General features: G+C 71.9%; 42 protein-coding genes and 1 pseudogene. 19 read left to right on the top strand and 24 right to left on the bottom strand.

Annotated features, from left to right (window positions below):
• From B9S57_RS33350 to B9S57_RS33340, 3 genes are read right to left on the bottom strand one after another with little or no spacing between them, the layout of a single operon-like run.
• Complete coding sequence (locus B9S57_RS33350; RefSeq protein WP_103514014.1) at positions 1-792, bottom strand: ABC transporter permease; 792 nt, start codon at positions 790-792, stop codon at positions 1-3.
• Positions 789-1,781 carry an ATP-binding cassette domain-containing protein gene (locus B9S57_RS33345; protein WP_103760898.1) on the bottom strand — a complete coding sequence of 331 codons (993 nt, stop codon included), beginning with the start codon at positions 1,779-1,781 and terminating at the stop codon, positions 789-791. The genes B9S57_RS33350 and B9S57_RS33345 overlap by 4 nt, the downstream gene beginning before the upstream one ends.
• 28 nt (positions 1,782-1,809) lie before the next feature.
• Complete coding sequence (locus tag B9S57_RS33340; protein ID WP_103760897.1) at positions 1,810-2,472, bottom strand: DUF4097 family beta strand repeat-containing protein; 663 nt, start codon at positions 2,470-2,472, stop codon at positions 1,810-1,812.
• Positions 2,473-2,694: 222 nt separating this feature from the next.
• On the opposite strand from B9S57_RS33340, the gene B9S57_RS33335 reads away from it, so the two are divergent.
• Positions 2,695-3,492, top strand: coding sequence for a helix-turn-helix domain-containing protein (locus B9S57_RS33335; protein ID WP_103760900.1), 798 nt, complete (start codon positions 2,695-2,697; stop codon positions 3,490-3,492).
• Positions 3,493-3,569: 77 nt separating this feature from the next.
• Here the strand turns inward: B9S57_RS33335 and B9S57_RS33330 are convergent, their stop codons facing one another.
• Together B9S57_RS33330 and B9S57_RS33325 are read right to left on the bottom strand one after the other, a co-directional pair.
• Positions 3,570-4,322, bottom strand: a complete 753-nt coding sequence (locus B9S57_RS33330) for a DUF4142 domain-containing protein (protein ID WP_181011562.1) — start codon at positions 4,320-4,322, stop codon at positions 3,570-3,572.
• Between the two features lie 234 nt (positions 4,323-4,556).
• Entirely contained in the window at positions 4,557-5,321 is a 765-nt protein-coding gene (locus B9S57_RS33325; protein ID WP_103760895.1) for a peptidyl-tRNA hydrolase, read from the bottom strand.
• Between the two features lie 73 nt (positions 5,322-5,394).
• Between B9S57_RS33325 and B9S57_RS33320 the strand changes: the two genes are divergently transcribed.
• A complete protein-coding gene (locus tag B9S57_RS33320; RefSeq protein ID WP_103760894.1) occupies positions 5,395-6,072 on the top strand; it encodes an AIM24 family protein in 678 nt (225 codons plus the stop codon).
• A 76-nt stretch (positions 6,073-6,148) separates the two neighbouring features.
• The gene (locus B9S57_RS33315; protein ID WP_103760893.1) at positions 6,149-6,331 is read left to right on the top strand and encodes a hypothetical protein; all 183 of its coding nucleotides are present in this window, start codon (positions 6,149-6,151) and stop codon (positions 6,329-6,331) included.
• Between the two features lie 22 nt (positions 6,332-6,353).
• Here the strand turns inward: B9S57_RS33315 and B9S57_RS33310 are convergent, their stop codons facing one another.
• The 4 genes from B9S57_RS33310 to zapE all read right to left on the bottom strand — a co-directional run bounded on the left by B9S57_RS33310 (position 6,354) and on the right by zapE (position 10,500).
• On the bottom strand, positions 6,354-7,223 hold the full coding sequence (locus tag B9S57_RS33310; RefSeq protein ID WP_103760892.1) for a polysaccharide deacetylase family protein: 870 nt from the start codon (positions 7,221-7,223) through the stop codon (positions 6,354-6,356).
• Between the two features lie 116 nt (positions 7,224-7,339).
• A complete protein-coding gene (locus B9S57_RS33305) occupies positions 7,340-8,716 on the bottom strand; it encodes an alkaline phosphatase PhoX (RefSeq protein ID WP_103760891.1) in 1,377 nt (458 codons plus the stop codon).
• A gap of 133 nt (positions 8,717-8,849) precedes the next feature.
• Complete coding sequence (locus tag B9S57_RS33300) at positions 8,850-9,275, bottom strand: OsmC family protein (RefSeq protein ID WP_103760890.1); 426 nt, start codon at positions 9,273-9,275, stop codon at positions 8,850-8,852.
• Between the two features lie 82 nt (positions 9,276-9,357).
• Positions 9,358-10,500 (bottom strand): cell division protein ZapE, encoded by a 1,143-nt coding sequence (zapE, locus tag B9S57_RS33295; RefSeq protein ID WP_103760889.1) that lies wholly within the window; start codon positions 10,498-10,500, stop codon positions 9,358-9,360.
• Positions 10,501-10,558: 58 nt separating this feature from the next.
• On the opposite strand from zapE, the gene B9S57_RS33290 reads away from it, so the two are divergent.
• The 4 genes from B9S57_RS33290 (at position 10,559) to msrB (ending at position 13,811) form a co-directional block, all read left to right on the top strand.
• Positions 10,559-11,341, top strand: coding sequence for a pyrimidine reductase family protein (locus B9S57_RS33290; protein ID WP_181011561.1), 783 nt, complete (start codon positions 10,559-10,561; stop codon positions 11,339-11,341).
• A 158-nt stretch (positions 11,342-11,499) separates the two neighbouring features.
• The gene (locus B9S57_RS33285; RefSeq protein WP_181011560.1) at positions 11,500-11,952 is read left to right on the top strand and encodes an indole-3-glycerol phosphate synthase; all 453 of its coding nucleotides are present in this window, start codon (positions 11,500-11,502) and stop codon (positions 11,950-11,952) included.
• 46 nt (positions 11,953-11,998) lie between these two features.
• Positions 11,999-13,393 (top strand): UDP-N-acetylmuramate--L-alanine ligase, encoded by a 1,395-nt coding sequence (gene murC / locus B9S57_RS33280; RefSeq protein ID WP_103760886.1) that lies wholly within the window; start codon positions 11,999-12,001, stop codon positions 13,391-13,393.
• 10 nt (positions 13,394-13,403) lie between these two features.
• On the top strand, positions 13,404-13,811 hold the full coding sequence (gene msrB, locus B9S57_RS33275) for a peptide-methionine (R)-S-oxide reductase MsrB (protein WP_103760885.1): 408 nt from the start codon (positions 13,404-13,406) through the stop codon (positions 13,809-13,811).
• A gap of 135 nt (positions 13,812-13,946) precedes the next feature.
• Here msrB and B9S57_RS33270 read toward each other — a convergent pair whose 3' ends face one another.
• From B9S57_RS33270 to B9S57_RS33245, 5 genes and pseudogenes are all read right to left on the bottom strand, one after another.
• Complete coding sequence (locus tag B9S57_RS33270; RefSeq protein WP_103760884.1) at positions 13,947-16,112, bottom strand: MMPL family transporter; 2,166 nt, start codon at positions 16,110-16,112, stop codon at positions 13,947-13,949.
• A 40-nt stretch (positions 16,113-16,152) separates the two neighbouring features.
• Complete coding sequence (locus B9S57_RS33265; RefSeq protein ID WP_103760899.1) at positions 16,153-16,701, bottom strand: TetR/AcrR family transcriptional regulator; 549 nt, start codon at positions 16,699-16,701, stop codon at positions 16,153-16,155.
• A gap of 108 nt (positions 16,702-16,809) precedes the next feature.
• Positions 16,810-17,186 (bottom strand): annotated as a pseudogene (locus B9S57_RS36100) (amidohydrolase family protein); the annotation flags it as partial.
• A gap of 279 nt (positions 17,187-17,465) precedes the next feature.
• Complete coding sequence (locus B9S57_RS33250) at positions 17,466-17,942, bottom strand: hypothetical protein (protein ID WP_103760883.1); 477 nt, start codon at positions 17,940-17,942, stop codon at positions 17,466-17,468.
• A gap of 217 nt (positions 17,943-18,159) precedes the next feature.
• Positions 18,160-20,574 carry a GTPase-associated protein 1-related protein gene (locus B9S57_RS33245; RefSeq protein WP_103760882.1) on the bottom strand — a complete coding sequence of 805 codons (2,415 nt, stop codon included), beginning with the start codon at positions 20,572-20,574 and terminating at the stop codon, positions 18,160-18,162.
• 196 nt (positions 20,575-20,770) lie between these two features.
• On the opposite strand from B9S57_RS33245, the gene B9S57_RS33240 reads away from it, so the two are divergent.
• From B9S57_RS33240 to B9S57_RS33225, 4 genes are all read left to right on the top strand, one after another.
• Positions 20,771-21,607: an alpha/beta fold hydrolase gene (locus B9S57_RS33240; protein WP_103760881.1), complete on the top strand. Its 837-nt coding sequence runs from the start codon at positions 20,771-20,773 to the stop codon at positions 21,605-21,607.
• A gap of 313 nt (positions 21,608-21,920) precedes the next feature.
• Positions 21,921-22,949, top strand: coding sequence for an L-threonine 3-dehydrogenase (tdh, locus tag B9S57_RS33235; protein WP_103760880.1), 1,029 nt, complete (start codon positions 21,921-21,923; stop codon positions 22,947-22,949).
• 42 nt (positions 22,950-22,991) lie between these two features.
• On the top strand, positions 22,992-24,185 hold the full coding sequence (locus B9S57_RS33230) for a glycine C-acetyltransferase (protein WP_103760879.1): 1,194 nt from the start codon (positions 22,992-22,994) through the stop codon (positions 24,183-24,185).
• Between the two features lie 28 nt (positions 24,186-24,213).
• A complete protein-coding gene (locus tag B9S57_RS33225) occupies positions 24,214-25,119 on the top strand; it encodes a LysR family transcriptional regulator (protein ID WP_103760878.1) in 906 nt (301 codons plus the stop codon).
• Positions 25,120-25,146: 27 nt separating this feature from the next.
• Here B9S57_RS33225 and B9S57_RS33220 read toward each other — a convergent pair whose 3' ends face one another.
• Both B9S57_RS33220 and B9S57_RS33215 read right to left on the bottom strand, forming a co-directional pair.
• A complete protein-coding gene (locus tag B9S57_RS33220) occupies positions 25,147-25,698 on the bottom strand; it encodes a hypothetical protein (RefSeq protein ID WP_146057834.1) in 552 nt (183 codons plus the stop codon).
• Positions 25,699-25,738: 40 nt separating this feature from the next.
• Complete coding sequence (locus tag B9S57_RS33215) at positions 25,739-26,125, bottom strand: VOC family protein (protein WP_103760876.1); 387 nt, start codon at positions 26,123-26,125, stop codon at positions 25,739-25,741.
• Positions 26,126-26,209: 84 nt separating this feature from the next.
• Here B9S57_RS33215 and B9S57_RS33210 point away from each other — a divergent pair, with 84 nt between their 5' ends.
• Both B9S57_RS33210 and B9S57_RS33205 read left to right on the top strand, forming a co-directional pair.
• Entirely contained in the window at positions 26,210-26,842 is a 633-nt protein-coding gene (locus tag B9S57_RS33210) for a nucleoside/nucleotide kinase family protein (protein ID WP_103760875.1), read from the top strand.
• An 83-nt stretch (positions 26,843-26,925) separates the two neighbouring features.
• Positions 26,926-28,056 carry a M24 family metallopeptidase gene (locus B9S57_RS33205; protein WP_103760874.1) on the top strand — a complete coding sequence of 377 codons (1,131 nt, stop codon included), beginning with the start codon at positions 26,926-26,928 and terminating at the stop codon, positions 28,054-28,056.
• A gap of 39 nt (positions 28,057-28,095) precedes the next feature.
• On the opposite strand, the gene treZ is transcribed toward B9S57_RS33205, so the two are convergent.
• Positions 28,096-29,856: a malto-oligosyltrehalose trehalohydrolase gene (gene treZ / locus B9S57_RS33200; protein WP_103760873.1), complete on the bottom strand. Its 1,761-nt coding sequence runs from the start codon at positions 29,854-29,856 to the stop codon at positions 28,096-28,098.
• A 324-nt stretch (positions 29,857-30,180) separates the two neighbouring features.
• Here treZ and B9S57_RS33195 point away from each other — a divergent pair, with 324 nt between their 5' ends.
• Both B9S57_RS33195 and B9S57_RS33190 read left to right on the top strand, forming a co-directional pair.
• The gene (locus B9S57_RS33195) at positions 30,181-31,377 is read left to right on the top strand and encodes an RNA-guided endonuclease TnpB family protein (protein ID WP_103760872.1); all 1,197 of its coding nucleotides are present in this window, start codon (positions 30,181-30,183) and stop codon (positions 31,375-31,377) included.
• Between the two features lie 67 nt (positions 31,378-31,444).
• Complete coding sequence (locus B9S57_RS33190) at positions 31,445-32,830, top strand: GH1 family beta-glucosidase (protein ID WP_103760871.1); 1,386 nt, start codon at positions 31,445-31,447, stop codon at positions 32,828-32,830.
• Here the strand turns inward: B9S57_RS33190 and B9S57_RS33185 are convergent.
• On the bottom strand, positions 32,802-33,713 hold the full coding sequence (locus B9S57_RS33185; RefSeq protein WP_103760870.1) for a GNAT family N-acetyltransferase: 912 nt from the start codon (positions 33,711-33,713) through the stop codon (positions 32,802-32,804). The two genes, B9S57_RS33190 and B9S57_RS33185, sit on opposite strands and share 29 nt — an antisense overlap.
• A 210-nt stretch (positions 33,714-33,923) precedes the next feature.
• Positions 33,924-34,862, bottom strand: coding sequence for a GNAT family N-acetyltransferase (locus B9S57_RS33180; protein WP_374936003.1), 939 nt, complete (start codon positions 34,860-34,862; stop codon positions 33,924-33,926).
• Positions 34,863-35,048: 186 nt separating this feature from the next.
• Here B9S57_RS33180 and B9S57_RS33175 point away from each other — a divergent pair, with 186 nt between their 5' ends.
• On the top strand, positions 35,049-35,615 hold the full coding sequence (locus B9S57_RS33175; protein WP_103760868.1) for a DUF1707 and FHA domain-containing protein: 567 nt from the start codon (positions 35,049-35,051) through the stop codon (positions 35,613-35,615).
• Positions 35,616-35,748: 133 nt separating this feature from the next.
• Here B9S57_RS33175 and B9S57_RS33170 read toward each other — a convergent pair whose 3' ends face one another.
• Entirely contained in the window at positions 35,749-37,644 is a 1,896-nt protein-coding gene (locus B9S57_RS33170) for an RICIN domain-containing protein (RefSeq protein WP_103760867.1), read from the bottom strand.
• 301 nt (positions 37,645-37,945) lie between these two features.
• On the opposite strand from B9S57_RS33170, the gene B9S57_RS33165 reads away from it, so the two are divergent.
• Positions 37,946-38,605 carry a TetR/AcrR family transcriptional regulator gene (locus tag B9S57_RS33165; RefSeq protein WP_103760866.1) on the top strand — a complete coding sequence of 220 codons (660 nt, stop codon included), beginning with the start codon at positions 37,946-37,948 and terminating at the stop codon, positions 38,603-38,605.
• A 46-nt stretch (positions 38,606-38,651) separates the two neighbouring features.
• Here B9S57_RS33165 and treY read toward each other — a convergent pair whose 3' ends face one another.
• Both treY and glgX read right to left on the bottom strand, forming a co-directional pair.
• A complete protein-coding gene (gene treY, locus B9S57_RS33160) occupies positions 38,652-41,051 on the bottom strand; it encodes a malto-oligosyltrehalose synthase (protein ID WP_103760865.1) in 2,400 nt (799 codons plus the stop codon).
• Positions 41,052-41,148: 97 nt separating this feature from the next.
• On the bottom strand, positions 41,149-43,305 hold the full coding sequence (gene glgX / locus B9S57_RS33155; protein WP_103760864.1) for a glycogen debranching protein GlgX: 2,157 nt from the start codon (positions 43,303-43,305) through the stop codon (positions 41,149-41,151).
• Positions 43,306-43,685: 380 nt separating this feature from the next.
• Between glgX and B9S57_RS33150 the strand changes: the two genes are divergently transcribed.
• Positions 43,686-44,918, top strand: a complete 1,233-nt coding sequence (locus B9S57_RS33150) for an SAV2148 family HEPN domain-containing protein (RefSeq protein ID WP_103760863.1) — start codon at positions 43,686-43,688, stop codon at positions 44,916-44,918.
• A 78-nt stretch (positions 44,919-44,996) separates the two neighbouring features.
• Positions 44,997-45,731 (top strand): 3'-5' exonuclease, encoded by a 735-nt coding sequence (locus tag B9S57_RS33145; RefSeq protein WP_103760862.1) that lies wholly within the window; start codon positions 44,997-44,999, stop codon positions 45,729-45,731.
• A 93-nt stretch (positions 45,732-45,824) separates the two neighbouring features.
• On the opposite strand, the gene B9S57_RS33140 is transcribed toward B9S57_RS33145, so the two are convergent.
• On the bottom strand, positions 45,825-46,337 hold the full coding sequence (locus B9S57_RS33140) for a hypothetical protein (protein ID WP_103760861.1): 513 nt from the start codon (positions 46,335-46,337) through the stop codon (positions 45,825-45,827).
• A 203-nt stretch (positions 46,338-46,540) separates the two neighbouring features.
• On the bottom strand, positions 46,541-47,204 hold a 664-nt coding region (locus B9S57_RS33135; protein ID WP_258036743.1), incomplete at its 5' end, for an aminoglycoside phosphotransferase family protein.

The raw sequence follows: 47,204 nt of genomic DNA, 5'->3' as shown, positions 1-47,204 counted from the left end.
CTACTTCGGGTCGTCGCTGAACTTCGAGGTCGACCAGTGGTAGCCGAGGACGGTCAGGCCGATGGACCAGGCGAGGGCGAGCCATCCGCTGTGGCCGATCTCGGTGCCCAGGAGCAGTCCTCGGAGGGTCTCGATGGCGGGGGTGAAGGGCTGGTACTCGGCGATGGGCTGGAACCAGCCGGGCATCGCGTCGATCGGTGTGAAGGCGCTGGAGACGAGGGGGAGGAGGATCAGCGGCATCGCGCTGTTGCTGGCCGCCTCCGCGTTCGGGCCGGCCATCCCCATCCCGACCGCGATCCAGGTGAGGGCCAGGGCGAAGAGGGCGAGCAGCCCGAAGGCGGCCAGCCACTCCAGGAGGGTGGCGTCCACGGAGCGGAAGCCGATGGCCGCGCCGACCGCGCCGACGAGGACGACGCTGGCGACGGACTGCAGGACGCTGCCGACGACGTGCCCGATCAGCACCGACCCGCGGTGGATGGCCATGGTCCGGAAGCGGGCGATGATGCCCTCGGACATATCCATGGCGACGGACACCGCGGCCCCGACGACGGTGGAGCCGATGGTCATGAGCAGGATGCCCGGGAGGATGTAGGCGATGTAGTCGGAGCGGTCGGCGTCGCCGCCGCCGATCCCCGCGCTCATGACGTCGCCGAAGACGTAGACGAAGAGCAGCAGGAGCATGACCGGGGTGAGCAGCAGGTTCAGCGTGAGTGACGGGTAGCGGCGGGCGTGCAGGAGGTTGCGGCGCAGCATCGTGGACGAGTCGCGCACGGCGAGGGACACAGCACTCATCGGACGGTCTCCTTCGGCTGGTTCGGCTGGTCGGTGGTGCTGGTCAGGGCGAAGAAGACGTCGTCGAGGTCGGGGGTGTGCACGGTCAGTTCGTCGGCCTCGATGCCGGCGGTGTCCAGTCGGTCGAGGACGGAGCGCAGGTCGCGCTGGCTGCCGTCGCTGGGGATCTGCAGGGTCAGGGACTCGTCGGTGGGGGTCTCCCCGCTCGAGCGGGGCCGGGTGAGGGGGAGGGTGACCTCGCCCAGGGCTTCGGCGGCGGAGCGGTAGGCGGCCGGGTCGGTGAAGCGGAGCCGGACGTGCCCGCCGGGGATCAGCCGCTTGAGCTCGTCGGCGGTTCCCTCCGCGGCGATCCGGCCGTCGTGGAGCACGGCGATACGGTCGGCGAGTTCGTCCGCCTCCTCGAGGTACTGGGTGGTCAGGAAGACGGTCACACCGTCCGTGACGAGCTCGCGGATGATGCCCCACATGGTGTGGCGCGAGCGCGGGTCGAGGCCGGTGGTCGGCTCGTCGAGGAAGATGATCCGGGGGCCGCCGACCAGCGTCATCGCGATGTCCAGGCGCCGCTTCATGCCACCGGAGTAGCTCGCGGCCGGCTTCTTCGCCGCCTCCGCCAGATCGAAGCGCTCCAGGAGTTCGGCGGTCACGCGCCGCCCCTGGCTCCTGGACAGGTGATGCAGGTCCGCCATGAGGAGCATGTTCTCCTCACCCGTGATCAGCCCGTCCACGGCCGAGAACTGCCCGGTCACACCGATCACGGACCGTACGGCCTGCGGTGCGGTGGCGAGGTCGTGTCCGGCGACCCGCAGGTCGCCCGCGTCGGCGCCGATGAGGGTGGAGAGGATCTTCACGGCGGTGGTCTTGCCGGCGCCGTTCGGGCCGAGGAGGGAGAAGACGGTTCCTTCGGGGACGGCGAGGTCGATGCCGTCAAGGACGGTCTTGTCGCCGTAGGACTTGCGGAGCCCGTTCGCCGCGATGGCCAGGCCGGTCATGAGGGGATCTCCTTCTGGGGGGGGCGGGTCAGAGGCTGCGGGCGGTGATGTCGCCCTGGGCGGTGGTCGCGTGGATGTCGAGGACGGTGGCGCCGTCGTTCCTGAGCTCGTTGCTGATCCGGCCGTAGGTGGTGCCGGCGTCCAGGGCGGCCGAGACACCCGCGGCGGCGGTGACAGAGATGTCGCCCTGCTGGGTGCTGAGGACGACCTTGCCGCGGGTGGCCTCGGCGATCCGGATGTCGCCCCGCCTGGTGCTGATCTCCGCGGGCCCGTCGAGCCGCCCGACCTCGACGTCGCCCTCGACGGCGGTGAGGCGGACGCCCGTGGCCTCGTCGATCTTGATCCGGTGGTACGCGCCCTCGAAGGCGATGTCGCCGAGGCGGCCGACGGCCCGGAACTCGGTGCCCGCCGCCTTCGCCTCGATCCGGGACCCGGCGGGAAGCCGGACGGTCACCTCGATGGATCCGGAGGGACCGACGTACTCGTTCTTCACCGGGACCTCGATCCGCAGGACTCCGTCGGAGTGCGCGGTCGTGGTCTGCTCCGCAGCCTTCACGTCGCGGCTCTTCGAGGCGTTCGTGGGACGGACCTCCACCGCGGTGTCGGTGCGGTCGGAGGCGATGACCTGGATGCGTCCGGCGGGGATGTTCAGAACGGCGGCGATCGGGGCGGGGGTGTCGAAGTTCTGCATCGTGCTCTCCTTGCGGTCGTTGTTTCTGACATTGGAAAAGCTACGTTGCGTTCATGAATGTGGCAACAGATTTGTTGCGTAGGAGTCCTATCATTGCAGCTAGTTGCTGCTATTTCGTTGCAGTGGTGCTGAATAGAATGCAACGTGAAGCATGGGGAGTGTTGCAATGAGCTGAGGGTGAACGCTATGGTCGGGGCATCGGACCACATGAAGGAGGGCGCGATGCCGGGAGGCAGGCTCACCCAGAAGGACCGCCAGCAGATCGCGCTGGGGCTGACCGACAACCTCCCCTACGCGGAGATCGCCCGGCGCCTGGAGCGGCCGACCTCGACGATCACACGTGAGGTGATGCGCAACGGCGGTCCCACCGGCTACCGCGCGGACCTGGCCCACCGCGCCACCGAACGCCGCGTCCAGCGGCGGAGTCCCGCGTCGCCGCGGGGGGCGGAGTCGGCCGCACTGCCGCACGGACGTGACCCGGTGGCCGTGGCCGAGTACGAGGAGCGGTTCACCACCGTCATGATGCAGTCGGGGCTGTCCAACAAGATGATGGCGCGGGTGATGGTCTGTCTCCTCACCACCGACTCCGGCAGCATGACCGCCGCCGAACTCGTCCAGCGCCTTCAGGTCAGCCCGGCGTCCGTCTCCAAGGCGATCGCCTTCCTCGAGGGCCAGGCCCTCGTCCGCAGGGAACGCGACGAGGGCCGCCGGGAGCGCTACGTCATAGACGAGAACCTCTGGTACCAGTCGATGACGGCCAGCGTGCGCGCCCTCACCCAGCAGGTCGACGTCTCACGGCAGGGCGTCGGTGTCCTCGGTCCCGGCACCCCGGCCGCCGTCCGCCTGGAGAACGTCGCCCGCATTCTCGACTTCGTCGCCGAGAGCCTCGCCCGCGCCGCGGAACAGGCCCGCGACATCCTCTACTCGAACGGCGGGACGGCCCCGGACGGCGGGACAGCTCCGGGCGCGGGTAGGACACCTGACACCGGGGCGGCGCCGGACGACGCCGGGCGGCGCTGAGACTACGGGCGGCGCTGAGACTACGGGCGGGCGGCCGGGACCGCCCGCTCAGGTTCCACCGCGCGGCGCGACACGGCTCACGGCTGAGGCAGGGGAGCCATCGTCGGTGGCACCGGACGGGAGGTGAACGACTGGTCGGCGCTCGGGGTCACCGGCACCGGCACCTGGGGGACTCCACCCCCCGACGGCGCGGGCGGGCCCGAGGGGCTGGCCGTCGAGGCGCCGGCCGCGTCGCGCGCCAGGCCGTCGAAGTCCACGAAGCCGGTGCGTTCCAGCATGGTGATGTGGTCGAGCACCGCCTGATTGGCGTCCGAAGCCAGTTGCCGGATCAGTGAGTTGCGCGTGGTGTGCCGCACCTGCGCGATCAGCGCGAACACCTTGCCGTGTGCGGCGCGCAGGAGGTTGGCGAACTTCAGCTGATACTCCTCGCCGCTCGCGGCGGTGAGCTCCCGGAGCCAGCCCTGCTGCTGTTCGGTGGGCTGGTTCGGGAGCTCCACGCCGAGCTTGGCCGCCACGTCGCGAGCCCGCCGGTCCAGATCCGTGTGACCGACCACCAGATGATCACCGGTGAGCTTCACCGCCTCGCTCGGGGCGCGCTCGATGGCCTGCTGCCCGGCGGGCAGCTCCCACAGCCCGGCGAGGCGCACCTTGGTCAGGAAGTCCCGGTCGGTCGCGGAGAGCGGCCCCCACTGGGTGGCGACGCTGGAAGCGTTCAGGTTGGCCTCGCCGGTGCCGGAGCGATCCGCGTAGGACCACACGGGATAGGCGAGGGCGCCGAGCGTGGCGACCAGCGCGGCGATGATGAGGGCCGTTCCGTTGATGCGTCGCAGCAAGATGTCTCCCGGGCCGGTACGTGACAGCGTCGAATCAACCGCCAACTGAATCGTGCGTCAACCTACTTGGCGGTCATGCCGGTGCGGCAGTACAGGGAGATACGTAGGCCGGCGCAGGATTGTTCAACCGGGGCGCACCGCGTTCCGAGCCCGCCCCTCCACCCGGTCGCTCTCCTCCGCCGAGGGCGCAGAGCGACCGGGCGGCGCGGGCCCGGTGCGGGAGCGGCGAGGTCAGCGGCGCAGCGCCGGGTGGTCGGCGACCACCGTGCAGGACCCCGGGGCGATCTCGGTGAACCCGGCGTCACGCACCACCGGCAGTCCGCTCGCGGTGAGTTCGCACCAGCGGGCGGCGTCCGGAGTGGCGACACGGAGCGGGAAGCCCGCCTCGCGCCACGCCTTGCGCTCGGTCTCCGACAGCTCCCACCAGGCGAGCTGGGCGCCGTGCCCGGCCTGCGCCATGGCCTTGCCCGCCGACATGGAGACGTCCGGATTCATCCAGAGCACCGCACCTGCGGCATCGGGCGCGGCCGGGGCCTCGGGGTCGTCCAGATCCGTGCCGGACACCTGGAGCTTGGCCAGCTCCTTGGGCCAGCCGTCCAGGGGCACCGGCGGAAACACCCGTACCTCGGCGTGGTCACCCGTGACCGTGATCCCGGGCAGTGCGGACGCCTTGCGCCACTCGGCGCCGCGCGCCCGGCGCACCACCTTGCGGATGCGTGCGTCCTGCCAGTCGTGCATGGCCTGTGCCCACTCGCCCTCGGTCCCGCACTCCTGCTCGCCGAGCGAGCGGGGGTCCGAGAGGATCGTCAGCACCGCGCGGGCGGCGGTCACCAGGGCGTCGTTGCGCGCCGGAGGGTCCGTCTTCTCGATGTGCACCACCAGCGGAAGAACGAACTGCGGGGCTTCGTCACGGGCCGTCGGCTCCGTGCGGAACGGGCTGTCGGCGGGGGCCTCCGGCACCGCGGGAAGGGGCTCGGGAATACGGTCGCTGCTCACGCCCCAAGTCTGCCAGGCCCCTCCGGCAACCCGTTCTTGGCGGAAGGCAGGGCTCCGGGTGAGGATGCACGGCATGAAGAGCGACCTCTTTTCCAGCGAGCACATGGCGCAGCGGGCCACGGCCCCCGGCATGACCCTGCAGAACGCCAAATCCATCAAGTACGCCGTCAACGGTGAGATGCACGCGCGCCAGGGATCGATGATCGCCTTCCGCGGCAGCCTCCGGTTCGAGCGCAAGGGCCAGGGCATCGGCGGCATGCTCAAGCGCGCGGTGACCGGCGAGGGGCTGGCGCTGATGGCGGTCTCCGGCCAGGGCGAGGCATGGTTCGCCCACGAGGCGGCCAACTGCTTCATCGTGGAGATGGAGCAGGGCGACGTCCTGACGATCAACGGCCGCAACGTCCTCTGCTTCGACGCGAGCCTCTCGTACGAGATCAAGACCGTGAAGGGCGCCGGAATGACCGGCGGCGGCCTCTTCAACAGCGTCTTCAGCGGATACGGCAAGCTGGGCCTGATATGCGACGGCCACCCCATCGTGATCCCGGTGACCGCACAGCAGCCCGTGTACGTCGACACGGACGCGGTTGTCGGCTGGAGCGCCCAGCTCTCCACCTCCCTGCACCGGTCGCAGAGCTTCGGCTCGATGGTGCGCGGCGGTTCCGGCGAGGCGGTCCAGCTGATGCTCCAGGGCGAGGGATTCGTGATCGTGCGCCCCAGTGAGCTGAAGCCGGAGAAGCCGTCGGCGCATTGATCCTCCGGGAAGCGGGCGGTCCCTGGGTGCTGCGCGGGCCCGGCCTGGCCCTGCACGCGTGAGTAGGCTCGTAGGCATGGACGACGCGCCGTACTGCGACACACCCGAGCGGGCCCCCGCCCCGGCGGACGGGGGCCCGCCGTACGCCGAGTGCGTGCTGTGCCGGAAGCCGACGGAGTACCCGGAGTCGACGAAGGGCAGCACCCTCTGCCCGGTCTGCGCCTGGCAGGAGGCGGGACGCACCGCCTGTTCGGGGTGACAGCCCCGCGGGCGGGGCGGACTCAGCCGCCCATCAGCTCGGAGACCTTGACGAAGCGGTAGCCGCGTTCGCGCAGCTCCGGGACGATGCGGCGCACCGCGTCGTCGGTGACGGGCGCCGCACTTCTGGTGCAGTGCATGACCACCAGCGATCCCGGCTTCACCCCGTCCAGCACCTGCTCGGCCACCGCGTCCGCGTCCGTGGCGAAGGCGTCACCGCTGACCACGTCCCACTGGACCGCGGTCACCCCGGTCGGCGCCAGGGCCTTCAGCGCCGCGTCGTCGTAGCAGCCCCCGGGGAAGCGGAAGTACGGCACGACCTGGCGCGCCCCCGTCCTCCGGATCGCGGTGAAGGCCCGCTCCACGTCGGCCCGCATGTCCGCCTCGGCCACGGTCGGCAGCCCGTAGCAGGGAGCGGAGAAGGCGTAGTGGCTGAACGAGTGGTTGGCGATCTCGAACAGGGGATCGTTGCCGATCGCCCGGGCCTGGGCGGGATACTCCTGTGCCCACCTGCCGGTCATGAAGACCGTCGAGGGGACCTTCAGCCGACGCAGCGAGGCGATCAGGGCGGGGTTGTCGAAGTGCTCGCCGTCAGCGGCACGGGGTCCTTGATCCGCGGTCATGTCCGCGTCGAAGGTGAGCGCGACGGCCTTGTCGGCCCCGGCCGCCGTGTCGCGGGGGCCCGAGCCGTCCGCGCGCCGTTCGAAGACGGGCGTGAGACCGGCGGGCCCCCGGGCGGGGACGGGCGGGCTGCTCCCCGGGACCGGTGAAGGGGAATCGCTGCCCTTCACCGGTTCCCGGGAGGCCGTCGGAAGCACGGCGGTCCTGGCGCGGGTGCCCTCGGAGTCACCGCAGCCGGCGAGCACCCCGCCCAGAACAGTCAGCACGATCATCGTACGAACGGATTTGATCACCGAAGGACGCTAGCTGATGGTTCTTCAGATGATGCTCACGGCGCTCCGGCCGTCCGGTGCCGGAGCGCCGGATCACCCGCCTGCCCGCGCCGCGGTCAGCGCCAGGGGCCCCTCACCGCGAAGGTCGTCCCGGGCGTGTAGCAGTTCACGAACATCGTCCCGCCGTCCGGTGAGAACGTGACGCCGGCGAACTCGCCCCACTCCGGCTCCTCGGCCGTCCCGATGTTCTGGCGTCCGCGGGCCATCGCGTAGACCTCGCCGCGCCGCGTCACCCCCAGCACGTGCTGCGCGCCGCCTCCGTCCTCGCAGACCATCAGTCCGCCCCCGGAGGCGAGGCAGATGTTGTCCGGGGACTCGCCCGGCAGCTGGATGTCGGTGTCCGGGCCGAAGACGACCACCAGCGTGAGCCGGCGCTTCTTCGGCTCGTAGCGCCACACCTGGCCGAAGTGGTCGGCGGCCGATCCCTCCGCGCTGTGCGCGAAGCTGGAGACGAAGTACACCGACGAGCCGCCCCAGTAACAGCCCTCCAGCTTCTGGGCGTGCGTGATGCCCTTCGGTCCGAAGTCCTGCAGCCGGATCGGCGTCCCGGCCGCCTGAGGATCCGGCACGGGGACCCACTCGATCCGGTCGAAGCTCGCTCCCGTCTCCTGGATCGCGGAGAGGTCCGGGACGCCGGGCACCCGCATGGCCTCGAGCGCGCCCCCGGCCCGCAGGGAGCCCGTCCCGCCCAGCGGCTTCTCGGGGAGGAAGCGGTAGAAGAGCCCGAACGGCTTCTCGAACGCGTCCTCCGTCTCGTAGACGATCCCGTTGTCCGGATCGATGGCGACTGCCTCGTGCTGGAAACGGCCCATCGCGGTCAGCGGCACGGCGCCGGTACGGCGCGGATCGGCGCCGTCCACCTCGAAGATGAAGCCGTGGTCCTTCGTGTAGCCGTTGGTGCCGGCCCTGTCCTCGGTCTCCTCGCAGGTCAGCCAGGTGTTCCAAGGCGTCCGGCCGCCCGCGCAGTTGACGGCCGTACCCGCGATGGCGACGCGCTCGCCGAGTACGTGGCCGCGGCCGTCCAGCTCGAGGGACGTGCAGCCGCCCTTGCCCATGGGGTCGTAGGTGAGTCCCTCGACCGTGGGGACGCCGATCTTTCCGGTGACGCGGTTCTCGTGGTTGCGTACGAGGTGGACCCGGCCGTGGCGGCCGGCGAAGGCGGCCATGCCGTCGTGGTTGCTGGGGACCTGGCCCTCGCCTGAGCGGAGCGGGTCGCCCTCCCGGGAGAGCACCCGGTAGCGGAAACCTTTCGGCAGGTCGAGCAGACCGTCCGGGTCCGGCAGGAGGGGCCCGTAGCCGCTGTGGCCCCGGGCGTCGGCGGTTCCGGCGAAGAGTTCGGTGAAGGCCCCGGTGAAAGCCACCGATGCGGCGGTCGCCGCGCTCGTGGCCAGGACCTGTCGTCGTGTCGCGAGTCGTCGAGGTGCGGATGACATGAGGCAACTCCCTGCTGGCGGACAGGTGAAGTGACCCGCATGTGTGTACCACGCAACGCGTCGCGCGGGAACCATGCGGGCCACGGTGCCCCTTGTGTCCCCGGGGCGCACGAGGCCCCGGGGACGCGTGGGATCAGGCCAGCGAGGCGCTGAGCGTGATGGTGGTGCCCGTGAGCGCCTGGCTGACCGGGCAGTTCGCCTTGGCGTCCTCGGCGGCCTTCACGAAGCCCGCCTCGTCCAGACCCGGAACGACGCCCTCCACCGTGAGGTGGATGCCGGTGATGCCGGTGCCGGGCTGGAACGTGACGTCGGCCTGGGTGTTCAGCTGGGTGGGCGGGGTGCCCGCCGTGGCCAGGCCGTTGGAGAGCGCCATCGAGAAGCAGCTGGAGTGCGCCGCCGCGATGAGCTCCTCGGGGCTGGTCTTCCCGTTCGCCTTCTCCGCGCGGGACGGCCAGGAGACCGGGAACTCCCCGACGCCGGAGGAGTCGAGGGTGACGACGCCCTTGCCCTCGAGCAGGTTGCCTTCCCAGACCGTGTGCGCCTGACGCGTGGTAGCCATGCTGGATCCCTTCAAAGGTGTGCGCGGTCAGAGGGACGTACGCGGCACCCGGAGACACCCGCACGTCCTTCAACCCCCGAACCTACTGCGCCACCAGTCCCTTTGCGTCACGCGCCAGCGCCGTCAGCCGCGAGATGGCCCGGAAGTACTTCTTCCGGTACCCGCCGTTCAGCATCTCGTCGCTGAACAGCCGGTCGAAGGGGAGGCCGGAGGCGAGCACCGGGACCTCACGGTCGTACAGCCGGTCGGCGAGGACCACCAGACGCAGCGCGGTCGACTGGTCGGGCACCGGCCGCACATCGGTGAGGCAGACCGCGGCGATCCCGTCCGCCAGCGCGCCGTACCGGCTCGGATGGACCCGGGCGAGGTGGTCGAGCAGCGACGGGAAGTCGTCGAGCGAGGCGCCCGGGGTCGCGTACGCGGCCTTGGTCACCTGGCCGTCGGAGTACGGCGGGGGCGCCTCGGGCAGGCCGCGGTGGCGGTAGTCCTCCCCGTCGATCCGCAGCGGCCGGAAGTGCGCCGACAGTCCCTGGATCTCGCGGAGGAAGTCGGCCGCGGCGAAGCGGCCCTCGCCGAGCTTGCCGGGCAGCGTGTTCGATGTGGCGGCCAGCGCGACGCCCGCCTCCACGAGCCTGCTGAGCAGGGACGACACCAGGACGGTGTCGCCCGGGTCGTCCAGTTCGAATTCGTCGATGCAGAGCAGCCGGTGCCCGCTGAGGGTCTGCACGGTCTGCTGGAAGCCCAGTGCGCCGACCAGGTTCGTCAGCTCGACGAAGGTGCCGAAGGCCTTGAGGGAGCTGTCGGCCGGGGTGGCGTGCCAGAGGGAGGCCAGGAGGTGGGTCTTGCCGACGCCGTACCCGCCGTCGAGATAGACGCCGCGCGGACCCGAGGGAGCGGCGGGCTGCTTCTTCCCGAACCGCCCGCCCGTCGCCCGCCACCAACCCGCGGAGGACGCGCTTCGCGCTCTTCCGGACTTGCCCGAGCCCGTGGCGTGGGCGCCACCGAGCCCCGCCGCGAACGAGCTGAGGACCTCGACCGCCTCGGTCTGGCTCGGCTGGTTCGGGTCCGGTACGTAGGTATCGAAGCGCACCGAGTCGAAGCGCGGCGGCGGCACCATCTCCGCGACCAGCCGGTCGGCGGGGACGCGCGGCTCGAGGGCGCACAGGGACTGCGGGGACGTTTCGGCTATGGGGCTCTGCCCCGGCACGGCTGTGGAGGACGACACAACTCTCCACCTTAAGGCCTCGCCCCGGAGGCCTCCGGCGCCGTGCCAGACTGCGGGCATGCGACGCCTGCTCCCTGTGACGGACCTGACTGCCACCACCGAGTCCACGGAGGCCGCCGGCCGCGAGTGGACGCTCGGTGAACTGGCCGACGCCTATGCCTACCCCGAGGCGGCGGGGCGTCCCTGGCTCCGCGCCAACATGGTCTCCACCCTGGACGGCGCCGCCCAGCACGACGGCCGCTCCCAGGGCATCTCGTGCGCGGCCGACATGCGGATCTTCGGCACCCTGCGTGCTCTGGCGGACGCGGTCGTCGTCGGCGCCGAGACGGTGCGGCAGGAGGGCTACCGGCCCGCGCGGGCCCGTGAAGCCTTCGCCGCCCGGCGCGAGGCGGCCGGGCAGGGGCCGGCCCCTGCCGTCGCCGTCGTCACCGCGAGCCTGGACCTGGACTTCTCCCTCCCGCTGTTCGTCTCTCCGCTGGTCCCGACCATCGTGATCACCGGAGCCGGCGCCCCCTCGGACCGCGTCCGCGCGGCCCGTGAGGCGGGGGCCGAGGTGCTGTTCGCCGGGGACGGTGCCGCCGTCGACCCGGAGCGCGCGGTGGCGGCGCTGGGCGGGCAGGGCTTCAGCCGGCTCCTCACCGAGGGCGGGCCGCGTCTGCTCGGCCAGTTCGTCGCGGCAGGGGTGCTCGACGAGCTCTGCCTGACCCTGTCCCCCCTGCTCACCGCGGGAGACGCGCAGCGCATCGCGGGCGGGCCCGCCGTCCGCGTGCCGGAACGTTTCTCTCTCGTCTCGCTGCTGGAGGAGGAGGGATTCCTCTTCAGCCGGTACGGGAAGATCTGACACTTAGCGGAATATCCCGTTCCGGTTGGCTCCGGGTGGGCAGACTTACTCCTGCTACCCCGTGCAATTGCGGGGAAGGATGGTTTCAGCACCAGCGGCCGTCCCCACGGCCGACGAGATGAAGCGGAAGGGCGCCTGTCGTGTTCACAAGCGTTTTGATGATCGAGAAGCCCCTCACCCCCGAGGACGTGGAATTCGTCACCACCCTCCACGGCGAGGAGCAGATCTCGTTCGTCGTGCTGATGCAGCCCCGCAGCGATCAGGCCGACGTACTGCTGCGCGCGATCGACGACGTGGCGATCGGAGAGCTCAGGGAAGCCGTCCGCGAGGGGGAGCAGCCGGAGGGCAGGGAGGCCAGGGAACCCGCCGAGATGGCGCTGGAGTACTCGCTCCGGGAGCTGCGCGAGGCGGGTTCGGAGGCCGTCGGTCAGGTCGTCGAGGACCATCCGCTGGACAAGCTGAAGACCGTGGTCGACGACTCCGCGGCCGACGAGGTCATCGTGCTGACGGCCCCGCACTACGTCGAGGAGTTCTTCCACCGCGACTGGGCCTCCCGGGCCCGCCACAAGGTCGGCGTACCGGTGCTCAAGCTCTTCGCGCACAGCGAATAGGCTGGGGCCGACCCAGCACCACGTCGCACCTCGGGAGAGATCACGTATGGCACCCGGTATTCCTGCCGCCCTTGAACGGCCGCACTTCATCGGCATCGGCGGCGCCGGAATGTCGGGCATCGCGAAGATCCTCGCCCAGCGCGGCGCGAAGGTGGCGGGCAGCGACGCCAAGGAGTCCGCCACCGCCGACGCCCTGCGCGCCCTGGGGGCCACCGTCCACGTCGGGCACGCCGCGGGGCACCTGGCCGACGACGCGACCTCGGTGGTCGTCTCCAGCGCCATCCGCGCCGACAACCCCGAGCTGGTCCGCGCCGCCGAGCTGGACATCCCCGTCGTGCACCGCTCCGACGCGCTCGCCTCCCTGATGGTCGGCCTCCGATCGATCGCGGTCGCCGGGACGCACGGCAAGACCACCACCACGTCGATGCTGGCCGTGGCCCTGTCCGAGCTGTCCCTGGACCCCTCGTACGCCATCGGCGGCGACCTGGAGGGCCCCGGCACCAACGCCACGCACGGCGGCGGCGACATCTTCGTCGCGGAGGCCGACGAGAGCGACCGCAGCTTCCAGAAGTACGCCCCCGAGGTCGCGATCGTCCTCAACGTGGAGCTGGACCACCACGCGAACTACGCGTCGATGGACGAGATCTACGAGTCCTTCGAGACCTTCGTCGGCAAGGTCGTCCCCGGCGGCACCCTGGTCATCGCCGCGGACCAGCCCGGCGCGGTCGAGCTGACCCGCAGGGTCCGCGCACTCTCCTCCCTCACCGTCGTCACCTACGGCGAGTCCGAGGGCGCGGACGTCCGGGTCCACAAGGTCACGCCGCGCGGCCTGACCAGCGAGGTCACCGTCGTGCTCAACGGCAAGTACCTCACCTTCACCGTCTCCGTACCCGGCCGCCACTACGCGCACAACGCGGTCGCCGCACTCGCCGCCGGTGTCGCCCTCGGCATCCCCGCGCACAACCTGGCCTCCGCCATCGGCTCGTACACCGGGGTCAAGCGCCGCCTCCAGCTCAAGGGCGAGGCGGCGGGCGTCCAGGTCGTCGACTCGTACGCGCACCACCCCACGGAGATGACCGCCGACCTGGAGGCCATGCGCGGCGCGGCCACCGACGCCCGCCTCCTGGTCGTCTTCCAGCCCCACCTCTTCTCCCGCACCCAGGAGCTCGGCACGGAGATGGGCCAGGCGCTCGCCCTCGCCGACGCCTCGCTGGTCCTGGACATCTACCCGGCCCGCGAGGACCCGGTCCCGGGCGTCACCAGCGAGCTGATCATCGACGCCGCGAAGGCCGCGGGCGCCGAGGTCACGGCCGTCCACGACAAGGCCGAGGTCCCCGCCGCCGTCGCGGGAATGGCGAAGCCGGGCGATCTGGTTCTCACCATGGGAGCGGGCGATGTCACCGACCTCGGCCCGCAGATCCTGGACCACCTGTCGAGCTGAGGGAGCCACCGTGTCGTACGACGTCGAGAAGCCGGACGAGCAATGGCGGGCGGAGCTGTCCCCCGCCGAGTACGCGGTGCTGCGCAAGGCCGGCACCGAGCCCGCGTTCGTCGGTGAGTACACCGACACCAAGACGGCGGGGGTCTACTCCTGCCGCGCCTGTCAGGCGGAGCTGTTCCGCTCCGACACCAAATTCGAGTCCCACTGCGGATGGCCGTCCTTCTACGACCCGAAGGACAGCGACGCGGTCGAGCTGATCCAGGACAACAGCATGGGCATGACGCGCACCGAGGTGCGCTGCGCCCGCTGCGGGTCGCACCTGGGGCATGTCTTCGAGGGTGAGGGCTATCAGACGCCCACGGACCAGCGGTACTGCATCAACTCGATCTCGCTGACCCTGGCGCCGGACGAGAGCTGAGCCGGCCGGGGCGTCCTGGCGTCAGGAGCCGGCCCCGGAACGTGGGAACGCCCGCCGTGAGCACTGCTCACGGCGGGCGTTCCGCTGAGCGGGCGCCTCCCGTGTCCCCGGCGTCCGGCCGGGACACGGGCGCGCTCACGTCGTGACGAGCTCCGCCGGCTGCTGCTGCACCGGGATCTCCCGGCTCAGCCGCTCACCCTCGATGTCGAGGTCGGGCAGGATCCGGTCGACCGGGCGGGGCAGCCACCAGGCGGCACGGCCGAGCAGGTGCATGACCGCCGGGACGAGAGCCATACGGACGACGAAGGCGTCGATGAGCACGCCGATCGCCAGGGCGAATCCGATGGACTTGATGATCGGGTCGGGCATGAACACGAATCCGCCGAAGACGGCGGTCATGATCACGGCGGCCGCCGTGACCACACGGCCGTTGTGGCCGACGCCGCCGATGACGGACTCGCGGGCGTCGGCGCCGTGCACGAAGTCCTCCCGCATCCGCGAGACGAGGAAGACCTCGTAGTCCATCGCCAGCCCGAACAGGATGCCGATGAGCAGGATGGGCAGGAAGCTGACCAGCGGCCCGGGGGTGTCGAGGCCGACCAGCTGGGCCAGGTGGCCCTCCTGGAAGATGGCGACGGTGATCCCGAACGTGGCGCCGATGGTCAGCAGGAAGCCGAGCGCGGCCTTGAGGGGCACCAGGACCGACCGGAAGACGAGCATCAGCAACAGGACGGACAGCCCGACCACCAGCAGGAGGTAGACCGGCAGCGCTCCGGCGAGCTTCTCGGACACGTCGATGCCGACCGCGGTGGCGCCGGTCAGAGCGATGGAGGCACCGGTGACGCTCTCCACGCGGTCACGGATCTCGTTGACGGTGTGCTCGGTGGCGGCGGCCGTGGGGCCCGTCCCGGGGATCACCGCCAGCAGGGCCGTGGTGCCCTTCTCGTTCATCTGCGGCGCGGCGACGGCCAGCACCCCGTCGGTCTTCGTGATGAGCGCGGCGGTCTCCTTCACCGCCGTGCCGGTCGCCTGCGGGGTGTCTGCGGACACGACGGCGATCAGCCGGCCGTTGAAGCCCTCGCCGAACCCTTCGGTGGTCAGGTCGTAGGCCTCACGGTTGGGCGACCCGACCGCCTCGGTGCTCGCGTCGGGCAGGGCGAGGCGCATGTCCTGCACCGGCAGGGCGAGGGCTCCGAGGCCGGCCACCCCGAGGATCAGGACGGGGACCCGCAGCCGTGCCACGATCCGGCCCCAGCGGAAGCCGAAGCCGGACCCGGCGGGGGCGGCTGCGGGGGCCTGGCCCGGGGTCCGGTGCTTCCGGGGCAGGACGCGGGTGCCCGCGAAGCCGAGGACGGCCGGCAGCAGGGTCAGGGAGACGAGCACGGCGAGGGCGACCGTGGCCGCCGCTGCCAGGCCCATGACCGTCAGGAAGGGCACACCGGCGACGGCGAGTCCCGCCAGGGCGATGACGACGGTGGCACCCGCGAAGACGACGGCCGAACCCGCGGTCCCGGCCGCCCGGCCGGCGGCCTCCTCGCCGTCCATGCCCTGGTTGAGGTAGTGGCGGTAGCGGGAGGTGATGAACAGGGAGTAGTCGATGCCGACGGCCAGGCCCAGCATGAGCGCCAGGATGGGCGCGGTGCTGGTCAGTTCCACGACGCTGCTGAGGGCGAACAGCCCGGCCATGCCGGCCGCGACGCCGACCAGCGCGTTCAGCAGGGTCATGCCCGCCGCGACCAGGGATCCGAAGGTGAGGACGAGGACGAGGGCGGCGACCGCCACGCCGATGACCTCGGTCGAACCGACCTCCGGGACGCCCCGCATGATCTCGCCGCCGTGTTCGACGCGCAGGTCGGTGACGGACGATCCGGCCTCGGTGAAAGCCTCCCGCTGCGCTTCGGTGATGCCGTCGACGCCCGAGGTGAACTGCACCTGGATCAGGGCGTAGCGGCCGTCCCGCGAGACGGCCTTGGAGGTGAACGGGTCGACGGCCGCGAGCACACCGGGAACCTCCGCGGCCTCCTCGGTCACCGGAGCCACGGCCGCGGGGGTGAGCTTCCCGCCCTCGGGAGCGGCGACGACTATGGTCCCGGTCGCACCGCCTGCCTGCGGGAACTCCCGGGAGAGCGAGTCCAGGGCCTTCTGGGACTCGGTGCCGGGGATCGAGAACTTGCTGGTGGTGGGGGAGCTGAAGGCCGCGGCGCCCCCTCCGAGCAGGGCGAGCAGCAGGAGCCAGAGGGCAAGGACTCGCCCTCTGCGACGGAAGGACAGCCGGCCGAGCCGGTAGAGCAGGATTGCCATGCGAAGGAGTCGTCTTTCTCTTCGTTCTGGACGGCTTCTGTCAGCTGGTGGGGCGCCCGAGGGCTCTCAGCGCCCCCTGGACCAGTTCGGCGCGCATCGTGTCCGGTTCGACGTCGACACCGGCGGCGACCGTGACAGCCACGCCGCCGATCACCATCTGGGCCATGACTCGGGCACGTGGCTCCGGTGACCGGCCGGCGAGCGCGTCCGCGAGCTGGTCGACCGCCTCGGGGATGACGGCCAGGACCGGATGACCGAGCATGTCGGGGAGCTCGGCGAAGATGATCTTGACTTCCAGATGGAAGCGCATCGCCAGGCCGACGTAGATCGTCACGGCCGACTCGGCGGCCTGATCTCCCTTCAGCGCCGCCAACTCCTCACGCATGGCGGAGAGGCTCTCCGCCGGCGGGGTCAGCAGCTCGGTGAGGATCGCGTCCTTGCCGGCGAAGTGGTAGAGCAGGGACGCCTTGGAGCAGTGGGCCTCGACAGCGATGTCGTGGAGCGAGGTCCCCTTGAAGCCGTGTTCGGCGAAGAGGCGCAGGGCTGCGTCGAGGATCTGACGGCGCATCGTGGAGGGCGGACGTGGCATGAGCCCACCGTAGCTGACCGATCGGTCAGGCCTGACCGATCGGTCAGGGGAGTTCCGGTCCGTGCGCCGCTTCCGTGCGGTGGCCGGCGCGCGGTGGCGGAAAGGGGGGACGACCTGAGGAAGGCATTCGCCCCGTACGAGGACGAAGTCGGCAGGGCGTCGGGTGCGAGGTCCGCGTGTGCGATTCCCATGACGTCGTCACCTCTGTGGGCCGCGACGCGGTAGCACTCCGTCAGTTCGTCGTCGAGCCGTACGTCCGTGACCCATCCGGGCGGATGCGCGCGGTGCAGCATGTCCGCGTTGCCGAACGGGCTCCACGCGTCGCGTACGCCGTCGGAACCGAGCCCCACCCGCACTCCGTGCTCGCGCAGCAGGGCGATCGGCAGCACCAGGGAGTCGGACGGCGCCACCGTGGTGAGCGCGATGTCCAGATCGTCCAGATAGCCCAGATCGGCGGCGAGGGGACCGAGTCGGAGGGCTGGGACCGGGGGTGCGCGTCCGTGCGGGTACCGCGGGTCTGTGTGTCCGTGCGAGCTCCTCGGCGACCTCCCGCTCGACGAGGCGCGCGCCCTGCGCGTAGCGCCGGTCGACGATGCGCTGCAGGACGGCTTCGCGCGCCTGCGCGCTCAGGGAGGCGGAGCCGGTCGTCGCCGGCGTACGTGAACCGTGCTCGCGGGCCCCTGGTCCGGCCCCGCTGCCGTCCGCCACCTTGTCGGCCTTCATCCGTCCCCCGCCCGACGTGCCCCGGGCGAAGAATGGAGCAGTCAGTCCTCGTCGGACGCGGACTCCGCGGTCGCCTCGGCCCGCAGGAGCGGGTGCGCCACCCCGGGGAACACCCGGGCCCGCACGACCTCCTCCGCCGCGCCGCCCTGTACCACGGTCTCGGCCACACCCCAGGGGCGCCCCGCCAGGTGGACGGTCAGCGTGTACGAGGCCGAGCAGCCCGTGCACTCGTAGCGGTCGGCCCAGACCTCCACGTCCGTGACACTGCCCGGGTAGCGCTTCACGTGCCGGTGCCGGGCGTGGCAGTGATCGCACTTCTCGCCGGGCTCGCACGTACCGCCGCACGGACACGGCACGTCCAGCGACTCCGCGGGGGTCCACCGCTGCACGAGCAGGGCGTCACGGGTGGCGCCCATGTCCTTCATCGCCTTCAGATTCCGCGCGGCGACGTTGTACGACTCGCCGGTCGCCGCCATCCGGTCCCGGATCACGTCCTTGCGTCCGCGGTTCGTCGTCATGCCGTCTCCTCCTGGGGTGTCACGCAGCCCACCAGGAGGCACACGAGATCAGAGCTCTCAACGGTACCCGCCCTCGCGCGTCCCCACGCACACGCCGGCGACAGCCCCCCCGGGGGGGCCTGGTCAACGGCGCTTCGGTCCCTCCCGGCGAAGGTGTCTCGGTGAAGGCGGCGAACCGCTTCTTCGGGCCGGACAGGACGCCGTGGGCTTGCCCAGGTCACCCCCGGCGCACCCGACCCACGATGCGTCTGCCCAGGCGGCCGATGGAGCGGGGCTGCCGGTTCCAGGTACGGAAGGCGTCCAGGGTGCGGCTGTTCCCCTCGCGTTCCACCGCCTCTTCCGCCGCCGCCAGGTCCTCGGCGGACAGGCCGCGCACGGCGGGGCGCAGCACCTCCTCCAGCAGCGCCGTGCGGGTCCGCGTCCAGTCGCCGCCCGCGTGCGGGTGGGCGTTCCACACCGTGAAGCAGTCCGCCACGTACGCGGGATCCGCCCGCAGCAGGGCCACGACCGGGGCGCGGCGGGCAGCCCTGCCGTAGGCCGCGATCAGGTCCTCGTCCCCGCTGTGCACGAAGGCGTACAGCTCCGCCTCCGGACGGTCCGGGGCGAGGAGCCCCTCTGCCAGGGCGCCGTAGGCGTGCTCCAGGACCAGGGGCTCCACGGGCTCGGCGCGGGCGCGCAGTTCACGGACGCGGTCCGCCCAGCCGGGTTCGGGCGCACCGGCACCGAAGTCCCGTGCGAAGTCCAGGAGCATCAGGCACGCCCGTACCCGGGCCCCGATCTCCTGCGGGAAGCCGCGCAGCAGGTCGTGGGCGAGCTCGGGGGCGTCCTCGTCGCCGCAGGGGGCGGCGAGCGCCGCGGCGACCAGGTACTTCCAGGTGCCGGCCGTCCGATGGGCGTCCGACGTGGTCTCTCCGAGCAGCGCCCGGGCCTCGACCGCCGTCGGGGTGTCCTCGCCCCACACCAGCCCGACCGCCGTCCTCAGGACCAGGGGCTCGGCGAACGGGGACATGCCCGCCGCGCGCAGCACCGCGTGCAGGGTCCCCACCCGGTCGGTGCCCCGCGCCTTCGCGCCCGGTGCCTCGGCGCACATCCGCAGATGCGGCAGGGCCTGGGTCCCGGTGAAGGGCAGGGCCACCCGGGTCAGCAGCTGTTCCGCGTCCGCGGGATGGTCCGGCGCCAGCCGGTCCAGCTCCCCCAGCAGCGCCGTACGGACGTCGAACTGCTCGTCCATCAGCTCCATCAGGGCGCGGCACGCGCCCGCCTCGGGGTCCTCGAGCAGCGCGCGGGCCAGCCGTCCCACGACGTCGGGGAGCAGCTCCGCGCACTCGACGCCGAGGAGACGCACGATCCGCAGCAGCTGCACGGTCCGCGCGACACCCCGCGGTACACCGGCGGCGAGCTCGGCCAGCAGCTCGTCGCCGAGCTCCTCGACCAGCGCGGCGAGTGCCCGCTCCCCGGCTGGCTCCTCGAACGCCGAACGCGCCGGCGGCTCCAGGGTCACGTCCCCGCCGCGCACCGCCTGCGTCACCAGCAGCGCGGCCAGCGGCGCGGTGACGGCGGCGGGGCTGCGGCCGTCGAGCGCCGTCAGCAGCCGGAGCGCCGCCGCGCACTCCGCGGCCGTACGGTCGTCCGTGGGCGCGGTCAGCGCGTCGGTCAGCTGCCGGATGCCCTTCTCGTCCAGCGCGTACGGCCGCTCGGCCGCCCAACTCGCGGCAGCAGCGCGCTCGTCGGAGCCGAGCGCGATGCCCGCGCCGAGCGCGGTCACGGCGAGCGGGCCCGCCGCGAAGGGCTCTCCCGGAAGCTCCGCGGCCTCCCGGAAGAGCTCGGGGGCCCGGCTGCGCCAGATCCGGGCGGCGGTGCCGGCCCAGGCGTCGTCCACCGCCCCGGAAGGGCGGGGACCGGAGGCGGCGTGCACCCGGAAGCGGGGGTCACGGGAGTCGGGCGCGTCCTCGGGCAGCACCCCGACGACCTGGTGCGCGGTGAGCCCCGGGTGCCGGGTGTACGTGGTGAAGGTCAGCCGCTCGGCATGCTCGCGGGGCAGTACGGCGGTCGCCAGGGCGACCCATCGGGCCACATCCGCGCTCTGCCGCTCCACGAGCACGACCGGCGGCGCGGAAGGGTCCTCGCTCACCCGGCGCAGGTCGCTCAGCACGGCGGCGAGCCACGGGCCGCGCGACACGGCGAAGTCGCCGAGGCTCTCACGGGTGAGCCCGCGGGAGGGGCCCTGCGCGGTGGACATCGAGGTCAGGGGGTCGGGCAGCACCCGGTCCGGGGTCGCGGAGAGCCATCCGGCCGCTCCCCACGCGGCGACCGGGAGCACCCGCCCGGGTATCGGTATCCCCGGTGGCAGGTGCACGGCGTGGGCGTGGAATCCGCCCTCGCCCGTGGCCACCGTACGGCTCATCAGATGGCTGCCGTCGGAGAGCACGACGAATCCGAACGCCACGGGCAGCGCGCGGAGCCGGGAGTCGGGGAGCCGTTCGGGGGTGCCCTCCGGAGCGTCGTACGCCAGGAGCGGTGCGGCCTCCGCGCGCACCGGCCCGGGTATCGCGGGGTCGACGGCGGTGAACCGGCCGGCGGGCTCCCCGTCCCCGGACGTGACGGAGGTGTAGTGCAACTGCGGGAGGCTCATGCGTAGGCCCTCATCGTCCCTGCCACGTGCGTCCCCGTCACGCGCACCGGCCGCCGCTCGCCGCCCTGTCGGTGCGGCCCGGCCCGGCGGAGCGACGACCCCGGCGGGGAGCTTTCCGCAGTCGTGCGGGCGACGCTATCAAGCCCTGACGCCCTGTTGGGCCGCGCGCGGCAGGAGGAGGCCCTAGGTTGTCCCCATGACCGAGGTGACGCTTTCCGCAGGCGTGTTGGAGTACGAGGACACGGGCGGCGACGGGCCCGTGCTGGTCCTGCTCCACGGGGTGGCGATGAACGGTTCGCTCTGGCGTCATGTGGTCGCGGACCTGCGCTCCGACTTCAGGTGCGTCGTGCCCACGCTGCCGCTGGGGGCCCACCGCAGGCCCATGCGGCCGGACGCCGATCTGACGGTCCCCGGGGTCGCCCACCTGGTGGCCGAGTTCCTGGAGGCACTGGACCTGCGGGACGTCACGCTGGTGATGAACGACTGGGGCGGGGCACAGGCGCTCGTCGCGGACGGGCGGGACCAGCGGATCGGACGGCTGGTGATCACGTCCTGCGAGGCCTTCGACAACTTCCCGCCCGGCCTGCCCGGCCGCAACCTCCTCGCCTCCGCGAAGGTGCCCGGCGGTCTGCGGCTCGCCTTCTCCCTGCTGAAGCTGAGGTCGATGCGCAGGCTGCCGGTGACCTGGGGGTGGATGAGCAAGCGGCCCGTCCCGCACGAGGTGATGGACGAGTGGTTCCGGCCGTTGTGGACCTCTGCCGCGATCCGGCGCGACCTGCGTGCGTACGTGCTCGGGGTCCCGCCCCGGGACGAACTCCTGCGGTGGGCCGACGCGTTGCGCACCTTCGACCGTCCGGCACTCGTGGTGTGGGCGACCGAGGACAAGGTCATGCCGCCCGACCACGGCCGGAGGCTGGCGGACATGCTGCCCCAGGGCCGGCTGGTCACGATCGCCGACAGCCTCACCCTCATCCCCGAGGACCAGCCGCATCGGCTGAGCGAGGCGATCAGGGCATTCGTGCCGCTGTCCTGACGGGGCCGGACCGGGAAACCCTCGCCCCGGGTCAGCATCCACAGGGCGACGGAGCCCCGTCACCTGCCCCGGGCCGGGTCCCGCTTCAGGCCCCGGCCCGGGGCCTGAAGCGGATCTACGGCGGCGCTTAAGAAATCCTCGATGGACCTGAGCGCCCGGGTACGGCACATTTCTTGGGGACGGCAGTGAGCGGGGAGAGGGCGCAGGGCCCTTCCCCGTCCGCCGTCTCCCCCGCCACCCCCGGGCCGAAGGCCGCCTCAGGCATGCCCTCGGCCCGGTCATCCGCACGTACCAGGTACAGGGAGCCGCAGCTGTGAAGGCACTCGTGAAGCACAAGGCCGAGCCGGGACTCTGGCTGATGGATGTGCCGGAGCCGGAGACCGGCCCCGGCGACGTGCTGATCAAGGTGCTGCGTACCGGTATCTGCGGAACCGACCTGCACATCCGTGACTACGACGGATGGGCGCAGCAGGCCGTGCGCACGCCGCTCGTCCTGGGCCACGAGTTCGTCGGCGAGGTCGCCGGGATCGGCGCGGACGTCGTCGACATCAAGGTGGGCGACCTGGTGAGCGGCGAGGGGCACCTCGTCTGCGGGAAGTGCCGCAACTGTCTCGCCGGGCGCCGGCACCTGTGCCGCTCCACCCTCGGGCTCGGCGTCGGCCGCGACGGGGCGTTCGCCGAGTACCTGGCCCTGCCCGCGTCGAACGTCTGGGTGCACCGGGACAAGGTCGACCTCGACGTCGCCGCGATCTTCGACCCGTTCGGCAACGCCGTGCACACCGCGCTCTCCTTCCCGCTGGTCGGCGAGGACGTGCTGATCACCGGCGCGGGCCCGATCGGCATCATGGCCGCCGCCGTCGCCCGCCACGCCGGAGCCCGCAACGTCGTCATCACCGACGTCAGCGAAGCCCGGCTCGAACTGGCCCGCAAGGTCGGGGTGAACCTCGCCCTGAACGTCGGCGAGGCCACCGTCGCCGACGGCCAGCGCCTCCTCGGGCTGCGCGAGGGCTTCGACATCGGCCTGGAGATGTCCGGCCGCCCCGAGGCCATGCGCGACATGATCGCGAACATGACGCACGGCGGCCGGATCGCGATGCTGGGACTGCCCTCCGCCGAATTCCCCGTGGACTGGTCCCGGGTCGTCACCTCGATGCTCACCATCAAGGGCATCTACGGCCGCGAGATGTACGAGACCTGGTACGCCATGTCCGTGCTCCTGGAGGGCGGGCTCGATCTCGCCCCGGTGATCACCGGCCGGTACGGCTTCCGCGACTTCGAAGCCGCATTCGACGACGCCGCGAGCGGTCGGGGTGGCAAGGTCCTTCTCGACTGGGCCGCCTGAACCTCCTCGTACGCATCCGCATCCACTCGGGAGACATCCTTCATGTTCGACTCCGTACGCGACGACCTGCGCACCACCCTCGACGAGATCCGCGACGCCGGGCTCCAGAAGCCCGAGCGCGTCATCGGTACCCCGCAGTCCGCGACCGTCGCCGTGACCGCCGGGGGCCGCGCGGGTGAGGTGCTCAACTTCTGCGCCAACAACTACCTGGGCCTCGCCGACCACCCCGAGGTCGTCGCCGCCGCCCACGAGGCACTGGACCGCTGGGGCTACGGGCTCGCGTCCGTCCGCTTCATCTGCGGCACCCAGGAGGTCCACAAGGAGCTGGAGCAGCGGCTCTCCTCCTTCCTCGGCCAGGAGGACACGATCCTCTACTCCTCCTGCTTCGACGCCAACGGAGGAGTCTTCGAGACCCTGCTCGGCCCCGAGGACGCGGTGATCTCCGACGCCCTCAACCACGCCTCGATCATCGACGGCATCCGCCTCTCCAAGGCGAAGCGCTTCCGCTACGCCAACCGCGACATGGCCGACCTGGAGCAGCAGCTCAAGGAGGCCTCCGGGGCCCGGCGCCGCCTGGTCGTCACCGACGGCGTGTTCTCCATGGACGGCTACGTCGCCCCGCTGGCGGAGATCTGCGACCTCGCCGACCGCTACGGCGCCATGGTCATGGTCGACGACTCGCACGCCGTCGGTTTCGTCGGCCCCGGCGGCCGCGGCACCCCCGAGCTGCACGGCGTCATGGACCGCGTCGACATCATCACCGGAACGCTCGGCAAGGCCCTGGGCGGCGCCTCCGGCGGCTACGTCGCCGCACGGGCCGAGATCGTCGCGCTGCTCCGCCAGCGCTCGCGCCCCTACCTCTTCTCCAACTCGCTCGCCCCGGTCATCGCCGCCGCCTCCCTCAAGGTCATCGACCTGCTGGAGTCCGCGGGCGACCTGCGCGAGCGGCTCAACGCCAACACCGCACTCTTCCGCTCCCGGATGACCGCGGAAGGTTTCGACATCCTGCCCGGCGACCACGCCATCGCCCCCGTGATGATCGGGGACGCGGCGGAGGCGGGACGGATGGCGGAGCTGCTCCTGGAGCGCGGTGTGTACGTGATCGGGTTCTCCTACCCCGTCGTCCCGCAGGGGGCCGCGCGCATCCGCGTCCAGCTCTCGGCCGCCCACTCCACCGAGGACGTCGACCGCGCCGTGGACGCGTTCGTCGACGCGCGGGCCGTCCTGGAGGCGTGAACCCGGCGCGACCAGGGACAATGAGCGCATGATCGATGCACGGCGGCTGCGTATCCTCCGTGCGGTGGCCGACCACCGCACGGTGACCGCGGCCGCCGCCGCGCTCTTCCTCACGCCCTCCGCGGTCTCCCAGCAGCTCGCGGCCCTGGAGCAGGAGACCGGCCACCGGCTGGTGGAGCGCGGGGCGCGGGGCGCCCGGCTGACCGCGGCGGGGGAGATCCTGCTGACCCACGCGAACGCCGTCCTCGCCCAGCTGGAGCGGGCCGAGGCGGAGCTCGCGGAGTACAGCGCGGGCGTCGCGGGGACGGTCACCGTCGCCGCGTTCGCCACGGGCATCGGGCTCGTCCTCGCCCCCGCGATCGCCGAACTGACCCGCACCGCACCCGGGATCCGGGTGCGGGTGCAGGACGCCGAGGGCGACGCGAGCGTGCCGATGGTGCTCGACCGGCAGGTCGACGTGGCGGTCGCCGTCGAATACCGGGGCGCGCCCGGGGTCGACGACCGCAGACTGACCCGGATGCCGCTCTACTCCGAACCCTTCGACGCGGTGCTGCCGGTCGGCCACCGTCTCGCCGGGCAGGACCATGTGTCCGTCGCCGACCTGGCCGAGGACGCGTGGATCGGGCCGTACCCCGGCAACCCCTGCCACGACGTGGTGGTCCTGGCCTGCGAGTACGCCGGCTTCGAGCCCCGCCTGGAGCACTCGTCGGACGACTTCCACGCCGTGGTCGCGCTGGCCGGCGCGGGCGCCGGAGTGGCGCTGGTGCCCCGCTCGGCGCTGCGCGACACGGAGCTCGGCCGGGTCGTCGTGCGTCCGGTGGAGGGCGCCGCCCCCACCCGGCGGGTCTTCGCCGCCGTACGGCAGGGAGCCGAGGGGCATCCGCTGATCAAGCCGGTCCTGGACGCGCTGGCCGCGGCTGCCGGACCGGTCTGACGCCCGGGAACGGGCGGTGGCGCCGCGTCAGTCGGCGTCGACGACCGGGGTGCCAGGGGCGAAGCGGGCGACGGCCGCGGTCAGCCGGTCCCGGTCGAGGCGCCAGCCGGTCATCGCCCGCGACGCCAGGGTCACATCGGCGGGGACATGGGGCACCAGTGCCCCCACGACCGCGTGGGCGGCCTCGCCCTGCCCGGGGCCCGGCAGCGGGCCCGCGCCCGGACGGCGGGCGACACCCACCCAGGGCATCCCCGCGGCCGTGCCCTGCCGCCACAGGACGACGGCGGCGATGTCCTCCCACGGGACCTGGGCCGTCGTCGCCGCGTACCGGGCCGGGGAGCCGCCGAGCAGTATCCCCTCCCCGTCGACTCGGAACGCCACCTTGCGGCTGAGCGCGTTGACGGCCATCAGGAGCCCGCCGCCGCCGAACAGCGCGATGCCGAGGACACGCAGCACCACGGAGACATCGAGTGCCGCCAGTCCCGCGGTGAACACCGCTGCCGCCGCCACGATCGCCGTGGTCCTGAGATCCCATCCGTACCGCACCTCGTAGGACGGTGCCGCCTTCTCCGTGGTCATGGTGTGCATCATCTCCGACCGTCACCCGCCCGGGAAGGGATCACGCCGGCTGCAGCAGGTCCCACCGGTTGCCGTAGAGGTCCTCGAACACCGCGACGGAGCCGTAGACCTCGTGCCGGGGTTCCTCCAGGAAGCGCACCCCCGCGGCCAGCATCCGGGCATGGTCGCCCGCGAAGTCCTCCGTGTGCAGGAAGAAGCCGACCCGGCCGCCCGTCTGCGTGCCCACCCGCTCGCCCTGTTCCCCGTCTCCGGCGCGCGCCAGCAGCAGCCCGGAACCCGAGGAGCCCCGGGGCCGTACGACCACCCAGCGGGAGCCGTCGCCCCGGTCCGTGTCCTCCACCAGCTCGAAGCCGAGGGCGCCGGTGTAGAAGGAGAGGGCCTCGTCGTAGTCGCGGACGACCAGGGTGACCAGGGCGATGTGGGGCATGGGGGGTCCTCGTCGTCGGGGGCGATGGGTGGAGTTATACGTAACACTAACGCGGACCCGGCACACGCGGGGACAATGCCCGCCATGGACACGAGTGATCTCGCCGCGCTGACGGAACGCGCCCGCCGCCTCGCCGCGGGCGGCCGCCGGCGCATCCTCGGGATCGCGGGTGCTCCCGGCGCCGGGAAATCCACGCTGGCGGCACGGATCACCGAAGGGCTCGAAGGGCGCGCGGTGCTCGTACCGATGGACGGCTTCCACCTGGCGGGGGCGGAGCTGGAACGCCTCGGGCGGGCGGACCGCAAAGGGGCGCCCGACACCTTCGACGCCGCCGGGTACGCGGCACTGCTGCGGCGGCTGCGCCGGCCCGAAGGCCAGGACCCGGTCTACGCGCCCGCCTTCGACCGGGCGCTGGAGGAACCGGTCGCCGGCGCGGTGTGCGTTCCCCCGGACGTCCCGCTCGTCGTGACCGAGGGCAACTACCTGCTGCTGGACGAGGGGCCCTGGGCGCCGGTGCGTGAGCTGCTGGACGAGGCGTGGTTCCTGGACGCCGATCAGGAGCCGCGGGTGCGCGGACTCGTGGAGCGGCACGTGCGGTTCGGCAAGTCCCGCCCGTACGCCGAGCGCTGGGTGGCGGGGTCCGACGAACGAAACGCCCGGCTGGTCGAGCGGCACCGCGGCCGGGCCGACCTGGTCGTACGGCTCGGGGGCCCGTGACCGGCGCGCCCCGAATCCGCTCGCGTCCGCCCCGGCGGACGGGCAGGATGCTGAATGCCGCGTCGCCCCGCCAGGAGGTACTCATGCCCAGCTCCGACCAGCCCGTCCCGTTCACCGCCGAGGACTACCGGGCCCGGATGATCCGCGCGGCCGATTCCGCCGATGCGGCGGGTCTGACCGGCGTCCTCGTCGCACCGGGCCCCGACATGGTCCACCTCACCGGCTACCGGCCGACCGCCGACACCGAGCGCCTCACCCTGCTCGTCCTGAGGGCGGGCCACGACCCCGTCCTCGTCGTCCCGGCACTGGAGGCGGCGGACGCGGAACGCGCGGCCGGTGCCCCGGCCCTGACCCTGCGGGACTGGACCGACGCGGCGAACCCGTACACCCTGGCCGCCGGCCTGCTGGACGCGAAGGGCCGGTTCGGGATCAGCGACAACGCCTGGGCGCTGCACCTCCTTGCGCTGCACGCGCTCCTCCCCGACACCTCCTACGCCTCGCTCACCGAAGCGCTGCCGATGCTGCGCGCGGTCAAGGACGCGGCCGAGCTGGAGCGCCTCACCGCCGCGGGTGCCGCGGCCGACGCGACCTACGAGGAGATCCTGCGGGTCCGCTTCTCCGGCCGCCGCGAGAGCGACGTGGCCGCGGACCTGGCCGCCCTCCTCGTCGAACACGGGCATTCCCAGGTCGACTTCACCGTGGTGGGATCCGGGCCGAACGGCGCCAACCCTCACCACGAGGCGGGGGACCGCACCATCGAGCGGGGCGACATGGTCGTCCTGGACTTCGGCGGGCTGATGCACGGCTACGGCTCCGACACCTCCCGCACGGTCCATGTCGGCGAACCCACCGCCGAGGAGCAGCGGGTCCACGACGTGGTACGGGAGGCCCAGGAGGCCGGCTTCCGGGCGGTGCGGCCCGGCGTGGCCTGCCAGGACATCGACCGGGCTGCCCGTGCGGTCATCACCGAATTCGGCTACGGCGAACGCTTCATCCACCGAACCGGCCACGGCATCGGCGTCACCACCCATGAACCGCCCTACATGATCGAGGGCGAGGAGCAGCAGCTGGTCCCAGGGATGTGCTTCTCCGTCGAGCCGGGCATCTACCTCCCCGGCCGCTTCGGCGTCCGCATCGAGGACATCGTCACCGTCACGGAGAACGGGGGCAGGCGGCTGAACACCACGGCCCGCGAACTGGCGGTCGTCGAGTAGAGGGCGAAGCACCGACCACCGCCCGCGCCGGGCACGCTGTCAGTCGTCGGCCAGTACCACGCACGACTCCGGCGGCAGGTGCAGGACCCCGTCGGGGCCCGGGGCCCCGACGGGCTCCCAGGCCGCCAGGACCCGCCCCCCGCCCGCCCGGTGGCGGCCGGCGCCCAGCGGGATGGCGGCGGGCTTCCCGGAGAGGTTGACCGCGATCCGAAGATCGCCGCGCCGGTAGGCGATCCAGCGGGCCTCCTCGTCGTACGCCGTCCTCACGGAGGCCAGGTCCGGATCGGACAGGTCGGGGAGCGCGCGGCGCAGGGCGATCAGCTCGCGGTACCAGGCGTGCAGGCGGGCGTGCGGCTCGCGCTCCGGCTCGCTCCAGTCGAGGCAGGAGCGGGCCCGGGTGGCCGGGTCCTGCGGATCGGGGATGTCCTCCTCCGCCCAGCCGTGCGCTCCGAACTCCCGCCGCCTGCCGTCGCGTACGGCGACGGCGAGTTCCGGGTCGGTGTGGTCGGTGAAGAACTGCCACGGGGTGCGGGCACCCCACTCCTCGCCCATGAAGAGCATCGGGGTGAAGGGCCCGGTGAGCACAAGCGCCGCCGCGCACGCCTGGAGTCCGGTGGAGAGCGAGACGGCCAGCCGGTCACCGAGGGCGCGGTTGCCGATCTGGTCGTGCGTCTGGGCGTAGCCGACGAAGCGGTGGGCCGGTGTCCGGGTGGCGTCGACGGGCCGGCCGTGCGCGCGGCCCCGGAAGCTGGAGTACGTGCCGTTGTGGAAGAACGCCTTGGTGACCGCCTTGGTGAGGGCGCCCAGCGGGGCACCCGCGAAGTCCGCGTAGTAGCCCTGGGACTCCCCGGTGAGCGCGGTGTGCAGGGCGTGGTGGAAGTCGTCGTTCCACTGGGCGTGGAGCCCGATGCCGCCCTCCGTGCGCGGGGTGGTCGTCCTCGGGTCGCAGAGGTCGGACTCCGCGACGAGCCCGAGTGGCCGGCCGAGCTCCGCGGCCAGGGCGTCGACGGCGGTGGAGAGCTCCTCCAGGAAGGTGAGCGCCCGGCCGTCGGCCAGGGCGTGGACGGCGTCCAGGCGCAGACCGTCCAGCCGGTAGTCCCGCAGCCAGGCCAGCGCACTGCCCAGCAGATAGGCACGCACCTCGTCGGACCCGGGCGCGTCGAGGTTCACGGCCGAGCCCCAGGGGGTGTGATGCGTGTCAGTGAAGTACGGGCCGAAGGCCGGGAGGTAGTTCCCCGAGGGGCCCAGGTGGTTGTGGACCACGTCCAGGAGGACCGCGAGTCCCAGACCGTGCGCCGTGTCGACGAAGCGCTTGAGCCCCTCCGGGCCGCCGTACGGCTCGTGCACCGCCCAGAGGGACACACCCTCGTACCCCCACCCGTGCGTGCCCGGGAAAGGACAGACGGGCATCAGCTCCACATGGGTGACGCCGAGGTCCACCAGGTGGGCGAGCCGCTCGGCCGCGGCGTCGAAGGTGCCCGCCTCCGTGAACGTACCGACATGCAGCTCGTACAGGACGGCGCCGGGCAGCCCGCGCCCCGCCCAGGTGGTGCGCCAGGCGTACGCGTCGTGGTCGACGACGGCGCTCTCGCCGTCGGGCCCTTCGGGCTGGCGGCGGGAGCGGGGGTCGGGCAGGACGGGGCCGCCGTCGAGCGAGAAGCCGTAGCGGTCGCCGTCCGCCGCCCCGGCCTCCGCCGTCCACCAGCCCGCACGACCCGGGTCGCGCTCCATCGGGACGTCACCGCCCGCCGTGCGGAGCACGGCCGAACCCGACTCGGGGGCCCACACCTCGAACTGCATTCAGCACTCCTCGTCCATGAACGTGATGCCTCGCCGGAGGCCCCATGATCGGCGGAATTCGCACGCACGGTCCCGGGGCACTGGAGCGAGCACACAACTGGCGATTAAGGTCTGGTCCTGATCATTGCCCTGCCGCGTTCTGCTCATTCGCGGGGAACCCGGGCAGTCATCGGGACTCCTTCGTGGATACCCCGGCCTTCAGGCCGGGGAGGAAACGAAGCTCCTGCGGAGCAGGGCAACGGGCTGCGATTCGGCCCAGGGCGGACCGCAGTGCTCTGACCAGCACACTTGATCTTCACCTACTGCAAAGCTAGTTTGTGAGGCATGGTCACGACTCACGTGAAGCGGGCGTTCAAGTACCGCTTCTATCCGACGGACGCGCAGGCAGCCGAGCTGTCGCGCACCTTCGGATGCGTGCGGAAGGTCTACAACATGGCCCTCGCCGCCCGTACCGAGGCGCGGACGCGGGGCGAGCGGGTCAACTACAACCAGACGTCGGCGCTGCTGACCCTCTGGAAGAAGACCGAGGAACTCGCCTACCTGTCCGAGGTGTCCTCGGTGCCGCTCCAGCAGGCGCTCCGGCATTTGCAGGTGGCGTTCACCAACTTCTTCGGGAAACGGGCGAAGTACCCGCGCTTCAAGTCCCGGAAGAAGTCCCGCCGCAGCGCCGAGTACACGACCAGCGCGTTCCGCTACCGGGACGGAAAGCTGACCCTGGCGAAGATGTCCGAGCCACTGGACATCGCGTGGTCGAGGCATCTTCCTGAGGGTGCGGCCCCGTCCACGGTGACCGTGTCGCAGGACGCGGCCGGGCGCTGGTTCGTGTCGATGCTGTGCGAGGACCCCACGGTCGTGGCACTGCCCGCCACGGACACGGCGGTCGGCATCGACGTGGGTCTGACCCACCTGCTGACCCTGTCCAGCGGCGAGAAGATCACCAACCCCAGGCACGAACGCAAGGACCGTGCCCGCCTCGCTCTGGCCCAGCGCCGTCTGGCGAGGAAGGCCAAGGGGGACGGCGCCAACCGGGCCAAGGCCCGCCGCAAGGCGGCCAAGGTACACGCCCGGATCACCGACCGCAGACGTGACCACCTGCACAAGCTGACCACCCGACTCGTGCGCGAAAACCAAACGCTCGTGATCGAGGACCTCACCGTCCGCAACATGGTCAAGAACCGGAGCCTCGCCCGCGCCATCTCGGATGCGGCGTGGTCGGAGTTCCGGAGCATGCTCGAGTACAAGGCGGCCTGGTACGGGCGGGAAGTGATCGCCGTCGACCGGTGGTTCCCCTCGTCCAAGCTGTGCTCGAACTGCGGCACCATCGCATCGACGATGCCCCTGCACGTCCGTGAGTGGACGTGCGACTGCGGCACGACCCACGACCGGGACGTGAACGCGGCGAAGAACCTTCTGGCGGCCGGGCTGGCCGTGACAGTCTGTGGAGCCGGTGTAAGACCTCAACGGAGTTCTCCGGGCGGGCAGTCGGCGACGAAGCAGAAAACCCCACGGCGCGAGCCGTAGGAATCCCCCTCCTTCAGGAGGGGGAGGAAGTCAAACCAGGTCCCTCTTACGGCTGCTGGAGGCCGAGATGACCGTGCCGCCCTTCCCACCCGGCTTCCTCTGGGGAGCCTCCGCCTCCGCTTTCCAGACCGAGGGTGCATTCGACACCGACGGCAAGGGGCCGTCCGGCTGGGACGCGTTCGCCGCGCAGCCCGGCAGGATCAAGGACGGCACCGACACGACACGCGGCACCGGCTTCCACGAGCACTACCGCGAGGACGTGGCCCTGCTCGCCGGGCTCGGCGCGGACGCCTTCCGCTTCTCCGTCAGCTGGCCCCGGGTCGTGCCCGGCGGCAGCGGATCGCTCAACCCCGCCGGACTGGACTTCTACGACCGGCTCGTCGACGAGCTCTGCGCCCACGGCATCACCCCGGCGCCCACGCTCTACCACTGGGACACCCCGCTCCCGCTGGACGAGGCCGGCGGCTGGCTCAACCGGGACACCGCCTACCGCTTCGCCGAGTACGCGGGCATCGTCGCCGAACGCCTCGCCGACCGCGTCCCCATGTGGATCACCATCAACGAACCGGCCGAGGTGACGATGCTCGGCTACGCACTCGGCGAGCACGCCCCGGGCCGCACCCTCCTCTTCGACGCCCTGCCGGCCGCCCACCACCAGCTCCTCGCCCACGGACTGGCCGTCCGGGCGCTGCGCGCCGCCGGCGCGGGCAACATCGGGATCGCCCTCTCGCACACCCCCGTCTGGACGGCGGGCGACTCCGACGAGGACCGCGCGGGCGCGGAGATCTACGACACCCTGACCAACTGGCTCTTCGCGGACCCCGTCCTGACCGGCCGCTACCCCGACGACGGGTTCGCCGCGCTGATGCCCGGGCCGGTCGAGGACGACCTCAAGGTCATCTCCACCCCCCTCGACTGGTACGGCGTCAACTACTACAACCCGACCCTCGTCGGCGCCCCCAGGCCGGATGCGCTCGCATCGTTCTCCGGATACCCGATGCCCGCCGGACTTCCCTTCGGCATACGGGAGATCGAGGGGTACGACACCACCGACTTCGGCTGGCCCGTCGTCCCCCAGGGCCTGGCGGAGACGCTCGGCGGGCTCCGGGACCGCTTCGGAGACCGGCTGCCGCCCGTCTACATCACGGAGAACGGCTGCGCCGTCGACGAGCCCGTCGCCGACGGCCGCCGCATCGCCTACCTGGAGGGACACCTGGAGGCGCTGCGGACGGCCATCGACGCGGGTGTCGACGTACGGGGCTACTTCACCTGGTCACTGACCGACAACGTCGAGTGGACCGAGGGCGCCAGCAAGCGGTTCGGCCTGGTCCACATCGACTACGAGACCCTGCGGCGCACCCCCAAGGACTCGTACGCCTGGTACCGCGACCTGATCCGCGCGCAGCGCACGGGCGGCCAGGCGCTCACACCAGGTGAACGCGCTCCTGGATGATGCGGTGCCCGGCCCGGGCGAACGCGGCGGCCATCGGCACGTTGCCCCGGTCCGTCGCGCCCGCGACGGACGCGGCGCCCTCGCCGGCGAGGAAGCGGGTGCACTCGACCAGCAGGTCGTAGCCGTACCCGTGGCCGCGGGCCTCGGGCACGACGCCGATGAAGCCGATGCACGGGCCGCCCGGATTGCGGGCCGGCACGTGGATGCCCGCGAGCTCGCCGTCAGGGGTGTACGCGAGCTGCCACCAGGAGCGGGGCGAGGGGCACCAGTTGAAGAAGTCCAGCTCCTCCTGAGCGGCCTGCTCCAGACCGCCCGGGCCCTCGACGGCACGCAGGGCGTGGGCATCCAGGGTCCGGGAGTGGACCCGGCGCAGTACCTCCAGGATCACCGCGTCGTCGGGCTCCTCGCGGAAGACGAGTCTGCCGGGCCGTTCCGGCAGACCGTCCGCGGGCGTCCACTCGTAGCGGTAGCGCTCGACCAGGGGCTTCATCCCGGCCGCCTCGGCCGCCGCGATCCGTGCCGAAGCGGCCGCCCGCACCGCGGGCACGTCCCGCCAGTCGGCCGGCACGATCAGCTCGTACTCGAGGGACCACGGCGCACGGCGCAGCAGTTCGGCGCCCGCGGCGTCCTCGCCCTCGGTGAAGTCGAACCAGTTCAGGAGCACGGGCTCGGTGTCATCGGGCCCGCCCCACCAGGCGGCTCTGGCGACGACGACGCCGTCGCGCAGGGCGACCCAGGTCCACTCGGGGCGGTACTCACCGCCGTCGGCGACAGTGGCGTAGCGGTGGCCGAACGCAGCACGGCCGACGAGGCCGGGGTCCTGCAGGGAAGTGAAGAGGTGGGCGTCGCCCTGGGTGAGCGAACGGATGACCGGAACGGTCATGGAAATGTCCTCCGGGACTCGGTGACGAGGAGCGCGCTCCCGGTCAGACGGAGTCCGACACCACCCCGGGGACGGGACGGGAGCGCGGGAACCACGTGGTACGTGGGGTGGTGGTGGTGCTGCCGTGGCGCACGTGTCTCGCCTCCTTCCGCGTCCGGGGCCTGTGTTCGTCCGCGACGATACGGGCCCCGGCTCACGGGGTCCACCGGATTACGGCCGGTCCCACACCATGGTGAAGGCGCGCTCGAAGTTCACGTAGCCGAGGCGCTCGAACGACCTGGCCATCGGGACGTTGCCGAGATCGGTCGCGGCCCTGATGCGGTCCACGCCCTCGGCCACCAGGACCCGGGTGCCCTCGGCCAGGATCTCGTCGATGTACCCCTGTCCGCGGTGCGCCGGCAGCACTCCGATGTACGCGAGCACCGGGTGGTAGTTGTTGCGGGCCGGGATCACGAAGCCGACCGGCTCGCCGTCCGGGAGCTCCGCGATTCTCCACCACTCCTGCCCCGTCCTGAAGTGGGCGAACTCCTCGTCGTAGTGCTTCTCGGCGGCCTGACGCGCACTCAGTCCGGAGGCGAGGTCCTCCTGCCCGTGGGCGTCCAGCGTGCCCTCCATCACCGGCGTCATCAGGGCGACGAGGTCCTCGCGGTCGGCCACCTGACGGAAGGTGAGCCGGCCGGTCCCCTCCGGGACCGGCGTCCCCTCGCGCCATTCCAGGCGCAGCCGCTCCACGAGCATCCGGGCGCCGCTCGCCTCCATGACCCGCACCCGGGCCTCCACCACATCGCGGGCCACCGGGTCCTCGTGCCAGTCCGGCGGCACGAAGCGGCCGTACTCCGGCCTGGCCGCCCCCGCGGGCACGACCGAGGCCTGCGCCTTCTCCAGCAGCTGACCCCCGATCGCACCGCGTTCGGACTCGGGGAGGGTGTCGTCCAGGTCGAAGAAGTCCAGGGCCTGCGGTGCGGAACCCGGCTGACCGGTCCACCACGAGATCCGGCCGAGGAGGCGGTCGCCGCTCAGCGCCACCCACATCCACTCCGGGCGCCGCCGCCCCGTGGCGAGGTCGTCGGCGAGCTCGTGGTCCAGGACGTACGACAGGCGGCGGAACAGATCGAGCTCGTCCGGCCCGGTGAGCGGACGTATGGTCATGTCTGATGGTGCGAAGGGCACGCGGTCTCCTCGTACGAGCCGCGGCGGGCGTGCGGCGGCGAGGCGAGACCCTAACAGTCGGCTGCCCTGCCCATGGCGCATTTGTGGTGCTGCCTCGCAGGTCAGGAAGCCGGAAAACGGGCATCGTCTGGACACCCCGGCTGTTCCGGGCCGACAATCGTCGGTGTGACGTCCTCCTTCGAGCACTACACGTATCCCGCGCGGCTCACGGACGCCGAGCGCGACCGTGTTCTCGGTGTGCTCAGAGACGGCGCCGCCCAGGGCAAGCTCTCCCACGACACCTTCCTGCGCCGCATGGAGCTGGCCCTGACCGCGCGGCGGTCCGAGGAGTTGAGGGCGCTCACCTCGGACCTGGACTCCGGCGGGCGCTGGTCCCGCGGACTGTTCCGCGCGGTGGGCGGTGTCTCCGCCTTCCCGGCGCGCGTCCGCAGGGCGTGGCAGTCCGAGCGGCTGCCGAAGCTGATGCTGCCCCTGCCCGGCCCGCACGCGCTGCGGATCGGCCGCGATCCTGGCAACGGACTCCGGCTCAGCCACGAGACGGTGTCGCGGATGCACGCCGAACTGACCGCGCACGGCAGCCGGTGGGTCCTGAGCGACCTCGGTTCGACGAACGGCACCTGCGTCAACGGCCAGCGGGTCGTCGGTTCGGTCGTGGTGAGCGACGGCGACCAGGTGAGCTTCGGCCGGATGACGTTCCGCCTCACCTCCTCGCTGCCCGCGCCCCCGGCCTGACGAGCAGCCACGTCCGCACCCGCGACGGTGCGGACGTGGCTGTGTCCCCAGGACGGGGTTCGCTCACACCGGTCCCCGCGCCGCCGGCCCCGGAAGCGCGATCCCGGAGAGGGCGTCTCCGGTCACGGGTGTGTCATCCGGTCAGGGTGAACGCCTGGGCGGCGGAGCCGTCGCACGGCTGCTGCGAGAGCCTGGCGCCGTCGGCCCGGGAGGATCCGTTCACCGTGAGGCACTTACCGCTGTGGCGGGCGGTGAAGCGGTACTGCCCGCCGGTGCCGACGGGCTCGGGCTTCCACTGCTGGTTGCTGCCGCCCACGTAGGACCACAGGTGGACCTTGGTGCCGTCACCGGTGGCGCCGGCGCCACCGTCGACGTCCCACACCTTGGAGTTGTGCCGGTTGACGACCTGGTAGGCGCCGTCGGAGGTGGGGCGGAACTGCCAGCGCTGGTTGGCGCCGGTGCCGCAGGCCCACTGCTGGAGCGTGGTCCCGTCGGCGGTGCCCCAGTCGGCGGCGTCCAGGCAGGAACCGCTGTTGCCGTTCCTGACCTGGTACCAGGTGTTCGGGTCGATCGAGCCGGCGGGCGGTTCGGTGGTGGAGCCCGTGCCGTCCCAGACGAAGGTGGCGACCGCGCCGGCGGGCAGGGTGTAGGCGAGGGACTTGCCGTTGTCCGTCAGTGAGAGCCGCTGGGCGCCCGTACCGGTGTTCACCACGTAGGCGGCGCGGCTGCCGTCGGGGTTCTGGAAGGCGACGTTCTGCACCCCGCCGCTGCCCTGGCTGGTGGAGCCGATGCGGGTGGCGCCGGCCTTGACGAACTTGGTGACATGACCGAGGACGTAGTACTCGGCGTTGCGGGTCACGTTGCCGTCCGTGATGTCGACGATGCCGTTGCACCGGGTGCCGCAGCCACCCTGGTGGGGACCGCCATTGCGGTCGAGAGCGAGGTTCCAGTTGACGACGGTCTCGCCGCCGTGGCGCATGTTCTGCACGACGAGGTTCTCCGCGTGCCACCGCAGGGTGTCGGCGAAGGTGGTGGCCGGGTCGGCGCTGTCGGTGCCCGAGCACTCGGTGAAGAAGACGCGCTTGCCCGCGTCGACGACCTGCTGCTGGGCCGAGGGCGCTCCGCCGTAGCAGTGGAAGGCCCCGCCGATCACCCGGCTGATGCCCTGGGTTCCGGCGAAGACCTCGACCGGGTAGTTCGGATGGTCCCAGTTGTGGTCGTAGGCCAGCAGATTGGTGGCGAGCCCGGCAGCGGTGAAGGTGCGGTCGAGGACCTCGAAGAAATCCGCCTGCTGACCCGACGTCATGGTCATGGAGGGGTAGGAGGCCGCGAACTCCGGTTCGTTCTGCACGGTGAGGTCGGTCAGCCCGATGCCCTCCTGGCCGTACGCCCGGATGGCCCTGACCAGGTAGTCGGCGTAGTCCTGGTAGCTCTCGGTCCTCAGACTGCCGCCGATGAGGGAGTTGTTGGTCTTCATCCAGGCGGGCGGGGACCAGGGGGAGCCCATGAAGCGGATGGACGAGTTGACGGCGGTGGCCTGCTTCAGGACCGGGAGGATCTCGCTCCTGTCACGGTCGATGGAGAAGGCGCCGCGGGTGTCCTCGTAGCTGTGGAATCCGCCGGCGGCGTTGAAGTCGGAGTCGCCCAGTGGCTGGCGCAGGTAGTTGAGGCCGATGCCGTCGCCGGTGGAGAACAGCGATCTCATCAGCTCGTCGCGTCTGTCCTGCGGAAGGCTCTGGATCAGGTGAGCGGAGGCTCCGGTCACCGAGGCGCCGGCACCGGTGAACTTCTGGCCCCTGCTGCCGCTGTCGATCCGTATGTCGACGGCCTGGGGCGTCGCGGTGAAGGGGACGCTGCCGTCCGGGGCCAGCTTCCTGCTGCCGTCCTGCGTGGTGACCCATACCCGGGCCGTGGGGTCGGCGGCCTGGGCGGTACCCGCGCCGGACAGGCCGAAGCCGGCCACGGCCAGGGCCAGGGCGGCGCCCGCGGCTCCGGCCGTCCGGTGGCGGGCGGGACTGAGTGGTGACATCGTGCGGCTCCTTCGGTTCGTACCTGTGCGGGTGGTTCGCCGGCTCCGCCCGGGCTGCTCGGCAGCGCAGGGGGCCGACGACTTACCTGAAGGGGTGGTGCACACCGGGCCGGTGGCCCTTGGATCTCACATCGGGCCGGCGGTCGCGATACCGGTCAACTGCCGCTGGACGAGGGGCAGTCCGGGCGACGACGATATGAAAACACACTCACTGAGTGGTTAGTCAGTGATGTGGGTCACCTATTCGCGAGGGTGTGACGAGGCCGGCGACCGGCAGGAAGGGCGGGATTAGGCTGCGCGGGTGAGTAACCCTTCAGCAGGCACACCCGCCCACAAGGCCCGGCCCCGCACCCCGCGCAGTGCGGAGGCCAAGCAGCGGCAGCAGCGCATCCTGCACATCGCGACGGACACCTTCGGCACCCGCGGCTACAACAACGCCTCGCTCGCCGAGATCGCCGAGCAGGCAGGCCTGACCCAGGCGGGCGTCCTGCACTACTTCCGTTCCAAGGCGCTCCTGCTGACCAGCGTGCTGGAGCTGCGCGACCAGACGGACATCGAACAGCCGGGAGCCGACCGGCCCCAGGGCCTCGAATTCCTCCGCCACCTGGTGGACACCGTGCTGCGCAACGCCGAACGGGAGGGCATCGTCCGGTTGTACGCCGTGCTGTCGGCCGAGTCCGTGACCGAGAACCACCCCGCCCAGACCTACTTCCGCGAGCGGTACACCGGGCTGCGGGCCTTCGTCGCCGACGCCCTGCGCGAGGCGTGCGACCTGCCCGACGACCGCGCGGACGAGGCCGGGACCGCGGCCAACGCCGTCATCGCCGTCATGGACGGCCTGCAGGTGCAGTGGCTCCTGTCCCCTGAGGCCGTGGACATGGCCGCCTCGACCGACCTCGTGGTCAGCTCGCTGCTGACCACACTCGCGCCCCACAGGTTCGGACCCGCGGCGGACCGCTGACCCACCCTCCCGGCGGGTGCGCCCGGCAGGGAGCCCGAGCGGCCTCTCACCCGCGGCCCGGCACCACTGGCGCCCTCGTGAGAAGGGCCACCGGCCGGTCCTCGAAGAGCCGTGCCACGGTGACCGTGGACCCCGTGAACTCCCGACCGGGCGAGAGGAGATCGGTCCACGGGCCCTCGTCGGGCAGCACCAGTTCCGTATCGCGCCAGCCGCCCTCCTCGTCGAGCCGCAGGGCCAGCCGCGTCACCGCCGTGACCACCTCGCCGGACCGGCAGAACGCCAGACAGTGCGCGGCCGCGGGCCCCCGGGCCGCCAGCGGGGCGTACGTGCCCGACTCGCCGAAGAGCTCCGGGCGCTCCCGGCGCAGACGCAACGCGGCCGTGGTCAGTGCCGTCTTCTCGTCGCCGCCCTCGGGGGGTCTGCTGAACGGCGCCCGGTTGTCCGGGTCGACCAGCGCGATGTACTCCCGCTCCGTGCCCTGGTACAGATCGGGCACGCCGGGCATCGTCAGATGGACCAGCGCGGCACCGAGCACATTGGCCCGCGCGAAGGGCGTGAGCGTGTCCGCGAACCTCGTCAGCATCGACCGCGCCTCGCCCGTGTCGCTGCCCGGGCCGGCCGCCACGAAGTCGGAGACCGCCCGCTCGTACGCCGGATCCGGCTCCGTCCAGCTGGTGTGGAGCCCCGCCTCGCGCACGGCCTTCAGCAGGGCGGGTTCCAGCCGGCCCGCCATCTCGCCGCCGGGCAGCCCCGCACAGCCGTACGCCGACTGCCAGGCCTGCCAGGCAAGCTGGGGATCAGGGGCCGCCACGGACGCCGCCCTGGCCAGCTGCGCCACCAGCGAGGACCACCGCTCGGGGCACTCCGACAGCACCGCGATCCGGGCCCGGACGTCTCCGCTGCGCTTGGTGTCATGGGTGGTCAGCACCGTGCCGGTGGCCGGCCAGTCCCGCGCGATGCGCGCACAGAACGCGTGGAACTCCTCGGGGCTCACCGCCGGCTGCCCCGGGTCACCGCCCACCTCGGTCGCGGAGATGAGCGGCACGTAGCGGTAGAAGGCCGTGTCCTCGACCGACTTGGCGTGCAGCGCGGACGCCGTCTGTGCGAACCGGGCGCAGAACGCCGTGTGTTGCGGCCCGTCGCCGAGCAGGCCCAGCGCCAGGTCCCGCACCACGTCGACGGCCCCCGCCTCCTCGGGGACCGAGTACACAGCCTTGGCGTCCCGCACCGCCTCCGCCGGCAGCGTGGACTCGGCGATCTCCGTGAGCGGGCCGCCCGCCGTGACGTACGGCCGGTAGACGGGGACCCGCACCAGCAGCTCGCGCACCGCCGTGTGCAGCGCCCACGGTGCGTGGTCGTGCAGTGCGGGATCGCCGGCGCACGCCTCGACCGCGTGGCGGGTCAGCCACTCCGTCTCGGCCGCCAGCTCATGGGTGACGACGCGGTACGCGGCACGGCGGACCGTCGCCGTCCAGTAGCCGCCGCGGTCCCCGGGAGGGCCGGCGAAGTCCCGGTAGCGGCCCAGCAGGTCCGCCGCGCCCATCGGGTCGGTGAACACGCCGTCGACCCGGTGCAGCGCGTCGTACCCGGTCGTGCCCGCGACCGCCCAGCCGGCCGGCAGCGCCTCGGAGCCGGTGAGGATCTTCTCCACCACGGTCCACCGCCCGCCGGTGGCCTCGCTCAGCCGCCCGAGGTACGCGCCGGGGTCGGCCAGCCCGTCCGGGTGGTCGATGCGCAGCCCGTCGACGACGCCCTCACGGACCAGTTCGAGGATCTTGCCGTGCGTCCCGGCGAACACCTCGGGGTGCTCCACCCGCACACCGATCAGATCCGAGATGGTGAAGAACCGCCGGTAGTTCAGCTCCGTCCTGGCCAGCCGCCACCACGCGAGCCGGTAGTGCTGGGCGGCCAGCAGCTCCGGCAGCGGGAGACCGGCCGTGCCCTCCCGCAGGGGGAACTCCAGGTCCCCGTGGCGGAGCACGGGTGCGCCGTCGTCGCGGGCGCCGACATCGAAGCCGCCGCTCTCCTCGCCGGCCCGGCCCGCGAGCACGGGCAGCAGCACCTTCCCGCCCCCGGCCGCCCAGTCGATGTCGAACCAGCGGGCGTACGGGGATTCCGGGCCCTCGCGCAGCACCTCCCACAGCGGCAGGTTGTGCCGGGGCGCGGCGGCCATGTGGTTCGGCACGATGTCCAGGATCAGTCCGAGGCCGTGGGTCCGCGCGGTGGCGGCAAGCTCCCGGAGGCCCGCCTCACCCCCGAACTCGGCCCGCACCGTGTGGTGGTCGACGACGTCGTAGCCGTGCCCGGAACCGGGAACGGCCTCCAGGACGGGCGACAGATGCAGATGGGAGACGCCGAGTTCGGCGAGATACGGCACGGCGTCCGCGGCGGCGGCGAACGGGAAGTCCGGTTGGAGCTGCAGCCGGTACGTGGCAGTGGGCGTCATGGACTCGTACGTACCCAGCCCGGCGCCTCTCTCCCACCTTCTGCGCCAACGGCAGCGGCCCGGAAGCCGCCCGGCCGGTGCCCGTCACCCCATCGGCCTACGCCGGACGCTTGAGCACCGTCAGGCTCCGCCCCACCAGCGTCACCCGCTCGCCCGCGGAGACCTTGGGCCCAGCGCCGGGCGGCACCCCGTCCGGGATCGCCGTGTCCACGACGACCTGCCACTGCTTGCCGTGGTTCATCGGGACGGCGAATTCGAGCGTCTCCGCACCCGCGTTGAACATGAGCAGGAACGAGTCGTCGGCGATCCGCTCACCGCGCGGGCCCGGCTCGGAGATCGCGTGGCCGTTCAGGAAGACCGTCATGGCCTTGGCGTGGGCGGCCTGCCAGTCCCGCTGGGTCATCTCCTCACCCCTGGGGGTGAACCACGCGATGTCGGACAGCTCGTCGTGCGTGCCCTCCACCGGCCGGCCGTGGAAGAAGCGCCTGCGCCGGAAGACCGGGTGGTCGCGGCGCAGCCACACCATCGCCCGGGTGAACTCCAGCAGGCTCGTGTCCGATCCGCTCCCGTCCTCGTCACCCTCCTCGGTGCGCGCGGTGGCGGCCGGATCGGGCCAGTGGACCCACGAGAGCTCGTTGTCCTGGCAGTAGCCGTTGTTGTTGCCCCGCTGGGTGCGGGCGAACTCGTCGCCGTGGCTCAGCATGGGCACGCCCTGGGAGAGCATCAGCGTGGCGATGAAGTTGCGCATCTGACGGCTGCGCAGCTCCAGGATCTCCTTGTCCTCGGTCTCGCCCTCCGCCCCGCAGTTCCACGAGCGGTTGTGGCTCTCGCCGTCCTGGTTGTTCTCGCCGTTGGCGTCGTTGCGCTTGTCGTTGTAGGAGACCAGGTCGTGCAGCGTGAAACCGTCGTGGCAGGTGGTGAAGTTGATCGAGGCCAGCGGACGCCGGCCGTCATCCTGGTAGAGGTCCGAGGATCCGGTGAGGCGCCCGGCGAACTCCGCGAGAGTGCGGGGCTCACCCCGCCACAGGTCGCGCACCGTGTCCCGGTACTTGCCGTTCCACTCGGTCCACAGCGGCGGGAAGTTGCCCACCTGGTAGCCGCCCTCGCCCACGTCCCAGGGCTCGGCGATCAGCTTCACCTGGCTGACCACCGGGTCCTGCTGCACCAGGTCGAAGAAGGAGGACAGCCGGTCCACCTCGTGGAACTGGCGCGCCAGCGTCGCCGCCAGATCGAAGCGGAATCCGTCCACGTGCATCTCGGTCACCCAGTACCGCAGCGAGTCCATGATCAGCTGCAGGACGTGAGGGGACCTCATCAGCAGGGAGTTCCCGGTGCCCGTGGTGTCCATGTAGTACTTCTGGTCATCCGCCAGGCGGTAGTACGAGGCGTTGTCCAGGCCGCGGAAGGAGAGCGTCGGACCGAGGTGGTTGCCCTCCGCCGTGTGGTTGTAGACCACGTCGAGGATGACCTCGATGCCCGCCTGGTGCAGCGCCTTCACCGCCTGCTTGAACTCCAGCACCTGCTCGCCGCGATCGCCCCAGGAGGCGTAGGCGTTGTGCGGGGCGAAGAAGCCGATGGTGTTGTAGCCCCAGTAGTTGGCCAGGCCGGCATCGGCGAGACGGTGGTCCTGGACGAACTGGTGCACCGGCATGAGTTCGATCGCGGTGACGCCCAGCTCCGTCAGGTGGGCGATGACCTCCGGGTGCGCGAGCCCCGCGTAGGTGCCGCGCAGCTCCTCGGGCAGGCCCGGGTGGAGCATCGTCAGGCCCTTCACGTGGGCCTCGTAGATCACCGTGCGGTGGTAGTCGGTGCGCGGGCGGCGGTCGTCGCCCCAGTCGAAGTACGGATTGACCACGACGGAGCTCATCATGTGCGGCGCCGAGTCGAGGTCGTTGCGCTCGTCCGGCTTGCCGAACGGGTAGCCGTACACGGCCTCGCCCCACTGGATCTGCCCCCAGATCGCACGTGCGTACGGGTCGAGGAGCAGCTTCGCCGAGTTGCAGCGCCGTCCGTGCTGCGGTTCGTAGGGCCCGTGCACCCGGAAGCCGTAGCGCTGCCCCGGCATCACCCCGGGCAGATAGGCGTGACGGACGAAGGCGTCGGTCTCGCGGAGTTCCACCGCCGTTTCTGAACCGTCGTCGTGCAGCAGGCACAACTCGATTCGGTCGGCGGCCTCCGAGAAGACCGCGAAGTTGGTTCCGGCGCCGTCGTAGGTGGCGCCGAGCGGATACGCGTGTCCCGGCCAGACCTGCATAGATAGGACTCTTCCACTTCTGATCCGGGTGCTGGGTGTTTTCGACCCGATACTCCCCGAAAGACGGTCCCGTACCTAGTACGTCGGCCGGTGCGGCCGGGTCCCGTCGGCACGATCCCGTCGGGCCGGTCAACCTGGGACACCTCGGTGTCGCCCGGACAGGGGTCACGGGCCGCCCGACAGCTCCTCCGTCCGGTATGCGGCATGCGAGGAGGTGCGCAATCGCTATGAACCATCTCACTCCACCCGATCTCACCGCAAGGAACGGGCCTGTGAGATAGGGGAGTTGAGTAAGGAGCCTGTGCATCCGGCTGCACCGGCTCCCGCTGCCGGAGTACCCTTCCTTGATCGTTGGTGGGGGAGTGGAAGGTGGTACACGGGTGAGCTCGGGAGGGTTCGAGCTGCCTCCAGGTGACGCAGGTCACGAGGGGGAATCGACCGATGCCACGCCAGGCGCTGTCTCCCTCGCGCAGCCCATGGAGATCGGTGCCGATCTCGACTGGGGAGCGGACGCCTGGAACGAGGTGCGTACGCGGGCCCAGCGGGCGGGTCGTGCGTACATCTGGCTGAATCTGGTGGAGCAGCGGCTGCGTGCCGTGGTCTCCGCGGTGATCCGGCCGATCTACGAGCCGGTGCACGGCGAGGACTGGGTGGTGGCCGCCGCGGGGCCCGCGGGCCAGGAGTGGGTGCAGCGCGCCGTCGCGGTCCGGGAGGTCTCGCGCCGCAAGGGCTATCTGCTCGACCCGGCCGACGACAACGTCCTGAGCTTCCTGACGCTGCCGCAGTTGCGTGAGCTGATGGTCCAGCACTGGCCCTGCTTCGAGCCGTACTTCGACGACCGCCGCGAGGTGGAGCTCGCGCTGGACGAGCTGGAGGTGGCGCGCAACGTCGTCTCCCGCAACCGCGCGCTGAACGAGGCGGTCCTGGCGCAGGCCGAACGGGCCTCCGCGCGCCTCCTGGAGATTCTCGGCAGCGGGGCCGCGGTACCGTCCGCCGACCGGCTGCCCGTGGACGCCGTGGAGGAGCTGGTCGGCGACCGCTACGCCGACGTGGTCTCCGTCCATCCGGACCGGGTGCGGCTGCAGCGCCAGCTGCCCGCCGAGGACCTGTTCGGCGGGGCCCGCCGGCTGGACGCCATCGGCATCGGGCTCAATCTCCTGACGCAGAACTTCTCCGGGCGCCGGCTGGTGCGCCTCGCCGAGTCGGGGTGCCGGGTCAGGCTGCTCTTCATCAACCCGGCGAGCAGCGCCGTCAAGCGCCGCGAGCGCGAACTGGGTCTCAAGAAGGGCGAACTGAGCCGCTCCGTGGAGATGAACATCCTCCACATGCGCCGGGTCCGCTCCAAGCTCCGCGACCCGGGCGCCTTCCAGATCCACGTCTTCGACGAGACGCCTCGCTTCACGGCCTACCTGGTGGACGGCGACGGACCCGACGCGGTCGGGGTCGTCCAGCCGTATCTCCGGCGCGCACGCGGCATGGAGGCACCCGTGCTGGTGCTGCGCGGAGGGGGGCGTGCCGTGGTCAGGGCGGGGCAGGACAGCGAGCACGGCCTCTTCGAGACGTACCGCGAGGAGTTCGAGTCGGTCTGGACCGACTCCAGGCCCGTCTCCTGACGCCTCTTCCCGCAATGTCAGTGGTGCGTGCGAAGGTGGTCGTCACACGGGGGAAAGCACCACAGGAGGAGGTACGGGATGAGCTGGATGAGCGGGCCGCTGCTGGCGTTCGACCTGGAGACCACGGGGACGGACGTCGAGACCGACCGGGTCGTGACGGCGGCGGTCGTCCGGCTGGAAGCGGACGGATCCGTCTCCCGGGAGCGGACCTGGCTGCTCGATCCCGGCGTGGCCATACCCGAACAGGCCTCCGCCATCCACGGCATCTCGACGGAACGCGCCCGCGAGCACGGGGCTCCGGCCGCCTCGGCGATCGAGGAGATCGCGGGGGCCGTGGCGGACGGGCTCTGCTCGGGAACCCCCCTGGTCGTGATGAACGCGCGTTACGACCTCTCGCTGCTCGACCGCGAGTGCCGGCGGTACGGGGTCGCGTCGGTCAGTGAGCGACTGGGGAGCGCGCCGTCGCCCGTGATCGATCCGCTCGTGATCGACAAGCACGTCGACAGGTACCGGAAGGGGAAGCGGGCCCTCCACGCGCTGTGCGCCCACTACGGGGTGTCCCTCGACGACGCGCACGACGCGCGGGCGGACGCGGTCGCCGCCGCCCGCGTGGTGCGGCGCATGGGGGAGAAGCACCAGCCCGTCGGCGTGATGCCGCTGGAGGACCTGCACGGCCTCCAGGTGCGCGCGGCGGCCGAGCAGTCGCTCTCCCTGCAGACCTATCTGCGACGCACCGCGGACCCGGCGGCCGTCGTCGAGTCCGCCTGGCCCCTCATCCCTCGGAGGCGGGAGCCGGCGGGCGGGAGAGGGTGAGGTCCGGCGCCGTTGCCCGTCCGCCCGGGCGGGTGCCCGTCAGGCGGTAGGGGCTGCCTCTCGCCGAGGTGGCGGGCCCTGGCCCCGCCGGTCTCACAGCTTCCCGAAGATCACTCCGCGCCAGGTCCAGCCCGACGCGAGGGCGGTGTTCCGCAGCGGCCCGGTCAGCTGCGCGCTGTCGAAGCTGAAGGTCTCCGCCGCTTCGAGGCGCCCGCTCTCCCCGCGCTTGAGCGTGTAGCGGCGTGAGACGGTCCTGCCGGCGCCGCGGGCGTACTGCGACGATGTCCGCAGCCGCGGCGGATTCCCGACGCGGGTGACCTCCCACTGCTCCTCGACGGCACGTACCTCGTGGCCCTCCCCGGCCAGGCGCATCCGGATCCGGATGACATGCGTGAGCTGGGAGGAGACGAAGAAGTGGTGCCAGGCGGGCTCGTCGATGCGCCACTGCGCGACCAGATCGGCGTCGTGCGCCGAGCCGTCGCTGATGACGTAAGGGACCTCCGGGCTGTTGAGGCCGAGAAGGGCGCTCCGTACGTCCTCCGCCGAGCGCGGCGCGACTCCGTCCTCGGGGTGCTCGGTTCCGGTCAGCATGTCGAAGAATCCCATGAGGCCAACCTACGAGGGGTCGGGCCGGCAGGGCGCTGCGGGTCCTGCGCCGCCGTGGCCCGTCACGGGGGCGGCGCCGGTGTCCGGCCGGGCGGGCGTCCCGGGAGGCCATCCGTACGGCGGGGCGCGGTGGTCCGTCGCCGTGAGGACCGGTCGGACCACCGGGGTCGGCGGGCGTCAGCTCCTCCTGGGGACGGGGGAGTTCAGAAGGGGTACCAGCGCACCTCGGGGTCGTCCTCGCGCAGTGAGGCGACCCTGCGCCGGAATTCCGCGAGAGCCTTCGGGTTCGCCGGCGCGTGCTGGGAGACCCAGGCGCAGCTCGCCGTCTCGCGGGCGCCCCGCAGCACCGCGCACCCCTCCCAGGTGCGTACGTCCCATCCGTACGCTTCAGTGAAGGCCTCGTAGGCCTCGGCGGGCAGGCCGTACCGGTCGCGCGACAGGGCGAGGACCACCAGGTCGTGCTCGCGCAGATCCGCGGAGAAGGTCTCCAGGTCGACCAGCACCGGTCCGTCCGGGCCGACGTGGACGTTGCGGGGCAGGGCGTCGCCGTGGACGGGGCCCGGGGTCAGATGCGGGGCGAGGGCCGCCGCCGCCTTCGCGAAGCCGTCGCGGCGGCCGCGCAGGTAGTCGGCGTCGGCCGGGTCGATGGCGTCGCCGGCGAGCCGCAGCCAGCGCTCGACGCCGCCGAGCAGCTCGCGGCGCGGCAGCGTGAAGTCCTCGGGCGCGGGCAGCGCGTGCACCTGGGTGAGCAGTGGCGCCAGGTCGCGCGGCTCGGTCGGGCGCACGGCCTCGGGCAGCCGGTGCCACAGGGTCACCGGGTGGCCCTCGACGAGGCGGGCCAGGGGCTCGGCGGCCCGTACGGCGGGG

The organism is Streptomyces sp. SM10 (genome assembly GCF_002910915.1).
In the GTDB taxonomy this organism is placed as follows: Bacteria; Actinomycetota; Actinomycetes; order Streptomycetales; family Streptomycetaceae; genus Streptomyces.
This window is presented reverse-complemented; position numbering and strand designations above follow the sequence as displayed.

Coding starts and splice junctions, on each gene's coding strand:
- B9S57_RS33350 (WP_103514014.1), bottom strand. CDS start 792: ATGAGTGCTGTGTCCCTCGCCGTGCGCGACTCGTCCACGATGCTGCGC.
- B9S57_RS33345 (WP_103760898.1), bottom strand. CDS start 1,781: ATGACCGGCCTGGCCATCGCGGCGAACGGGCTCCGCAAGTCCTACGGC.
- B9S57_RS33340 (WP_103760897.1), bottom strand. CDS start 2,472: ATGCAGAACTTCGACACCCCCGCCCCGATCGCCGCCGTTCTGAACATC.
- B9S57_RS33335 (WP_103760900.1), top strand. CDS start 2,695: ATGCCGGGAGGCAGGCTCACCCAGAAGGACCGCCAGCAGATCGCGCTG.
- B9S57_RS33320 (WP_103760894.1), top strand. CDS start 5,395: ATGAAGAGCGACCTCTTTTCCAGCGAGCACATGGCGCAGCGGGCCACG.
- B9S57_RS33315 (WP_103760893.1), top strand. CDS start 6,149: ATGGACGACGCGCCGTACTGCGACACACCCGAGCGGGCCCCCGCCCCG.
- B9S57_RS33310 (WP_103760892.1), bottom strand. CDS start 7,223: ATGATCGTGCTGACTGTTCTGGGCGGGGTGCTCGCCGGCTGCGGTGAC.
- B9S57_RS33305 (WP_103760891.1), bottom strand. CDS start 8,716: ATGTCATCCGCACCTCGACGACTCGCGACACGACGACAGGTCCTGGCC.
- B9S57_RS33300 (WP_103760890.1), bottom strand. CDS start 9,275: ATGGCTACCACGCGTCAGGCGCACACGGTCTGGGAAGGCAACCTGCTC.
- B9S57_RS33290 (WP_181011561.1), top strand. CDS start 10,559: ATGCGACGCCTGCTCCCTGTGACGGACCTGACTGCCACCACCGAGTCC.
- B9S57_RS33285 (WP_181011560.1), top strand. CDS start 11,500: ATGATCGAGAAGCCCCTCACCCCCGAGGACGTGGAATTCGTCACCACC.
- murC (WP_103760886.1), top strand. CDS start 11,999: ATGGCACCCGGTATTCCTGCCGCCCTTGAACGGCCGCACTTCATCGGC.
- B9S57_RS33270 (WP_103760884.1), bottom strand. CDS start 16,112: ATGGCAATCCTGCTCTACCGGCTCGGCCGGCTGTCCTTCCGTCGCAGA.
- B9S57_RS33265 (WP_103760899.1), bottom strand. CDS start 16,701: ATGCCACGTCCGCCCTCCACGATGCGCCGTCAGATCCTCGACGCAGCC.
- B9S57_RS33250 (WP_103760883.1), bottom strand. CDS start 17,942: ATGACGACGAACCGCGGACGCAAGGACGTGATCCGGGACCGGATGGCG.
- B9S57_RS33245 (WP_103760882.1), bottom strand. CDS start 20,574: ATGAGCCTCCCGCAGTTGCACTACACCTCCGTCACGTCCGGGGACGGG.
- B9S57_RS33240 (WP_103760881.1), top strand. CDS start 20,771: ATGACCGAGGTGACGCTTTCCGCAGGCGTGTTGGAGTACGAGGACACG.
- B9S57_RS33230 (WP_103760879.1), top strand. CDS start 22,992: ATGTTCGACTCCGTACGCGACGACCTGCGCACCACCCTCGACGAGATC.
- B9S57_RS33225 (WP_103760878.1), top strand. CDS start 24,214: ATGATCGATGCACGGCGGCTGCGTATCCTCCGTGCGGTGGCCGACCAC.
- B9S57_RS33220 (WP_146057834.1), bottom strand. CDS start 25,698: ATGACCACGGAGAAGGCGGCACCGTCCTACGAGGTGCGGTACGGATGG.
- B9S57_RS33215 (WP_103760876.1), bottom strand. CDS start 26,125: ATGCCCCACATCGCCCTGGTCACCCTGGTCGTCCGCGACTACGACGAG.
- B9S57_RS33210 (WP_103760875.1), top strand. CDS start 26,210: ATGGACACGAGTGATCTCGCCGCGCTGACGGAACGCGCCCGCCGCCTC.
- B9S57_RS33205 (WP_103760874.1), top strand. CDS start 26,926: ATGCCCAGCTCCGACCAGCCCGTCCCGTTCACCGCCGAGGACTACCGG.
- treZ (WP_103760873.1), bottom strand. CDS start 29,856: ATGCAGTTCGAGGTGTGGGCCCCCGAGTCGGGTTCGGCCGTGCTCCGC.
- B9S57_RS33195 (WP_103760872.1), top strand. CDS start 30,181: ATGGTCACGACTCACGTGAAGCGGGCGTTCAAGTACCGCTTCTATCCG.
- B9S57_RS33190 (WP_103760871.1), top strand. CDS start 31,445: ATGACCGTGCCGCCCTTCCCACCCGGCTTCCTCTGGGGAGCCTCCGCC.
- B9S57_RS33185 (WP_103760870.1), bottom strand. CDS start 33,713: ATGACCGTTCCGGTCATCCGTTCGCTCACCCAGGGCGACGCCCACCTC.
- B9S57_RS33180 (WP_374936003.1), bottom strand. CDS start 34,862: ATGACCATACGTCCGCTCACCGGGCCGGACGAGCTCGATCTGTTCCGC.
- B9S57_RS33170 (WP_103760867.1), bottom strand. CDS start 37,644: ATGTCACCACTCAGTCCCGCCCGCCACCGGACGGCCGGAGCCGCGGGC.
- treY (WP_103760865.1), bottom strand. CDS start 41,051: ATGACGCCCACTGCCACGTACCGGCTGCAGCTCCAACCGGACTTCCCG.
- glgX (WP_103760864.1), bottom strand. CDS start 43,305: ATGCAGGTCTGGCCGGGACACGCGTATCCGCTCGGCGCCACCTACGAC.
- B9S57_RS33145 (WP_103760862.1), top strand. CDS start 44,997: ATGAGCTGGATGAGCGGGCCGCTGCTGGCGTTCGACCTGGAGACCACG.
- B9S57_RS33140 (WP_103760861.1), bottom strand. CDS start 46,337: ATGGGATTCTTCGACATGCTGACCGGAACCGAGCACCCCGAGGACGGA.